Annotated in this window: 58 protein-coding genes and 1 pseudogene (1 of these 59 running past the window's edge); 9 read left to right on the top strand and 50 right to left on the bottom strand. The window is 30.0% G+C overall.

Annotated elements, in window-relative coordinates; genetic code table 11:
• On the bottom strand, window positions 1-617 hold the 5' portion of the coding sequence (locus B3N22_RS18060; protein WP_286909244.1) for an FAD-dependent oxidoreductase. The gene continues 829 nt to the left of window position 1, outside the view; only the first 617 of its 1,446 coding nucleotides appear in the window; the start codon lies at window positions 615-617; its stop codon lies off the left edge, out of view.
• A 241-nt stretch (window positions 618-858) separates the two neighbouring features.
• On the opposite strand from B3N22_RS18060, the gene B3N22_RS18055 reads away from it, so the two are divergent.
• Entirely contained in the window at window positions 859-1,665 is an 807-nt protein-coding gene (locus B3N22_RS18055; protein ID WP_286909242.1) for a MerR family transcriptional regulator, read from the top strand.
• Window positions 1,666-1,718: 53 nt separating this feature from the next.
• Here the strand turns inward: B3N22_RS18055 and B3N22_RS18050 are convergent, their stop codons facing one another.
• Window positions 1,719-3,713 (bottom strand): methyl-accepting chemotaxis protein, encoded by a 1,995-nt coding sequence (locus B3N22_RS18050; protein ID WP_286909240.1) that lies wholly within the window; start codon window positions 3,711-3,713, stop codon window positions 1,719-1,721.
• 392 nt (window positions 3,714-4,105) lie between these two features.
• Between B3N22_RS18050 and B3N22_RS18045 the strand changes: the two genes are divergently transcribed.
• Window positions 4,106-4,693: a sigma-70 family RNA polymerase sigma factor gene (locus B3N22_RS18045; protein ID WP_286909238.1), complete on the top strand. Its 588-nt coding sequence runs from the start codon at window positions 4,106-4,108 to the stop codon at window positions 4,691-4,693.
• Window positions 4,694-4,750: 57 nt separating this feature from the next.
• On the opposite strand, the gene B3N22_RS18040 is transcribed toward B3N22_RS18045, so the two are convergent.
• The 23 genes and pseudogenes from B3N22_RS18040 to gnd all read right to left on the bottom strand — a co-directional run bounded on the left by B3N22_RS18040 (window position 4,751) and on the right by gnd (window position 28,889).
• Entirely contained in the window at window positions 4,751-6,037 is a 1,287-nt protein-coding gene (locus B3N22_RS18040; protein WP_286909236.1) for an FRG domain-containing protein, read from the bottom strand.
• A 157-nt stretch (window positions 6,038-6,194) separates the two neighbouring features.
• Entirely contained in the window at window positions 6,195-6,656 is a 462-nt protein-coding gene (locus B3N22_RS18035) for a YdeI/OmpD-associated family protein (RefSeq protein WP_349676651.1), read from the bottom strand.
• Window positions 6,657-6,928: 272 nt separating this feature from the next.
• Window positions 6,929-7,150, bottom strand: a complete 222-nt coding sequence (locus tag B3N22_RS18030; protein ID WP_286909234.1) for a DUF1659 domain-containing protein — start codon at window positions 7,148-7,150, stop codon at window positions 6,929-6,931.
• A gap of 59 nt (window positions 7,151-7,209) precedes the next feature.
• Window positions 7,210-7,914, bottom strand: a complete 705-nt coding sequence (locus B3N22_RS18025) for an N-acetylmuramoyl-L-alanine amidase (protein ID WP_286909232.1) — start codon at window positions 7,912-7,914, stop codon at window positions 7,210-7,212.
• A 195-nt stretch (window positions 7,915-8,109) separates the two neighbouring features.
• Window positions 8,110-8,862 carry an RloB family protein gene (locus tag B3N22_RS18020; RefSeq protein WP_286909230.1) on the bottom strand — a complete coding sequence of 251 codons (753 nt, stop codon included), beginning with the start codon at window positions 8,860-8,862 and terminating at the stop codon, window positions 8,110-8,112.
• The gene (locus B3N22_RS18015) at window positions 8,853-10,109 is read right to left on the bottom strand and encodes an AAA family ATPase (protein ID WP_286909212.1); all 1,257 of its coding nucleotides are present in this window, start codon (window positions 10,107-10,109) and stop codon (window positions 8,853-8,855) included. Before B3N22_RS18015 ends, B3N22_RS18020 begins: the two co-directional genes overlap by 10 nt.
• 190 nt (window positions 10,110-10,299) lie before the next feature.
• Window positions 10,300-11,955, bottom strand: coding sequence for an SWIM zinc finger family protein (locus B3N22_RS18010; protein WP_286909210.1), 1,656 nt, complete (start codon window positions 11,953-11,955; stop codon window positions 10,300-10,302).
• Window positions 11,956-12,418: 463 nt separating this feature from the next.
• Entirely contained in the window at window positions 12,419-14,008 is a 1,590-nt protein-coding gene (locus tag B3N22_RS18005) for a type I restriction-modification system subunit M (protein WP_286909208.1), read from the bottom strand.
• Between the two features lie 30 nt (window positions 14,009-14,038).
• Window positions 14,039-15,184: a restriction endonuclease subunit S gene (locus B3N22_RS18000; protein ID WP_286909207.1), complete on the bottom strand. Its 1,146-nt coding sequence runs from the start codon at window positions 15,182-15,184 to the stop codon at window positions 14,039-14,041.
• A 45-nt stretch (window positions 15,185-15,229) separates the two neighbouring features.
• The gene (locus B3N22_RS17995) at window positions 15,230-18,442 is read right to left on the bottom strand and encodes a type I restriction endonuclease subunit R, EcoR124 family (protein WP_286909205.1); all 3,213 of its coding nucleotides are present in this window, start codon (window positions 18,440-18,442) and stop codon (window positions 15,230-15,232) included.
• Window positions 18,442-19,014, bottom strand: coding sequence for a restriction endonuclease subunit S (locus tag B3N22_RS17990; RefSeq protein WP_286909203.1), 573 nt, complete (start codon window positions 19,012-19,014; stop codon window positions 18,442-18,444). The genes B3N22_RS17995 and B3N22_RS17990 overlap by 1 nt, the downstream gene beginning before the upstream one ends.
• A gap of 241 nt (window positions 19,015-19,255) precedes the next feature.
• A pseudogene (locus tag B3N22_RS17985) lies at window positions 19,256-19,402 on the bottom strand (DUF1016 N-terminal domain-containing protein); the annotation flags it as partial.
• A 371-nt stretch (window positions 19,403-19,773) separates the two neighbouring features.
• Window positions 19,774-20,475: an HAD family hydrolase gene (locus B3N22_RS17980; RefSeq protein WP_286909478.1), complete on the bottom strand. Its 702-nt coding sequence runs from the start codon at window positions 20,473-20,475 to the stop codon at window positions 19,774-19,776.
• Window positions 20,476-20,518: 43 nt separating this feature from the next.
• Window positions 20,519-21,154, bottom strand: a complete 636-nt coding sequence (locus B3N22_RS17975) for a bifunctional 4-hydroxy-2-oxoglutarate aldolase/2-dehydro-3-deoxy-phosphogluconate aldolase (RefSeq protein ID WP_286909201.1) — start codon at window positions 21,152-21,154, stop codon at window positions 20,519-20,521.
• On the bottom strand, window positions 21,154-22,239 hold the full coding sequence (gene uxuA, locus B3N22_RS17970) for a mannonate dehydratase (RefSeq protein ID WP_286909199.1): 1,086 nt from the start codon (window positions 22,237-22,239) through the stop codon (window positions 21,154-21,156). The genes B3N22_RS17975 and uxuA overlap by 1 nt, the downstream gene beginning before the upstream one ends.
• Before the next feature lie 12 nt (window positions 22,240-22,251).
• Window positions 22,252-22,704: a PTS sugar transporter subunit IIA gene (locus tag B3N22_RS17965; RefSeq protein WP_021802732.1), complete on the bottom strand. Its 453-nt coding sequence runs from the start codon at window positions 22,702-22,704 to the stop codon at window positions 22,252-22,254.
• Window positions 22,705-22,707: 3 nt separating this feature from the next.
• Window positions 22,708-23,595: a hypothetical protein gene (locus tag B3N22_RS17960; protein WP_286909196.1), complete on the bottom strand. Its 888-nt coding sequence runs from the start codon at window positions 23,593-23,595 to the stop codon at window positions 22,708-22,710.
• Between the two features lie 30 nt (window positions 23,596-23,625).
• Window positions 23,626-24,129: a PTS sugar transporter subunit IIB gene (locus B3N22_RS17955; protein WP_286909194.1), complete on the bottom strand. Its 504-nt coding sequence runs from the start codon at window positions 24,127-24,129 to the stop codon at window positions 23,626-23,628.
• A gap of 23 nt (window positions 24,130-24,152) precedes the next feature.
• Window positions 24,153-25,010, bottom strand: coding sequence for a PTS system mannose/fructose/sorbose family transporter subunit IID (locus B3N22_RS17950; RefSeq protein WP_238904953.1), 858 nt, complete (start codon window positions 25,008-25,010; stop codon window positions 24,153-24,155).
• Between the two features lie 15 nt (window positions 25,011-25,025).
• Window positions 25,026-25,856, bottom strand: coding sequence for a PTS mannose/fructose/sorbose/N-acetylgalactosamine transporter subunit IIC (locus tag B3N22_RS17945; RefSeq protein ID WP_238904951.1), 831 nt, complete (start codon window positions 25,854-25,856; stop codon window positions 25,026-25,028).
• 10 nt (window positions 25,857-25,866) lie between these two features.
• Window positions 25,867-26,970: an iron-containing alcohol dehydrogenase family protein gene (locus tag B3N22_RS17940; RefSeq protein ID WP_286909190.1), complete on the bottom strand. Its 1,104-nt coding sequence runs from the start codon at window positions 26,968-26,970 to the stop codon at window positions 25,867-25,869.
• A gap of 12 nt (window positions 26,971-26,982) precedes the next feature.
• Window positions 26,983-27,984, bottom strand: coding sequence for a D-isomer specific 2-hydroxyacid dehydrogenase family protein (locus B3N22_RS17935; protein WP_286909188.1), 1,002 nt, complete (start codon window positions 27,982-27,984; stop codon window positions 26,983-26,985).
• 2 nt (window positions 27,985-27,986) lie between these two features.
• A complete protein-coding gene (gene gnd, locus B3N22_RS17930) occupies window positions 27,987-28,889 on the bottom strand; it encodes a phosphogluconate dehydrogenase (NAD(+)-dependent, decarboxylating) (RefSeq protein WP_286909186.1) in 903 nt (300 codons plus the stop codon).
• 324 nt (window positions 28,890-29,213) lie between these two features.
• Between gnd and B3N22_RS17925 the strand changes: the two genes are divergently transcribed.
• A complete protein-coding gene (locus B3N22_RS17925; RefSeq protein WP_286909184.1) occupies window positions 29,214-30,062 on the top strand; it encodes a MurR/RpiR family transcriptional regulator in 849 nt (282 codons plus the stop codon).
• A gap of 125 nt (window positions 30,063-30,187) precedes the next feature.
• On the opposite strand, the gene B3N22_RS17920 is transcribed toward B3N22_RS17925, so the two are convergent.
• The 4 genes from B3N22_RS17920 to B3N22_RS17905 form a co-directional block, all read right to left on the bottom strand.
• Entirely contained in the window at window positions 30,188-30,817 is a 630-nt protein-coding gene (locus B3N22_RS17920; RefSeq protein WP_286909182.1) for a Vat family streptogramin A O-acetyltransferase, read from the bottom strand.
• Window positions 30,814-31,653 carry a nucleotidyltransferase domain-containing protein gene (locus B3N22_RS17915; protein ID WP_286909180.1) on the bottom strand — a complete coding sequence of 280 codons (840 nt, stop codon included), beginning with the start codon at window positions 31,651-31,653 and terminating at the stop codon, window positions 30,814-30,816. The genes B3N22_RS17920 and B3N22_RS17915 overlap by 4 nt, the downstream gene beginning before the upstream one ends.
• A gap of 52 nt (window positions 31,654-31,705) precedes the next feature.
• Complete coding sequence (mef(A), locus tag B3N22_RS17910; RefSeq protein ID WP_414632245.1) at window positions 31,706-32,920, bottom strand: macrolide efflux MFS transporter Mef(A); 1,215 nt, start codon at window positions 32,918-32,920, stop codon at window positions 31,706-31,708.
• A 423-nt stretch (window positions 32,921-33,343) separates the two neighbouring features.
• A complete protein-coding gene (locus B3N22_RS17905; protein WP_286909178.1) occupies window positions 33,344-33,586 on the bottom strand; it encodes a hypothetical protein in 243 nt (80 codons plus the stop codon).
• Window positions 33,587-33,871: 285 nt separating this feature from the next.
• Here B3N22_RS17905 and B3N22_RS17900 point away from each other — a divergent pair, with 285 nt between their 5' ends.
• From B3N22_RS17900 to B3N22_RS17885, 4 genes are all read left to right on the top strand, one after another.
• Window positions 33,872-34,312 carry a hypothetical protein gene (locus tag B3N22_RS17900; RefSeq protein ID WP_286909176.1) on the top strand — a complete coding sequence of 147 codons (441 nt, stop codon included), beginning with the start codon at window positions 33,872-33,874 and terminating at the stop codon, window positions 34,310-34,312.
• Window positions 34,313-34,420: 108 nt separating this feature from the next.
• Complete coding sequence (locus tag B3N22_RS17895) at window positions 34,421-34,609, top strand: YvrJ family protein (protein WP_286909174.1); 189 nt, start codon at window positions 34,421-34,423, stop codon at window positions 34,607-34,609.
• A 181-nt stretch (window positions 34,610-34,790) separates the two neighbouring features.
• On the top strand, window positions 34,791-35,015 hold the full coding sequence (locus B3N22_RS17890; protein WP_286909172.1) for a DUF1659 domain-containing protein: 225 nt from the start codon (window positions 34,791-34,793) through the stop codon (window positions 35,013-35,015).
• Between the two features lie 41 nt (window positions 35,016-35,056).
• Window positions 35,057-35,281 (top strand): DUF2922 domain-containing protein, encoded by a 225-nt coding sequence (locus tag B3N22_RS17885; protein ID WP_286909170.1) that lies wholly within the window; start codon window positions 35,057-35,059, stop codon window positions 35,279-35,281.
• A 120-nt stretch (window positions 35,282-35,401) separates the two neighbouring features.
• Here B3N22_RS17885 and B3N22_RS17880 read toward each other — a convergent pair whose 3' ends face one another.
• The 15 genes from B3N22_RS17880 to B3N22_RS17815 form a co-directional block, all read right to left on the bottom strand.
• Window positions 35,402-36,868, bottom strand: coding sequence for a glycoside hydrolase family 1 protein (locus tag B3N22_RS17880; protein WP_286909169.1), 1,467 nt, complete (start codon window positions 36,866-36,868; stop codon window positions 35,402-35,404).
• A 17-nt stretch (window positions 36,869-36,885) separates the two neighbouring features.
• Window positions 36,886-37,785, bottom strand: coding sequence for an ROK family protein (locus tag B3N22_RS17875; RefSeq protein WP_286909167.1), 900 nt, complete (start codon window positions 37,783-37,785; stop codon window positions 36,886-36,888).
• 116 nt (window positions 37,786-37,901) lie between these two features.
• The gene (locus B3N22_RS17870; protein WP_286909165.1) at window positions 37,902-38,735 is read right to left on the bottom strand and encodes an alpha/beta hydrolase; all 834 of its coding nucleotides are present in this window, start codon (window positions 38,733-38,735) and stop codon (window positions 37,902-37,904) included.
• Window positions 38,736-38,782: 47 nt separating this feature from the next.
• A complete protein-coding gene (locus B3N22_RS17865; RefSeq protein WP_286909163.1) occupies window positions 38,783-39,547 on the bottom strand; it encodes a ChbG/HpnK family deacetylase in 765 nt (254 codons plus the stop codon).
• A gap of 62 nt (window positions 39,548-39,609) precedes the next feature.
• A complete protein-coding gene (locus B3N22_RS17860) occupies window positions 39,610-39,915 on the bottom strand; it encodes a PTS sugar transporter subunit IIA (protein ID WP_073017618.1) in 306 nt (101 codons plus the stop codon).
• Window positions 39,916-39,937: 22 nt separating this feature from the next.
• Window positions 39,938-40,240, bottom strand: a complete 303-nt coding sequence (locus tag B3N22_RS17855) for a PTS sugar transporter subunit IIB (protein WP_286909160.1) — start codon at window positions 40,238-40,240, stop codon at window positions 39,938-39,940.
• Window positions 40,241-40,284: 44 nt separating this feature from the next.
• Window positions 40,285-41,556 carry a PTS sugar transporter subunit IIC gene (locus B3N22_RS17850; RefSeq protein ID WP_286909158.1) on the bottom strand — a complete coding sequence of 424 codons (1,272 nt, stop codon included), beginning with the start codon at window positions 41,554-41,556 and terminating at the stop codon, window positions 40,285-40,287.
• A gap of 62 nt (window positions 41,557-41,618) precedes the next feature.
• Window positions 41,619-44,282, bottom strand: a complete 2,664-nt coding sequence (locus B3N22_RS17845) for a PRD domain-containing protein (protein WP_286909156.1) — start codon at window positions 44,280-44,282, stop codon at window positions 41,619-41,621.
• Between the two features lie 490 nt (window positions 44,283-44,772).
• Entirely contained in the window at window positions 44,773-45,159 is a 387-nt protein-coding gene (locus tag B3N22_RS17840; RefSeq protein WP_286909154.1) for a VOC family protein, read from the bottom strand.
• 42 nt (window positions 45,160-45,201) lie between these two features.
• Window positions 45,202-45,837, bottom strand: a complete 636-nt coding sequence (locus tag B3N22_RS17835; RefSeq protein WP_286909152.1) for a GNAT family N-acetyltransferase — start codon at window positions 45,835-45,837, stop codon at window positions 45,202-45,204.
• 26 nt (window positions 45,838-45,863) lie between these two features.
• A complete protein-coding gene (locus tag B3N22_RS17830; protein WP_286909150.1) occupies window positions 45,864-46,346 on the bottom strand; it encodes a helix-turn-helix domain-containing protein in 483 nt (160 codons plus the stop codon).
• Window positions 46,347-46,856: 510 nt separating this feature from the next.
• A complete protein-coding gene (locus tag B3N22_RS17825; RefSeq protein ID WP_286909148.1) occupies window positions 46,857-47,129 on the bottom strand; it encodes a hypothetical protein in 273 nt (90 codons plus the stop codon).
• Between the two features lie 242 nt (window positions 47,130-47,371).
• A complete protein-coding gene (locus tag B3N22_RS17820; protein ID WP_414632244.1) occupies window positions 47,372-48,166 on the bottom strand; it encodes an ATP-binding protein in 795 nt (264 codons plus the stop codon).
• Window positions 48,048-48,308, bottom strand: a complete 261-nt coding sequence (locus tag B3N22_RS23730) for a DnaD domain protein (protein ID WP_414632246.1) — start codon at window positions 48,306-48,308, stop codon at window positions 48,048-48,050. The genes B3N22_RS17820 and B3N22_RS23730 overlap by 119 nt, the downstream gene beginning before the upstream one ends.
• Window positions 48,309-48,480: 172 nt before the next feature.
• Entirely contained in the window at window positions 48,481-48,981 is a 501-nt protein-coding gene (locus B3N22_RS17815; RefSeq protein ID WP_286909146.1) for a phage replisome organizer N-terminal domain-containing protein, read from the bottom strand.
• Window positions 48,982-49,478: 497 nt separating this feature from the next.
• Between B3N22_RS17815 and B3N22_RS17810 the strand changes: the two genes are divergently transcribed.
• Window positions 49,479-49,889: a helix-turn-helix domain-containing protein gene (locus B3N22_RS17810; RefSeq protein ID WP_073017670.1), complete on the top strand. Its 411-nt coding sequence runs from the start codon at window positions 49,479-49,481 to the stop codon at window positions 49,887-49,889.
• 249 nt (window positions 49,890-50,138) lie between these two features.
• On the top strand, window positions 50,139-50,303 hold the full coding sequence (locus tag B3N22_RS17805) for a hypothetical protein (protein WP_286909143.1): 165 nt from the start codon (window positions 50,139-50,141) through the stop codon (window positions 50,301-50,303).
• A 352-nt stretch (window positions 50,304-50,655) separates the two neighbouring features.
• On the opposite strand, the gene B3N22_RS17800 is transcribed toward B3N22_RS17805, so the two are convergent.
• From B3N22_RS17800 to B3N22_RS17775, 6 genes are all read right to left on the bottom strand, one after another.
• Complete coding sequence (locus B3N22_RS17800) at window positions 50,656-52,410, bottom strand: DUF262 domain-containing protein (RefSeq protein WP_286909142.1); 1,755 nt, start codon at window positions 52,408-52,410, stop codon at window positions 50,656-50,658.
• Between the two features lie 73 nt (window positions 52,411-52,483).
• Window positions 52,484-53,386, bottom strand: coding sequence for a nucleotidyl transferase AbiEii/AbiGii toxin family protein (locus tag B3N22_RS17795; protein WP_286909140.1), 903 nt, complete (start codon window positions 53,384-53,386; stop codon window positions 52,484-52,486).
• Window positions 53,383-53,985: a type IV toxin-antitoxin system AbiEi family antitoxin domain-containing protein gene (locus B3N22_RS17790; protein ID WP_286909138.1), complete on the bottom strand. Its 603-nt coding sequence runs from the start codon at window positions 53,983-53,985 to the stop codon at window positions 53,383-53,385. The genes B3N22_RS17795 and B3N22_RS17790 overlap by 4 nt, the downstream gene beginning before the upstream one ends.
• 286 nt (window positions 53,986-54,271) lie before the next feature.
• Window positions 54,272-55,111 carry an N-acetylmuramoyl-L-alanine amidase family protein gene (locus B3N22_RS17785; RefSeq protein WP_286909136.1) on the bottom strand — a complete coding sequence of 280 codons (840 nt, stop codon included), beginning with the start codon at window positions 55,109-55,111 and terminating at the stop codon, window positions 54,272-54,274.
• The gene (locus B3N22_RS17780; protein WP_286909134.1) at window positions 55,111-56,613 is read right to left on the bottom strand and encodes a YARHG domain-containing protein; all 1,503 of its coding nucleotides are present in this window, start codon (window positions 56,611-56,613) and stop codon (window positions 55,111-55,113) included. The genes B3N22_RS17785 and B3N22_RS17780 overlap by 1 nt, the downstream gene beginning before the upstream one ends.
• Before the next feature lie 30 nt (window positions 56,614-56,643).
• On the bottom strand, window positions 56,644-57,630 hold the full coding sequence (locus B3N22_RS17775) for a zinc ribbon domain-containing protein (RefSeq protein ID WP_286909133.1): 987 nt from the start codon (window positions 57,628-57,630) through the stop codon (window positions 56,644-56,646).
• Between the last annotated feature and the right edge of the window lie 41 nt (window positions 57,631-57,671).

Raw genomic sequence — 57,671 nt, 5'->3', positions numbered from 1 at the left:
ACACCTACAGCCTTATCTCCATCCATTATAACCTTAGTTGCTTTACTATTTGTTCTGTAATCTATCTTTAATTCATCCATTCTTTTTAATAATACAGAAACCAGCATTTTTCCCATAGCACTGCCATCTTCCGTTGTATGTTGAGAGCCATTTATAACCTTAGATAAATCAGCACCCATATCTATAAGCCAATCAGCAGTCTTTCCTGATAAATCTGCTAACAATCTCAATGAAGAATCGTCTTCTGTTTTGCTACCTAAAAGCTTTTTATAATACTCATCGGCTGTATACACTTCACTCTCATCAACAGTTGTATCAACAGATGCTGATGAAGTAGCGTCTGTATCAGTTGCTTCCTTCTTTTCACCTAATTGTACTGAACTTCCTCCCGCATTAAATGCAGTAGATGCAAGAAGAGTAGTTCCTCCCATTTCAGGCATCTTCTCTACAAGTATAACATTCATCCCCTGTGATTTTGCTTCTATAGCAGCTGTCATTCCTGCACCACCACCACCTACGATAACAATATCTGTAGTTTCATCTTTTACTTTACTTCCACAAGAAACCATAGTACTTGTCATTAATACGCATAATAGAATTCCTAATAATTTTTTCATATTATCCCCCTTAGTATGTAAATATTGTTTAAAAATTAACAACTTGATTGTAAACCATGGGGTAACACAATAGTCAATATTTATTAATAGATTATTCATAAAAAAAATTTTCTCTCTCTCAATCTATATACTAAACATAATATAATTATTATAATTAATTATATAAACTCTAAATTTGTACTTATATGTCGAATCACAATTGATTAATCTTAAGTATAATTAATATTGAAGGGAGTTATCTATGTATACTATAGGAAAATTTGCACAATTACTAGGTTTGAGTATTGACACTATTCGTCACTATAAAGATATTAATATTCTTACACCAACTCAATCACTAAACGGTTATTTTAAATATGATAATAAACAAGCGCTTATTACTCTACTTACAAAAGAGTTAACTAGTTTACATATGCCACTATCAGAAATAAGACATACTATCAAAAATACCTCCTTAAATGAATTCAATTATTTTCTATGTGACAAGGAAACAGAACTTGAAGATAAAATTAAGAGACTTGAAGATGAATTGTTCCGCTTAAAAGAAACTAAAAAATACTCAAGTTTTGGCATGAAATTAATAAATTCTGTTGATGAATTTCATGGTACAACAATATATTCATTACCTATAATCACCAAGGATTCTTCAGTAAAAGAATTCAATTTTATAAAAGAGTGGGTTAATTGTTTCCCATTTTCATATATATCTATATCATTATCCAAGGAAGAATTAAATGATGATACCTTTAGCAAAAAATATTCTTCAACTATCGGTATAGGAATAACAAAAAAATATTTCGATGATTTATCTTTAAGTTGTAGTAATAATATTAAGATAACTAATGAAGGTTTATGTATTAGAACCTGCATTGCTGTAAAGGATATATTCTCTATTTCTCCTGATGATTTATCTTCTCTTACCTCTTATGCAAAATTAAAAGGATATGAATTTGTAGATAATACTTCTGGAAGATTGCTTTTTATTGAAAATGCAGACACAATCCCTATATACTATATTTTAATATGGGCTCGAGTTGAAGCTAAATAACAAAAATAGAATTGCCTAGCTAATAAGCAAGCAATTCTATTTTTATTTTATCATTAAATCTTAAATCTATTTACTTCTTCTATCATTTGACTAGTCATACTATTAAGAGTTTTTGCAGCTTCGGCTACTTCTTCAGTTGAAGCATACATCTCTTCTGATGACGCTGATATCTCCTCAGATGATGCTGAAGTTTCTAATGAAATTGAAGATATTCCATCTATTCTACTTAATATAACATTTTTATCGCCTTCTATATTTTCAGCAGAACTTTTAATACTATCAATTTTAGGTATTACTTCTTCCACAGCAGATATAATTTCTTTAAAAGATTTTGTTGAATTATCAATAATCTCAACTTGTTTCATTAATTCATCATCCATAGTTACCGAATCTTTTACTATAACATCTGAATTCTTTGATATTATATTTATTAATTTACTTATATTTTCTGCTGAATCTTTTGATTGTTCTGCTAATTTTCTTATTTCTTCCGCTACTACCGAAAAACCTTTTCCAGATACTCCAGCTCTAGCGGCCTCAATAGCAGCATTTAATGCTAATAAGTTTGTTTGCTCTGATATACTATTGATTAGATTAGTTATTTCATTTATTTGCTTAATATTTTCTCCTAAGGTTTTTATTTTATCATAAAAACTCTTAAAAGAAGTACTTACATTTATAACAGATTTATTTAATTCATTCATATCATTACTACTATTGTTTGCCATAATATTTATCTGCTTTGAATTTGAGTCTACGTCCTGAATCTCTTTAACCATTTCAGATAATTTATCACTAAATTCATTAAGTATTGTTACAATTAACATTAAATCTTCTGATTGAGATCCTGTCCCCTTAGTGATATCAGAAATGGCTTCAGTTACATTTTCTGATACATTTGCTATCTGCTCTGATATAGCTGTTAGATTTTCAGAGCGAAAATTAATATTTTCAGAGTTATTCTTTATCTTTTTAATCATTGCTCCCAATGATTCTTGCATTACTTTCATTGAATTTGTCATATCTCCAATTTCATCTTTCAGCCTTAAATACTTGGGAGATACTTCTTTATTTAAATTTCCTTCTGATAATAACTTTAAATGTTTAGACGTTGATTTTATTCCTTTCGCTATAGTACTTGATATTATATAAATCATAATAAAACCTATAAGTACTAATACAGCAGCTGATAGTGCTATAAGTATCAGCAATCCATCTAATTCTGATAAAATTTCTTTTTTATTTACTGTAACTCCTACTGACCATTCCCCAACATTTACCGGAGCATATCCTATTATTTTTTTAACCCCATTATACTTATATTCACCTAATCCAGTCTCTCCGACTATCATTTTTTTATAGATTTCTACAAGACTATGTAAACTTTCATCCTTCTCTGCTTTCTCTATAGCATTATTCATTTTAACTACTAAGTCACTATTAGTATTAGCAATAGTTACGCCTTTTTTATTTATCATAAATGCATACCCAGTTTCGCCAACCTTAACTTCATTAGTTAATTCACTTAAATAATTTCCATCCCTAGTTTCAATTAATACTCCAACTACTTCATTATTATGTTTAATTGGAACTGCATAAATAATAATTACGCTTTCATCAGTTTTGTTTATTATTGGATCTGAAACAGTCCCTTCCCCTGATAATGCTTTTTGAAAATACTCTCTATCCTTTATCTCAGCGGTTGTACCACTTGTGTTATGAGCTGATCCATTTTTATCTACAACCCCCATCCTTAAGCTTCCAATCCTTTTAGATTCCTCAGAAAGAATTGATAATTTTTTTTCTAAAGATATGTCAGGATTGCTTATTTCATCTCTAGCAGCTATTGACTCAAGTGATTTTAATTCACCTTCTATTTTACTTTCAATATTTGCAGCAGTTCTTACTGAAATATTAGGAAGTGTTTTCTCTAAATTAGATTCTAGAGAGCTTTTTGCTGTTAAGAAGGCCACTATTCCCATGCTTATGCATATAACTATGAACAGGGATCCCACAAATACTATTAATTTTGATTTTATACTTTTCATAATTGTCCCCCTTTGTTTGATTGTTTCTATTAAAAACAAATCAATTTTAAATCAAGGGGTAACCCCATAGTCAATGATTACTATAAAAATATTACCAAAATTTAGTTTTCATATAAACTAATTTGTTTATTTTTGGAGATTTAACACCCATTCAAAAACTATAAAAAAGTAGCAGCTTAAAACAGAAAAAAGTTAGTTATCTATATTATGAGAAGAACATCTATTCCTCTCAATACTGATTTATGGTATAATTTTCCTATAGGTAAAATACTTGAGAATCCTTTCAATTCCAACCCTGTCATAACTGCAATTATGACTAATATCAATGACTATTTTAATTCATTACTCACCCTATCAACCTCCTATTAAAAAATGAGTAAGAGGTGATAAATTTGAATTTTGATGAAGTGGAAAGATTAGCCTTACTATCGATAAAAGGAGATATGAGAGCAAAGGAAGAATTAGCAGAAAATTTCAAACCATTTATATTAAATCTCGCAAAAAGATCTTATATTCATGGTTTTGAATTTGAAGACATAGTTAATGAATGTTATAATAGTTTATTTAATTGCTTAAGCCGATATAATCCTGAAAAACACAGGTTCGTTGCCTATGCTACTATCTCAATAAAAAACTCAGTAGGTTTATTAATAAGATTAGCTAATAAAAGAAATGAAACTGATGGCGCAGCTACATTAATTCTTACTGATAATCTTGAACATGTAGTTTCAAATGATAAGGAATTTATAGAAGATGAAGTTATTAAAAAAATTGATATTGATAACTTAAAAAAGGCAATTAGTGAGCTTAGTCACACTGAAAAGAAGCTTGTAGACTATGTTTTTCTAAAAAAACATACCTTAAAGCAGTATTCCTTGCATAGCAATCTTAACTACTCAAAAGTGGTTAATAAGAAAAATAGTATTATTAATAAATTGAAATTCAATTTAAGAAATGGGATTTCAATTAGTGGTAATTGAGGAATATTAAACTTAAATAATCAATTATTTTGCGGAAGATTAATTGTCTTCCGCATATTAGTATCTTCCCTTTATAAAATCAGCAACATCATCAATTTCAGGAAAAAGAGTTGACTTGTTTATAGAAAAGGCATTTAACATATCAATAAAACTTTTCTTCTCCTTAATTATAAATACTTGTCTTTTTTCATTAGAATCTTTATATCGTAACTCATTTAAATCTAACTCTTTATAATTCTTAGACAAGCCACATAATATAAATGCTCCATCCTGCTTAAGTACTCTATTATTGTTTTTAAGTGGCAATACCACTACACTGCTAAGCAAATCCTTTTTTTCAATCTCATCTCTAAATGCAGGCTTTTCAGATTTCACTTCCTGTAATAAAGGATGTACTTTTGTATTAAACTGTTCTTGAGACATATTTTTATCACTTGCACACTCATACATCTCTTGTTGTTTTTCATATTCAAACATAGGTAAACTTGCCAATATTGAAACAGTATCGCTTTGAGGATATTTTATAGAGTTATCATCAACAGAAAAAACTACAATCTCTCCAAAAGAATCTTGATAGTTTTCACAAGCAAAATACAAGGCAACCAAAGGATTAGTTGTTATATCTAATAGCCTTGTAGGCAACCCATAATGTTGCATTTCCACAAGATACTCAAGATGAGACTTCATTTTTTCAAAACTACTTGGACACTTAATTATTAGTTCATTGTACATTTTTCTTTCGTTAATCCTCCAGTTATGTCTACGCATTAATGAAGGAATTAGAATATAATTAGCTTCAGCATGTCCCCTATAAAACAATGTTTTCCCTGGTAGTGACATTTCTCTAATATACTTAAAAAACTCTTCAATAGAAGACAAAAAATTTAGCTCAACTGTTGAGTTTAGATATACTATTCCTTGAGAAATATTTACTTCACTTGATAGTTTGTACTTTTCTTTTAATGACTTCATCATTTCCTTAGTAGCTACTAAACGCTCTTCCATTGTGTTTATTGACTTGTAAATCCAATTAATTAAAGCCTGTGCTTCCTCTAATTTCATAAAGTCAACATTTCCATAATTCCTCATAGCTTTGGAATTAATAAATTCATCAAGAGCTTTCTCAATATCCTTTGCTTCAACGAATTTGCTCCTATATAATTCAGTAAATGGAGAATCTATATTCTTTAATATTTGCAGCATTGAATCTTTGCTAATCTTACCAGATATATAACGATTCATATCACAGTATCCATCAGTAATAAGTTTTTCTCCACATACTAAATAGAATGCTTTTTCCACAAATGGATTAGTATATATACTTTCGAAGAAAAAAAAGAACAAAATAACTCCCTCCTAAACTAACCAAAATACTTTTATTAATTACTTACACTTATTTCTATTTTACCGTAAGTGTTTCCATATTTCTACATACATTATATAAAACTGGGGGAGGTATGTTAGAGTTTATTCTGGTTGATTAGTTTTTAATTTGCCTCTTTTAGTCAATAAGGCGTCCATTATCATTCCACGAACCATACATCTTATCTTGTTTAGTATTTTCTATAAACTTATCCAATCTCTTCATAAATAATTCCTGTTGGCTTTTCACCTGTTGTATTGTATCTATTCGTACTCTTCTATAAAGCTCAGGGAAATTCATAAAATTTTTATATACTAACATATCTTCTTTCAACTTTTTCTCTATAAACTTATCAATAACAAAAGAATTACTACTCATATCAGGTAAGACCTTTCTTCCTTCATCAGTCATAAGTCCAAGTTTCTCAAGACGCCTTACACGTTCTTTATTCAATTCTGTCCATGAACTTTTTTTGCTTCTAGGAGATAGTCGTTGAACTAGCTGATTTTCTGAATTTTTCTTTTTAATTCCATCAATCCACCCAAAACATAAAGCCTCTTCAACTACATCCAGATATAATAATGTATCTGCTTTAGGCACAATACTAACCACTACCCAACAACTTGTTTTGATTGAACTGTTATCTTGCAACCAAATTCTTAGCTCTTCCCTTGTCCTTACATTAAGTAAACCTTCTATATTTATGATTAACTCACTCCTTTTGTTTTCTTATTATTAGTATATCAGCAAAACCCTGACAACCACTGTCATTTTTATAAAGAATTAGCCCCATCAAAATCTTAAAAGAGTTTGATGGGGCTAAAAATGAATCCAATGAAGCTTTGAAGACCAAGCTTCTACAGCAATAAGGGTTACAACCTTATTAGCTCAAATTTATTTTCTTTTGAAACTCTATAGGTCTGTGTATCTATTACTTGTCCTATAGCATTTCCTACATCATATAAAGCTTCATCTGTAGCATCTTCAGATATTTTTGAATATCTTTGCTTCTTGTAGACATCTTTTCCTTCTTTATCTAGTCCGCTTTTATATTCTACAACTAAAGCTAATGAAGTTAAAATTGATTCTGTCATATGACTCGCCTCCTTTCATTTTAAATAGAATTTTTGTCTATCTTTCTTATATTGTTTAGTTACTTAACTCTTATTTTTTGACCAGGATATATTAAATCTGGATTTTCAATATTATTTATAGCTATGATTTCTTTTACTGTTGTGAAGTAAATCTTTGATAATGTCCATAAGTTATCGCCTTTTTTTACTACATGATATAACCCCTCTTCTTTTGACTGATTGCTTTCTTCATTATGGATACTAAAAGCCTTTTTAATTCCTCTAAAAATTGCAGCTGCCATAGCCTCAGAGTTATAAATTTGCATATCATGTTCACTATCGCAAAAGGCACACTCAATAAGAATTGCAGGCATTTTAGTATTCTTTAATACAAAGAGATCACCTCTGATTTTTACCCCTCTGTCTCTAAACCCTAATGAAGCAATCCCAGGAAGTATTACTTTTGCAATATCTATCCCCTTACTGCCTGGATAACAAAGAATCTCACATCCTTGTGCTCCTGGAAAAGCATTATGATGAATAGATATAAAGAAATCCGTATTATGATTATTAGCTATAGCTACTCTCTTGTTTAAAGAGTCATAAAGACTTGAAGCACTACTAGGTAAACATTTAATAACCTCAATACCTGCACTTAAACATTTCTCAATTAATTTACTACCTACCTCAAGATTTAACTTATCCTCTGACTTAATCCCAGATGCCCCTAGGTCATAACTGCAATTATGACCAATATCAATGGCTAGTTTTAATACATTACTCAATCTATCAACCTCCTCACACAAAATATATGTCACTTTCCAAAAAATTGCTAAGTTAAAAGAGGATAAAATAGAATTTTATTTTAGATATTCAAATTTAAGTGGAACATAAGAAAAGAACTAAGGGATGTAGCAAGTTTTGTGTGGAAACAAAACTCTCTACATCCCATTTTTTGAGATTTTTATGATTAATCCTTATTAAGTGCTGTGATTTAATAATTCTATATATTTAACTAAATCATTAACATTTGTAAATGGATTGCTTCTGACAACATTATTAATATCAAGATTAAAAGATTTTTTATTATACTCAATTAAAGTTTTACCCATAGCTTCATGATGATGTTTTAACTTATCACAGTTGAGAATTGCTAATTGAGTATTCTCGTGTACAATATTATATACATTTCTGCTTTTTTCATAATCTTTCAACGGTGTATCTTTTTCTATTCTATTTTTTACATCATTATAAGCTTTAAAGTTAGCAGTTGTATAAATATAATGAAGCAAATACCATATTTCAAAACAAGGATTTGAAATTCCTAAGTTAATTGAAGTATTCTTATTTTTCTCAAAAGATTTTGCTTTTTTATATGCTTTTTGAATTTCGTCAATTCTATTTTCTATAGGATTTGCATTATTGTAGTTTAAATCAACATCAATTAAACACCAAACTCTGTCTCCATCTGCTTCAGCTATATCATACTTAGTTTCTACACAATCTATAGCTTTTTCCACCAAGTTTATTGGATCTGTTTTTCTTGATTTATTCTTCCCCACAGAACTTTTATCTGCTAATTTTATATCAACATTCACGTATTTCCCATTACATTCTTTAAAATAATTAACTTCTGTATCTTTACCTTCTGAAATAATTAAAATAGTAGGTCTTATCTTACGTTTCTTTCTACCTTCTCTTGATAATTCTCCTATATTTTTTCTTATTGCCATAGAAAACCTCCTTTGATATATGGAATTGCTCCATATTTACCTTGTAAATATCCTTTTTCTATGGCAGCATCCTTCCTCACTGAAAAATCATCTAATGAATATAAGTCAGTACTATTATTGTCTTTTTTCTCTGTAAACCATATTTGGTCTCTTCTGAAAATATCTTGATCTAATAAATTTGTGTCATGAGTTGAGAAAATGAGTTGTGCATTATTCTTATTTATAGTCGGGTTATGGAATAATTCTACTAAAAACTTAGTTAAATGTGAGTGAAGTCTTACATCTAATTCATCAACAACTAATGTTAATCCCTCATCTAAAGCTTTAATCCAATACCCCAAAAGACCAAAAAGTTTCTGAGTACCATCAGACTCATTTAATAAATCAAACTCCACAAGCTCATCACTATCATTCATTTTATGAACAGTATTTACATTAATAAGCTTATTATTTTTAGACTTAAAAAGACTTTCTTTAGCTTCATCACTTAAAAATTTTAACAAAGGATTATCATCTTCATTTATATCTATCTCAGTAAAGGTAATGTCTTCTATATCTCTTACAACACTCTTTAGTAAACTTTTTACCCTCTTACTTACTGATTCATCTTTTTTCATTAAATCTATAGTTAAACTTTCTAGATTCTCTCTAAATATTAAAATTCTTAGGTTATCATTTATCCATTTAAAAGGAATTTGTGCCTTATCATATTCCCATACACTTAATGTAGAAATAAATAATTTATTATCTGAATGAAATTTTTCTTTAATCTGGGTTTGTTTTTCAATGTCATTAGTAAATTTATAATTTACTGTATCAGTTCTTTCAAATATTATACTTTGCCTTCCATTTGGATAATAATACAAATACTCATCAACCACTTTGTCTTCTGTAGCTGAAAATCCGTAGGCATATCTTACTTCATTGATTATAAAAATTAAATCAAAAGCACTAGGCTTGTCTAAGCAGGCCCTCTCTAGTTTAAATGGCTCAACATCAATTTTTTTACCTCGCTGCATTTCATGTGAAGTTCTAATAAAGTATGATAAAAATCTTATAGCTTTTAATACATTAGTTTTTCCTGAACCGTTAGCCCCATATATAACAGCAGTCTTTAAAAAATTTAATTTCTTATCTATATTCTCAATTACATTGTTATCATGTGAATTATCCTTTGAAGCCACCATACTTAACGTTACTTTATCATTAATTGATAAATAATTTTCAACACTAAATTCTACTAACATAATTTCTCCTCCATTCAACCTACAAGATATTCTTAATAGATATTATGATCCTTTTCTTATATTATAATCATATTTTTGTGAATTTTCCACAATATTTAAAAATAATTTCTTATTTTTATAGCATTAATTCAAAATCTATAGAGAAAAGTATGTCCATGCACTAGCAAAAATTCTAAAGCTTACTCCTTTTTCACATTAACTTTCCTAACTCATCTTGAAACGCGGGTCTTTTCCTATATAAAACCTTAAATTCCTTAACTAGTTCCATAGCATTTTTATTTCCAGCTAAAATTTCATATCTTTTAATAACTCCACAGACCTCTTTATAGTGGCTTCTATTAGATGAATAACTTGCTTTTACTTTTATGTAATTTTTATAAATATCAATAACTTCCTCTTTATAATTTACTAAAAGCCTTTTTGCATAATCTTCTATATTATTTGGATTTTTTCTTACGTAAGCCATTATCGCTTCTAAATCATTTTCTTCATTGATAAGTTTTATGTATAAATACCTTTTACCTTTAAGTTCTAACTCTTTCTTTAAATCATTATAAAAGACTTCTTTATCTACCTTAATTAAAGTTTTTAGCTCTCTATAAAATTCAAACTCACCATTTAAAAAGAGCTCCTTTGCTAACTTTTCCTGCTCATCTTTTAGTGAAAGTGCTTTATAGGCTTCATATCTTATTTTTTTCCACTTAAAGACCAAGCCTATATACTCTTCATCCTGTTTTTCTCCCTCTATGGTTAATTGTATTACCTTATCATAATCATTATCTTTCAGACATTTGTTTATAACCTCTTCCCTAAAAGAAGTAAACTTAATGTTTTTTTCTAAAAACTTCTCTATGTCTTCATCAGTCCCATGTCTTTCTATCATGCTAAGTAATAAATGGTTCATTTGCTCAATACTATATTCTTTATTCTCTCTAGTAGAATTAACTTCTATTAGCTGTTCTATCTTTGACTTTAACCTATTTCTAAGTTCTTCAATGTCATCAAATACAGTACATATGTTTAAGAGATCTATTCTGTAAGAATCCCATCCATAAAAAACATTGCTTTCACACTTATCTAATAATTTTTCAAAGACTTTTTTTCTTAAAGCTAGATCTTTATTATCTATCTCACTAGCAATTTCTTCTATAAGTCTCAATGACTCTGAAACTAAATCACCTATATCTCCATTTGAATCATCCGAATATTGAAAAGCTTCTACTGACTCATCTAAAATTAAAAATGCCATATCCATGGCTATCAATGGATTATTCACCCTTCTAACTTTTTCAAATAAATCCATAATTTCATAAGTAAAATATGAAGTTTCTCTATAACTAATATAATCCTTACTTCCTGAATATTTTCTTACGATAGAATCTATTGCTTTTTTGCAGCTTTCTAACTCATGATCTTCATCTACTTTTGAATATCTAAAAATCAAGCTTTCCTTTAATGCCTTATTGCCTTGAGTCATATCTAGTATTATGGTGATGAGTTCCTCTTTAGCAAGGCTACTTAATACCTCTTCTATTCCCATTTTTTTAGTTCTTTTTTGTTTCTTACTCTCTTTTTTATTAAAAAAATCTCTTAATTCATAATAAGCAGCTACTTCATGTTTACATCTTGGTCCAAAATCATAAGGACAATCACAACATGAATCTATTATTTCGCCATTCTTCTCTAGCTTCACATAAACTTCGTAATCATCACTTCCCTCAACATCAAAAATAAATTCACCATCTACACCCTCTCTAGTTTCAATGATATTTCCTTCAACATAATAATCATAACCTCTAGATAAAATTCTTTTATCTATGTATTCTTCAAAATTATTAATGTTCATTTATTTCTCCTCTTTACGTAAATAATTTATGATAGTATTTTAGCATTAATAGGCAAGCTTATCCAACTTTTGCTTTGATCAGAAATAGATAGAAGTCCACAATAATGCTATCAACTTAATTCGCCAGACAGTGTCTGGCAATTTGAATAATACAAATATAAATTTCGCATATTCTGAAGATTTGAACTCGAAAAGCCTTTACCAAGTAAAGAATAACTTCACTCATAAAATTATTTGCAATTTTAATCCTCGGGAATATATATAGATATATTCTTATCTATATAGCTATATAACTATATATAGTGTTTATGCGGCTTTAGAGCGTTTTATAAGTAAAAACAGGTGAAACTCATTAATCTCAACATAAAAAAAATTAGCATAGAGTGAAAACTCTATGCCTTAAATAAATCCTTTAATAGAATGTCTGCGCCCGGGCAAAATTGCTGCCACCTGTAAAAATAATTTAAATTTTTACTCCTAATATCTTCAATTGTTCATTGATCTCGGCTTCAAGCTCAGCAATTTCTTTATTGTCTTGTTCTAAGAGCTTATTTATTTCTTCTAAATCAATTTCTTCTTCTTCTTCAAAAGTATCAACATAACGTGGTATGTTTAAATTAAAATCATTTTCTCTAATTTCTTCAATAGATGCTAAATGAGCATACTTTTCAACATCTTTACGTTCTTTATAGGTTTTTATGATTTTATCAATATGTTCATCTCTTAAATTATTTTGATTTTTATTCTTTTCAAAATCATTACTTGCATCAATAAATAATATATCTTTAGTTTCACGATTTTTCTTTAATACTAAAATTACTGTTGGAATACTTGTTCCATAAAATAAATTTGCTGGTAATCCAATTATTGTATCAAGATAATTTTTACCAATTAAAGTTTCTCTTATTTTCCCTTCTGCTGCACCTCTAAATAAAACTCCATGAGGTAGCACAATAGCCATTGTTCCCGTCTTATTTAAATGATATATACTATGCAATATAAAAGCGTAATCTGCCTTTGAAGCTGGTGCTAACTTTCCGTATTCACCAAAACGTGGGTCTTTTAATTTAGTTTCATCATTATCCCATTTGGCAGAATATGGTGGATTTGCAACTACTGCATCAAATCTACGTGGATGATCAATACCTTTTGGATCTGGACCATCTGGCCAGTCACTTTCTAAAGTGTCAGCATTATTTAATACCATATTATTATAAGATATACCATGCATCATTAAATTCATACGAGCCAAGTTATATGTAGTTGTATTCAATTCTTGACCATAGTACTTCATAGGAGTGCCATTTGGTAATTCTTGACCTACAGTAAGTAATAAAGAACCGGATCCCATTGTTGGGTCATATACACTAAATATTTCATCACATTTTTCTACACCTTCTGTTACTACTTTAGCCAAAACCTTACTTACTTGATGTGGTGTATAGAATTCTCCACCTTTTTTACCAGCACTAGCTGCAAATTGACCAATTAAATATTCATATATTTCACCTAAAATATCTTTGCCATCATTACCTTTGTATTCAATACTATCAACTAGCTTTACTATGTTGTTAAGTGATTTAGCACGTTCATTTGTAGAATTTCCAAGGCGAGAATCTCCTAAATTAATATCATTAAATACTCCACGAAAGTCTTTAACTGCTTCTTTATTCAATTCTGCATTTTTATTGAAGTTATCAAAAATAGTTTGATAGTCACTAGGAATAACTTGTGAATCATTAATTTTATCAATCAATGATTGCCATGTATCCTTTGGAGCAATAGCATAGCCTAAGCTTGCTGAAATATCATGTAAATAATCTTGAAGCTCTGACTCATCTACTTGTGAATTATAGGCTTCATTAATAGACTGTCCCTCTATAACGTCAATAACATTATTCTTTAACAAATACTCCTCTTGATGTTCTGATAAATATCTATAAAACATAAATGCCAATATATAATTTTTGTACTCCGATGCATCCATAGTTCCACGTAATTCATTTGCCATTGCCCATAATTTATTAGTAATTGATTGTATATTATTACTCATTATTTTTATTTCCTTCCTATTTTTAAATTACTATACAAACATCTGTTGTAGAAGTCCCTTCTTCTGTTGTCGTAAGTGTTCTAATTTACGCTGATGAAGGGTGATAATGTTATTTAAACTTAGAATAAATTCTGATATCTTTTTTTGCTCATCAGTTTTTGGGAAAAATGAATCTAGTTTATAAAATGATTTATGACTCAAGTCTGGAATTGTTGAACTCCCAGCACTATTTAGAATTCGTCGATTCATTAATTCAGTTGAAAGTAATTGAGCAATAAAATGCTTATCAAATAATTCTTTATCATATTGAATTTTAAAAAAATTATTGTGAAAACATCCCTCTACATCAGTAACAACGATGCCCGTATTACCTGTTCTAGTCATAAGAATATCGTCTTTATTACATATTACACTTTGAGGTGGATTTTCAATATAATATTTCTCATCACAAGTTGATTTTAAAAATTCATTAGTTATATAGAAATACTTATTTTCTCCTTCTGTTAAAAATCGCTGACTTATTGGTATTTGAAGCCCTTGCGACAATTTGAATATATCTTCAAACTTACGCTGTTCCCAAGGGTCAGTAAATCCAGGAAAACGAAGTTCTGGAAATTTTTCTCCCTCTTTTGGAAACATCTTTTGTAATAACCCCTTCTTCTTATCTTGCAAGTGCTCTAACTTACGCTGATGAAGGGTGATAAGGCTGTCTATATTTTTAAGAAAGTTACCTATTTGTTTCTGCTCCTTATATTCAGGTATCAAAATATCTATGTCATTAATCGCAGCCTTTGATAAACTTGGTACACCTGTTGATTCATCTTTTTGTTTCCAATTTATATTTTGAAAAATATCATAAACAAAATCTAAATCATTATTTTTCTCAGGAATTCCATAAAATAAGGTATCCACAGTCCAAAATGGAGCTCTCAATATGTATGGTCTATCAATTGTCCCCTTTCTTCCAATTCCTATAGCATCTTCTTTATATGATAATGCTTCATTTACACTAAGCATATACCCACCTGTTCCATAAACTGGAATTCCACCTTCTGAAAGGTGTTTATAGTCTCTTCCACTTCTAATATCAACTATATTTCCAAGCTTACGCTGTTCCCAAGGTCCCTCAAATCCTGGAAATCTTATCTTAGGTACATTTTCTTTGTTTTTATCCATTTTATCTCCTATCCGAACTGAATACTAAACCTTCAATTCAAAAAATTAGTAATTCTCTACTTGTTCATCTGCTAATTTATATATAGCATCACGCAAATTATTACGATACTTAATCTTTGATAAACCTTGAATTTCTTCATCATGTGCTAATGTCACATAATTCACTGTTGCTTTTGCAACTATATCTCTTATTTTCCCATTATCGTCCAAATCTTGTAATCCATAATGATGTTTGCTGAATAACTCTCTCATTTCAGCACTTGTTATAATATCTGTAATGCCCCATTTAACTCTAAAGTCTAAAAATGTTCTATCTAAACTTACATTATTAGCTTGCTCTATTATAACATCACTACTTTGTAATTTCATTGGATATTTTACACTAGCACCTGCTGGTGGATAATATCCTTTAATAATAGCATTTGTAGCATTCATAATTTTATTAGCATAATTTCTATCATCTAATCCATTAGCAAATTGGTCTATCTTCTCCTTTGTTTCCTTAGCCTCTTCTTTTTTACCTTCATGAACTTCATTTAATAGTCGTTCCACCAATTCTGTTAAATAATCATAGTCTATTTTAACATCTTTAATATGTGTCATCTTTAATTCAATTTGATAAAAAGGTATATTCTTTTCTTTTGCTATATGTTGCTTTAATTCATTTGTTAAAACTGTTGTAAGCATAACTTCTTGCTCACTTGTCATACCTAACATTTCAACTAATTGATCTGGATTATCATAGTTGAATCCTACTATATTACCATCAACCTCTTCAGAGTTATACTGCTTAAGTTTTGCCATACCAGCATTGTACTCACGTATTAATTCAAGCATCTCTTCCTTTTTCTTCTCTGAAGGTGGTAATTGTTGAAATTCCTTAGTTAAATTACTTAATTTTTCAACTATCTCTTTTACTTCATTAAATACCTCTTCAAAAGGTTTTGCTACTATTCCATCTTTTTCATTAGCTTTACGTTGTTCCTCAGCTGATAAAATTGCAGAATCCTTATTTGCATAAATTGCCAAAGCCTTATTCATAAGCTTCTCATTATGCGCAGGCCAACGATAGTTAACGATACGTCCCCAAGGTTTATCCTGCATGTCTGCAATACGATTTGTTCTTGAATATGCTTGGATAAGCCCAGCCCCTTTTAGTGTTCTATCAACATAAAGAGTATTAAGCTCGGGTGCATTAAATCCTGTTAAAAGCTGATCTACAACAATTACTATATCTAAGTAGTTCTTATCTAATGCACTTCTTTTCAAACGGCTTATAACATCTTGTGTATATCCTGAAACCTCATCCATTCCAAAGTTTGTGTTAAATTCTTTATTGTAAATATTCATGGCCTCAAATAAACCTTTATTAGTTTCTAGCATACTGTTATTATTAGAAGTATTTAAACTAAATGTAACTGCAACCTTCAGTACTTGTCTGCCATTCTTCCTATTTTCATCATTTACCCTTTGAAATTCTCTAAAATACATCATTGCCATTGGTGTACTAGCCTTGCCACCACCTACATGGGTTGTAAATAATGCATTATACTTACCTTCGTTTGAACGATTTCTCCAATTAGTAAAGATATCCTGAACTACAAGTTTGACATGAGCAAGATTTTCATCATAAAAACTTGGTTCAATTGCATCATCCATATCTTCTTGATTTAAATTATTTATTTTTTCTTTTATCTGTTTTTCTGTCCAATTTGGGTAGCGTTCCCTATAAAAAGCTGGTAAGTATTCTTTTTTCATTTCTTCTTCATCAATTGTTGTTTCAAAATCAACCTTAAATCCTAATACATTTCTATCTGCAATGGCTTCACGAATTGTATAAGCATGTAAAAGTGGTCCAAAAATTTCTTCTGTTTTTAATCCTGTTGTAGTTTCATCAAACATTGGAGTACCTGTATATCCAACCCAAGCAGATGTCTTAAAAGCCTTCTGTATGGTTTCAAAATTTTCACTACCAGTTGAACGATGTGCTTCATCTACAATAAATACTATATTTTTATCAGGTGATTTAAAAGATTTACGCTTCACTAAAGTATCAAGCTTTTGAACAGATGTAACTATTATATTATTATCCTTACTTTTTAATTTCCTACTTAAATCTGTTGTATTATTAGTATTTTCAACACTACCAGTCTTATCTTCACTAGAATCTGGGTCATACGCTCTATAATCCTCATTTGTTTGTTTAGTTAATGCTTTTCTATCTACTACAAAAACCACCTTGTCCACTTTTGGCATACGACTTGCAAGCCATGCTGTTTTAAAACTAGTGATTGTTTTACCTGAACCAGTAGTGTGCCAAATATATCCTACTTTATTAGTTCCAAATTCAAAATCTACTTTTTTTATCTTTTCAATTACATTTTGGGTAGCATACACTTGATATGGTCTCATTACCTTTAATGTTTGTTTATTTTTTGTACCATCTAAAATCATGTAGTTAGTAGCCATTTGATGTGCCATTGGGATACTTAACATTGAATCAGCGAACTCTTTCCAATTACGTACAATTGAACTATCACTTTTTCTTTGCCAATTAAAAGCAAAATCCTTATTAAATTTATCAGCTGTAGTATTTGCCATATATTTCACATTATTAGGGGTAATAGCCACTAAAATCTGTAGCGTTGAAAAAATATCACCATATTGATTTTCATCACAATATTGATGCATTTGATTTAATGCTTCATTAACATCATGAGTATCACGTTTTTCTTCTATTTGTATTATAGGCAATCCATTTATTAAAAGCGTTGTATCAAAACGACGATCTTGCTTTCCATTAATAATTGCAGGACGCTTAATTTGATTAACTACTTGATATACTGTATCTCCAGCACCAATTTGTTTTTGATCAAAAACAGTTAAAAATACATGATGTCCATCATCTAAATCAATTTCAATTTGAGATACACCATTAAGTCCATATAAAAATTGTCCTGCTTCATATGGTGTCTTAATATCAGAAATAACCTTTTTAACTTGATTAAACTCAACAACACTTAGTGGATTATCAAGGGTATTTTGATTATTCTTTTCAAGTATTTCTTTAAAATTATTCCAAAGTTGTTCTGTAGTCTTAATCTCTGGTTCATAAGTCCATAACTTTGATTTCACTACATAATCAATATTATTTTCAGCAATAACAAATTGCCCTAATCCCTCTAAATGTTCAGGTTTTGTTATGGCTCCAGTAGTAATATATTGTATTAATTCTGTTTCAAATTTATCCTCTGTCATTATTTAATAACCTCCTCTAAATTAGCTAAAATAATAGTTGATTTAAGTTTAGCTGCCCTATGTTTAAGAGCCTCAAGCCTTAATTGCTTAAAATAGACTTGTCCAATTATTCTTTGCTTATCAATAGATGGCATTTTAGGTATTTCCAGTTCTTTTAGTTGCTTTAGTGTATATTTTAAAACTTGTGATCCTTGTAATCCCATTATAAGCTGTTTCTTTATTATTTTATTTTCATTTATAAGATATACAAGAAACTTTGAATCAATATCCTCTCTAGGTAATAACTTGACATAATTTTGTGTATAAAGATATCCTTCATGATTCTTTCTTATTATAGTTGCCATTCCAGTAATCAAACTAAATATAACATCATTCTCACACAAGGTACTTACCTCATCATATGTTCTTACTTGTTTATTTACTATCCCATCAGAAATAATCCCAACCAAATCATCCGTTAAATCTGTTTGGCTATAATAAATAAATACAGATGCATGTTCATCTAAAGCTTCTGTAATTCTAAATTGAGGTGAACCACTTATAAATTCAACTAATTCATTTAATCTTCTCATAAATACTGTGCCTTTCTCAAATTAATTTTTCTACCATAATACAACGCTACCATAAAAGGAAATTAATTGCAAACATTAAAAATGTAATTTTTTAAAATTACATTTTTAATGTTTATATTATTATATCTTCCAACTTTTCATATTTATCTACTTAGATTTATTCTTTGTATTTATTAGCTCCTAAAATAGAAAATTCCCCAAAACAAATTTGGGGAATTTTCTTATCCTGTGGATATAAAGCTCAATATTTTCTGGAAGTCCTAATAATTCCTTTTGCTTCATCAGAAATAGATAGAAGTTCACAATAATGTGACCAACTTAATTCGCCAGACAGTGTCTGGCAATTTGAATAATACAAATATAAATTTCTCATATTCTGAAGATTTGAACGCCAAAAGCCTTACCAAGTTTATTCGATAATTCTTTAGATAATTTTTTCAATATTTTTTTCTATACTCTCTCTTATATTTCCGTCTTGTTCATTTTCTACAATAGTTTTACCAATATCCCAATAAGCTTTTAATAAATTTTTATTAACTTCTTCAACTCCTTCACAAATCTTTTTAAGACTGCAAAAGCTACATTTTTTATTTCTTCATCATAAATTAAAGAACAACTTCACTCATAAAATTATTTAAAATTTTAATCCTTTGGAATATAGATATATATATTCTTATCTATCTAGCTATATAACTATATATAGTGTTTATGCGGCTTCAGGGCATTTTCCCAATAAAAATAGGTGGATTTTCATGTTGATTATTTTAAATAGTCTATAACTTCTAATAAATTTTTAAAAGTTTCTACATTCTCTGGTATCGTAATAAGAGACTCTTCAGGATTTATTAATAACGGATGTTTTCCTTTGTGTGTTGGTAAATTAGATATGTCATCTGGAATTAGAAAAGCCTTAATATTTCCTTGCAAAGCAGCCTTAATACCTACTATAGAATCTTCCAATACTAAAGCATGTTCTGGTAAAACATTTGCTTTTTCACAGGCCTTTAAAAATATTTCAGGATTTGGTTTTCCATTATGGACTTCATCTCCTGATACAATGATATCAAATACATCTGGCATATCTTCAATTTTAAAATAGTGTTTTATTTTCTCTCTGCTATTCGAAGAAGCCAAAGCTATTTTATAATAATTTTTCTTTAAAAATTCTAACAGTTCTAATAAACCTTTTTTCTTGTATACACGCTTCTCATCACTTAAAATTTTTTCTCTATTTAAAATGATTTTATCTCGCCATTCAGATACAGGAACATCCTTTCCGTATAATTTTTTCATTCCCTCTCGAATCTCGGGCTCTCTACGTCCAGTCAAATAGTAATATACAGAATGATTCACTGTAAAATCAAAATTTTTAGCACCTTCTATATATGCACGATATGCTAGTTGTCCAGTATCAAACATTAACCCATCCATATCAAATATAACTAATTCAGGTTTTTCCATTCTCACATAATCCTCCTTAAAAAAAAAGCCGTGCAATATTGCACTAAGCTTTAATTTGATCAACTAATGATTTTAACAAGTTGCTTGTCTTTTCTTTACCTTCTTCTTTAATCATTTTTTCAGAAATAATAAAAGATCCACCAACTGCTAAAATATAATCGTTACTAACATAATCCATAAAGTTATCTGCATTAATTCCCCCTGTTGGCAAGAATTTAACATCATAAAATGGTCCACTTAATGCTTTAATAGCTTTTAAACCACCATAGATATCCGCTGGAAAATACTTTACAACATTAAGTCCATAACTAACTACTTTTTGAATTTCAGTTGGAGTTGCTGTTCCAGGGAAAACTGGAACCTCATTTTCAATACAATATTCAATTACCTCTGGAATCACAGCTGGAGAAACTATAAAGCTTGCTCCATTTTCAATTGCCTTCTTAGCTTCTTCTAATGTACGTACTGTTCCTGCTCCAACAATCAACTTACCAGATTGTGAAAGTTTATTAATTGCATCTAAAGCAAGATTACTTCTAAATGTTACTTCTATAAAAGGTATATCATTTTGCAAAAGAATCTCTTCCAAATCATCTAAATACTTTAAATCAGTTGCAGTATAAAGTGGTAATAACTTTATTTCTCCTAATTCTTTATATACATCTACATTTACACTCATTACTCTTGCTCCAATCTATTTTCATTTTGAGATTTTGTTATAGCTTCGTGTAAGCCTCTTAAATAAGTGAAACCTAAAGCACGATCATATAAACCATATCCTGGCATTGCTATTTCATCCCAAATTGCACGTCCATGATCTGGACGGATGACTCCATCAAAGTTAATATCTACAAGTGCCTTCATAAGTGTATACATATCAAATGACCCATCAATACTCAAATGAGCAGATTCTCTAAATTTTTGTTCTCCTAAAAATTCAACATTTCTTAAGTGTACAAAATGAATTCTACTTCCTAATTCATTTATTACTTTGACTAAATCTGTTTCTGGATTTGCTCCTAGAGATCCTGTGCAAAGTGTTACCCCATTATAAGGAGAATCTATAATATTTATTATTCTTTTATAATCCTCTAAATTTTTTGTTACTCTTGGAAGATTAAAGATTTCCCATGGTGGATCATCCGGATGAATCCCCATTTTTACATCAACCTCTTCACAAACAGGAATAACTTTTTTTAGAAAATAAGCAAGGTTGTCAAATAAATCATCCTCTGTGATATTTTCATACATTTCCATTAAATCATTAAACTTCTTCAGACGTTCTTCTTCCCATCCTGGTAATTTAAACCCATTAGATTGACTATTTATAAGTTTAAACATATCTTTCGCATCCATGTTTTCTACGACAGCTTGATCAAATAGCAATGAATAACTACCATCTGGATTTTCATGTTTTAAATTTGTTTTAGCCCATCCAAAAATTGGCTTAAAACTATAACATACTAAATGAATATCACATGCTGCTAAATTTCTAATTGTTTGAATGTAATTATCAATATAATGATCACAATCTTTTGTTCTTGCTTTAATTGCATCATGAACCGCAACACTTTCAATGCCAAGTAATTCTAGACCTTCTTTTTCGATTGAATCTTTAAATTCTTTTATTTCATCAATTTCCCAAACATCTCCAGGCAACTTATTTAATAAGGTTCCTACAACCCCATCTGTACCTGGAACTTGCCTGAAATGTTTTAAAGGAATAGAGTCTTTCGCTCCATACCATCTAAATCCCCACTTCATTTTATTCCTCCATCAAAAATCATCATCTTCATCATTATCATCCATATCTACATCTACAGGTGCATGCCATAAACTAATACAGTCTTTTGCTTGTTCTGCAGCTGATTTTGCAACTATTTCTATTTGTGTTCCTAAAATTTGATGATTTATTATTTCCAATAACATAGGTAAGTTAACTCCACCAATAATATAAACCTTGTCTTTTAGTTCTTGCTCTAACTTATTTGTAACAAGAACCGATTGATTATATGGGCTTGCGCTTACTAAATCAACCAATACCAGAACACCATCCCCTTGATTTACTTCTAAAATAGAGCTATTTATCTTCTTACCAAGTTTCTCAACATCATCTCCAGCATTTAAATTTACTGTTACGATATTTTCTGTATTTCCCATAATTACTTCTGCTGCATCTTTGATGCCATCGCTTAAAGTACCATGTGTGGCTATTACAATTCCTAGCATAAATTAATCTCCTTTTATATCTTGATTTAACAATTCTAGTGCCTTAGTAAAATGCTCATAATTTAAATTTTTCTTATTTAATTTTGATTTATCTAAGTAAAACTCTTTGTTTTTATTTATATCTGCACAAAACAAATAATTGATTTGATCTTTAGGCGATACATAACGTACTCCCTTAGATTCAGTAACCTCTTTTTCAAATTGTTGACCCATTACATTTAAAGTGGCATCGGCTCCAATAGAATCTAAATAATAGATCTTTGCATTCTTTTTTACAGAGCTCATTAAGACATCTAATCCTCGACTTCCATAACAGCCTTCATCTATAAATGCATAAGCCACTTTTTTTTGTTTTTGATTCTCTGTTAACATCTGCAGTAAAAAAAGTACTGAAGATGTATTCCTAATTAAATTCCTTCTATTCAACTCACCTTTTGTTAACTTTGATAAAATCACAAAATATCCACCATATATCAGTGCAAGACATGCTGTTTGCACTGAAAATAAAACAAATGGGGAAGAAACCAAGTTCATGTATAAAAGTGTTCCTAAAATACCTAGGAATACCCAAATGAGAGATGAACAAAGAACCGCTTTTGTAGTTTGCTTTTCTTGTTTTTTTCTATCAAACAACACATAATCTCCCAAATAAGCTGGAGGTGTATCATAATAAGTACAAACGATTTGATCTGCCTTTTTAATATCTCCAACATACACATTTCGTGCACTGTATTTTTTTTGATTACTATATTCAATTACGTAAACATCTTTTCTCACTTGTGATATATCTGTTACAAGTGCCTTCAGAAATCTAGTTTTCTCTTTATCGCTATTCCGTGAACGATACATAAAGGAGTACCTAGCCAATCTATCGTTAAAAATATTATCCATGATAAACCTCCAATTATTATTTAGGAAAAATTACTTGAATTTACTAACAACATCTTTTAGTTCTGTTTTAGGAGCAGAAGGAGTAGCTTGGAAATAGATGTTCTCTACTCCATATTTCTCATTCATTTCTACTAATCTATCCACATCTTCTTTGTTTATATAAACAGATTTTGTAACTAATAAATCTTTAGTTGCATCTTTTTGTGCAATACCTCCAATATTCAACTCTTTCATTGGTACTCCATGTTTAACCAAGTCATACATAACCTTTACAGTTTTGGCTAACAAGATACAATTATAATCTTTGAACTGGTATTCATCCCAATAAAATTTAGCTTTCTCTGGCGTAATTACTATTGTTTTTTGTCCAGTACGGCTACCTGCATTTTTATATAACTCTCTCATGAATTTGTCATTTGCTACAACTTCATCCACTACAAAGATTGAATTTACTCCACTCTTTTGTGAAAGAGTCATCATAACTTGTCCATGAATTAAACGTTCATCTACTCTTGCTAAATTTATAACACCCATTTTTTTCAAATCTCCTTTTTATTTTATAGAATTCCAACTCCAGCTAAAACAATTAAAATTAATGTTAACCATAATAATGCTGATGTAACTTTTAACCCTTTTTTATTGTAGAACCAATAAACTCCCATAACTACTGTTAGTGGTAAAAGTCCTGGAATAATAGAATCTAAAATACTTTGGATAACGAATGGTTTCCCTGAAATTGTGAATTGCAAAGTTGAACTAACTTTTACGTAGTTACCTGCTAAGATTCCCATCATATATATACCTAAAACGGATAAAGTGTCAATTGCAGTCTGAATGCCTGCACTTGCCATAAGCCCTGTTGCGTTACGTCCCATATTGAATGCTTGGCGAGAAAAGAATATACCTAATAAAACCTGATAAATTGCAAAACAAACGAATGGGAATAATGCTCCTAATGCACTACCTTGCTGAGCCCAAGGAACTGCTATTGCAATAAATATATATTGTACAGTCCCTGAGTCGATTGCATCACCAATTCCGGCAAGTGCACCCATCAAACCAGCTTTTGTATTATACATCAAATCGTCTTTCATCATTATTTCTGATTTTTCATATTCTTCTCTTGCACGTTCTGATTCCATAGAAGCCATTAAACCAGTAATAACTCCACCACCCCAGCTTAACTGAGTATTGAAAAATAATAGTTGTCTCTTATAAGCAGCTTTTAATGATTCATCATCTTTGTATAGTTTTCTTAAAATTGGCATCATTGCATACAGTAAAGAAGATGCAAGATATCTTTCAAATGAATGTGGAATTTCATTTGCAAAGTGCCATCTTAAATATGCCTTAGTAACATCTTTTTTTGTAATCTCTTCTGGAGCTGAAGCAGCTCTTTTTACACTTTCACTCATTTTATCTTCTCTCCTTTAAAACCCGTCATCGTAATCATCTTCATCTAATGTCTCTGTAGCCTTAGCAGCAGTTGTAATAGGAACATTTTTTCCTTTTTGAGACATGATAAAAATTAAAGCAATCAATAGACCAAACACAGCATAAGTTACCATTGTAATATTCAATGACTTTAATGAAACACTCATGAAATATGCTAGGAAAAAGAATACTAGGTAATCTTTACGTCCAATTACATAAACTGTTGTAGCAATACCAATAGCAGCCAATCCGCCACCAACAACTCCAAGAATATGAAATACAAAAGTTCCTTCTAAAGCATTTATTACATCTGCAATCATTGGTGCCCCAAAATATAAAGCTATGAATACCAGTGGTACAAATAGAGCAAATGATGCAATTGTAGGTAAAAGAATGATTGAACGTTTAATAGCGCCATCATTTAAATCTTCTACAGCTTTATCTGTATATTTACCTAAGAATGTATTGATAAAGAAACGGAATTGATATAAATAACTTCCTAACAAACCAACAGGAACTGCAACAGCAATAGCTGCTTCAGGCTGTAAATTTCCTAACAAAGCAACTGGTACCGCAATAGCAGCTGCAATAGATGGTTCTGATGGCATGGATCCTCCTGGAGAGAAAACCCCCATATAAATCAACTGTAAAGCTGCTGTAACAATCATCGCTTGTCCAACATCTCCCATAACAATACCAACAATCAAACCAGTCATTAAAGGTGAAAATCGAAGTGTTAAGGTTGCTCCTCCACCTAACCATCTTGACATAACCGCTCCAACCCACAAAGCGATTAAAAAACTCTGTAATACACTTAAAGTTTCCATTACTCTTCTTCTACCTCTTTTCTATATATTTTTCTAGCTCAAAAATTGTTTTTTTCAAAATCTCCGGTGTAATTGAAATAGGAATTAAATGAACTTTTTCTTTTGAATCAATAAAACCAACTATATCATCGATAACCTTTTCATCTGCTGGATACAATCCCATACGATTTAGAGATACAGGCAGTTTCAAATCTGAATAGAAAGGCATTAAAGAATCAATCGTAGACCACCTCCCCTCTAGAGCTAACTGGTATAATACCCCATAAGCTACTATTTCTCCATGAAGATATGAATGACTTTCTGGAATATATTTAGCTATTGCATCATGCATTGCATGTGCTGCAGCATTACGGGCATATTTATCTCCTAGTCCTCCACATAAACCTGCAACTGCTATAACAATTTCAGATAAATGTACAAATTCTTCCGAAACTACTTTATTCTCCATATCCTTCATTGCTTTAGCAGAGTGTTTTACAATTGATTCATTACATAACTTTGCAGTATAACCTGCTAATTTCAAAAAGGGTTCGTTCTGTAAATGTTCTTGAGCTAAAATAGAATCTGATTCATACCATTTTGCAATTGTATCTGCCAAGCCTGCAATGAAGTAACGTACTGGAGAATCAATCACTAAATAGGGATCTGTTATCAAGAAAACTGCCTGTCTCATATAATGCTCAGTTTTCCCTTCTGATTCTCCACTTTCTTTATACATAACAGATAAAGGTGTCCATGGTGCACAATTACTAACCAAAGTTGGAACAACACCATATTTAACATTACAAATATGAGCAGCATATCCAACTAGATCTACAAGTTTTCCGCCACCAACTCCAATAATAAAATCGATATCATTTTCTTCAACGATTTGTGATATTAAATCTGCACCATAATAGCTACATTCCCCTGTATATTGATGATATAAAACATTTTGCTCTATAGTTTCTAAAAACTTCATTTTAGGTTTAGTTTTTTCCCAAGAAACTGTTCCATGTACAATTAAGATGTTCTTTGATTTATGTTCTTTTAATAATTCCGGAATAAAATCAATTGCACCTTCATGATACCTATAGAACTCAGGACCAACTTTAACCTTTAAATCTGTCAACATTTTGATTTCCCCCTATTCTTTAATAAATTTACTTGCTGGCTGAACTGCCCTTTCTGGTAAAACCCCTTGAACTATTTGTTCGATATCTGTTACACATTTATTACCCATTTGTTCTAGACATTCCATAGTATAAGCTGATGTATGCGGAGTCATTACAACATTATCAAAAACTAAATATGGATGACTCTTTCTTCCTGGTTCTTCTTCTAAAACATCTGTGGCAAAACCAGCAATTTTTCCAGACTTCAATCCCTCAATAACCGCATTTTCATCTACTAATGCACCTCTAGCACTGTTGGATATATAAACACCGTCTTTCATCTTTTCAATTTCGTTTTTAGATATCATATGATAACTTTCTTCAGTTAAATTTGCACAAAGACAAATAATATCAGATGAAGTCAATAATGCATCTAATTCAACCTTTCTTGCCCCATAACTCTGTAAATATAAATCTGACTTGTATGGGTCATAGGCCAAAACATTACATCTAAAACCATTTCTAACAATCTCTACAACACAACTTCCTGTGTTCCCAACTCCAATAACCCCTACTGTTTTATTGAAAAGTGTATGACCAACAAATTCAGCTCTATCTTCCCAACGATCCGCTTTAACTCGATTACTGGATTCTACTGTTTTTCTTAATACAGCTAGCAGATTTGTAATGTTGTTTTCTGCCACTGCATCACGTTCTACTAAAGCTGGAACTATTGTAACAACAGTATCATGCTCTTTTGCTGCATTAATATCTATATTGTTGTATCCAATTCCATGACGTGTAATCAGTAAAAGTTCATCTTTATAATCAAAAAATTCTTTAGTAAAAAAAGGGGTTACACTTGCAATGATAATATTGTATCCACTTAATAATTTTGCAAGCTCTTTTCCATGCATTTCATTATCAACTTGAAAATAATCAACAGATCCTATTTTCTTCAAACGATCGATGTGCTCAGGGAATATCTTTCCAAAACTACTTGAATTAACAATTGCTATCTTATATTCTCTCATGTTTACTTATCCTTCTTTACAATAGCATGTCCACCAAATCCGTTTCGTAAAGCCGAAACCACTTTTGCAGAAAAACTATCATCTTCCTGAGACAAATTACGCATGAATAAACTTAAAGCAATTGTTGGCACTGCAATTCCCATATCCAAAGCTGTTTCAATAGTCCATTTTGCTTCTCCAGATGCAGCAACTACTCCCTTATAATCTTCTAGGTTTAGACTAGCTTTAAATTGTGATTCAGCAATTTCCATAAGCCAACTTCGAATAACCGATCCATTGTTCCAAACTTTCGCAACAGCAGCTAAATCGTAATCAAATTCACTTTCTTTAACAATTTGAAACCCTTCACCTATTGCTTGCATCATTCCATACTCGATTCCATTATGAACCATTTTCAAAAAGTGACCACTTCCAGATTTACCAGTATATAAGTAGCCATTTTCAACTGAGATATCTTTGAAAATAGGTTCTATATGCTTAAATACTTCGGGATCTCCACCAATCATTGTACATGCACCACTTAACGCTCCAGAAGTTCCACCTGATGTTCCACAATCAAAATAAGATATTTCTTTCTCCTTAAAAGTATTTGCACGTCGTATTGAGTCCTTAAAATTTGAATTTCCACCTTCAATAACGATGTCATTTGGAGAAAGCAACTTCAATAACTGATTCAATACAGTTTCCGTAATTTCTCCTGAAGGTAACATAGACCATATAACTCTTTTTTCAGTAAATGAAGTAATCATTTCCTCTAAATCATCAAATGTTTTTATACCTGCCTTTTCAGCATTTTCTTTTGCTTGTTCAGATAAATCATATCCCATAACATCATAACTTTGACTCTTCAAATTACATGCTATGTTTAAACCCATCTTGCCAAGACCTATAATAGCTATTTTCATACAATCCCTCCATTTCATGGTTTTATTTTATCAAAAAAATTTTTTTCTGTAAAGCTTTTTAGAAAAAAAATTTCTCTAAATATTTTTTTCCCTCGTATTTCTATTTTCACCTACTATTGCAATTTAAGAAATAATATGATATTCATATAAAGTAGCAACAACATTTAGCAAAATATTGACATGAAATTACTATTTGATATACTTATAACAACGCTATTTTTTATTAGTTTGATTTTTATATGATAATATTTAAAATATACATTCCAATCAATTTTTTTATTGTTTTGAAGTTACAATACACCATTTATACAAAGGAGGCCCAACATGGATGTATCTGTTAGACTTAAAATTAAATCATTATACAATGGATTAAGTACTAAAGAACAAAATATTGCAGATTATATACTTGAAAATCCAATTTCTGTGGCTCAAAATTCTATCAGCGATTTATCTGCTGAACTCAATGTTGCAGTCTCTACATTATTTCAATTTGCAAAAAAGCTAGGTTATTCTGGCTTTAGAGAATTTAAGATGGCCATCTTAGTTGAAGAAAATAATTTTTCAACTACATCAATTCATGAAAAGATTGAAATTGATGATAATGAGTTAACTATGGCACAGAAGGTCTTTGATTCAAACATTAAAACACTAACTAATACTAAGAAAATATTACAGTTAGACGATTTGAAAAAAGCAGCTGAAATTATATCAAATTCAAATCTACTATACTTTTTTGGTGTGGGTGGATCAGGTATACTTGCGGCAGATGCATATCATAAATTTTTACGTTCTCCAACTCATGTTCGTCATAGTACTGATTATCATATGCAACTTATGGAAGCATCTTTATTAACATCACAGGATTGTGCAATTTGTATTTCACATACAGGAAAATCAAAAGAAACTATCAAAATTGCTGAAGTAGTAAAAAAAGCTGGAGCAAAAGTAATTGTTATTACTAGCCACGCATCTTCTCCTTTAGCTAAGATGGGTGATATCGTTTTTATTTCTATATCTGAAGAAATAGAATTTCATTCAGAAGCTTTATCTTCTCGTATATCTCAATTGAGCATATTAGATTCACTCTATGTAATTTTGATGTTTATGAATAAAGATAAATCAAAAGAAGCTTTATCTAAAGTTAGACGCACTATATGGGACCTAAAGTATTAAAATCTACACCGTCAACATTTCAACATTATCCTTTAAAAGGAGCTGGCACTAAATAATTAGTGTCCAGCTCCTTTGGCATAAAAAATAAATCCTACACTCAAAAGAATGCAGGATTTATAGTAAATTTAAAACAATTTCTCTACCCCAACTCCAGATGTTAGATTTTCAAGATTATTAAATATCTTCTCTTCATCCCAATTCCACCATTGAAGTTTCAATAAAAACTCTATTTTTTCATCACTAAATCGTTTTTTAATAAATTTAGCTGGATTTCCACCATATATTGTATAAGGTTCTGCATCTCTTACTACAGTTGAGTTAGATGCTATAATTGCTCCATCTCCAACCTTAACACCAGGCATAATGGTTACATTTTGACCTATCCACACATCATTTCCAATTACTGTGTCTCCCTTAAAAGGAAGCTCATCTATTGTAGGCGTCACCTTTTCCCATCCGCAGCCAAAGATATTAAAAGGATAGGTTGTAATTCCATCCATTCTATGATTTGCTCCATTCATAATAAACTTAACTCCCTCTGCAATTGCACAGAACTTTCCTATTATCAGTTTATCCCCTAAAAATTCGTAATGATGCTCTATATTATCATAAAATTTCTCTGGAGACTTTTTATTATCGCTATAATAAGTGTATTCCCCAATCTCAACATTAGGTCTTTTAGGTAGGTTACTTATATAGCAAACTGTCTTTATATTTTCATTTGGATATAGTTTTTTCTTATCTGGTCCTATCATTGAATATTAACTCCCTTCAGTTCTTCAACCTCATCTACTAGTTTTTGAAGTATCGCTATTCCTTTTGTTGTACAATCTACATCACTTGATATTAAGGAAATAATCTTATCAATCTTTTCCTTGTAATTACTTGGCTTGATCTTAAAATCTTCAATCATTTTAACAGCCTTTTTCTCATTTATACAGTATTCCCTGTTTAGTGCAAATAAGACTTGATTCAGAGAGGATATGCTTCGAAAACAATGCCCACAAACATATGATATATCATCTTTATTTATATTTTTCTTGGCAAACATTAAAGAGAAACCTGCCTCAAACATAAAAAATTCAGATAACCCTTTCTGAAGAGCTGTTGGATAGAATTCTGCTTGCTTTTTTAATTCATAAAAATTTTCATCATTAGCGTATTGTATCTTGCTGATTGCCAATTCTCCACGGTACATGGCACTAATATATCCATGGGGATGTCCTGTCTGATAATTAGCAGTAACAATTCCTTGGTCCGTATCTTTAATTATTTGAACTACACGTTTTTTATCACGCAAAATCAAGTCAACATGATAACCATTTATGGCTAACCATCCACCTCCATTAACCCAATCACCCCAAGCTCCTGGAGGTACAATAAGGTTACTTCTATGCTCATCATCTAGCTCTGTAGCAACTTGATTGATCACAGTCAGGTCAAATAATTCTGAATTATAATAGATTCCGATATCTATGTCAGAATCCTCTGTATGTGTGCCTCTTGCACGTGAGCCACCTAATACAACACCTTCTATAAAAGGCAAATGGGATAATTTCTCTGTTACTAATTGAATGATATTATTTGTCATCCGAACACACTCCTTTTATCAATATCTAAAATACCATGTTTTCATTTTCTATTTAATCTAAATTCCTAATAGCAGTGACTAGAGGACAAACTATAGCAATAATAATTATTAAAACACCTGATATTAGAAACCAATAGTTTACACCTACTCTATCAGCAAACAATCCAGAGAGGATCAAGCCAAGAGGCATAGCTAAAGATATGATACTCCCTGTTAGAGAAAATACACGTCCTAAATATCCTGGCTTAATTTTTTCTTGATATAGAGCCGTTTGAACACCGCTGTAAAATGGAACTGAAAGCCCCATAACTGCGCAGCAAACTACAAATATTATAAACCCACTTGAAGGAAGAAGCCCTGAAATGGCCAAACTAACCCCCATCATAAATATAGATGCAGTTATTAATATTATTCTCTTTTTAAAGTTCCCAAATAGCCCCAACAGCAACCCACCTGCTAGCATACCAGAGGCATAGGCGATTTCTGTAATAGATACATGCATGGGTGTTCCCGAAAAATACTCCATGGTCATTAAAGGATAAAGTGCATTTATTGGCATATAAACAAACATATATAGTGTGCCTATAAGAAGCAATGCAAATAATCCTTTATTTTCTTTTAAAACATCAAATCCTTCCTTAAGCTCTTTCATAAAATGACTCTTCTGGCTTTGCCCCTCTATATTTAGCTTAGGAATTTTCACAAGCGCCACTGTAATACATGCAATTACAGCACCCAGCACATCCATGGCTATAATCGCATTTAATTCCCAAACAGAATATAAAAATGCGGCAGCAGCAGGGCTAATAATATAGCTTATGGATTGCAGTGATTGGCTATAACCAGCACATTTAGTTAGCTGTTCTTCTGGTACTAAAAGGGGAGTAACTGCACTTAACGCTGGGGAATGAAAAGCAGCTCCAATACTTCTTATAAACAGTACTATCATAACCATCCAAACTGGTAACTCCATATACAATGCAACAATAGCAAGTATAGCTCCAGCCCCAGCAATAATTAAATCAGCTACAATCATTATCTTTTTTCTGTCATAACGATCTACTAATACACCTATGGCAGGACCAAATACTGCATAAGGCAGAAATCCTACTAATGAAGCAATTGACAGAACCATAGCTGATCCTGTTTTTTCTGTAAGGTAAAAAATTATAGCCATTTGAAGAATAGCACTAGAAATAAGTGAAATTGCTTGTCCTGTCCATATCGTAAAAAAATCTTGTTTCCATTTCGAATTTTGTTTTATCATATCAAATTTCTCCTTGCATTTTTATTGTTGATTCCTTGTAAGTTTTAGGCAATAAAAAATGCAGGCTAAAATCCCCAATGGAATCTTTAGTCTGCATATCAACGTTAAAAAGACACAAAGAAAAACGCATAGCCTAATATAACTACACTCCCTCTATCTATGTCCTAATACGTAAAATAAGCACAACAAAAAAGCCCACCATTGTGGATGTTTTAAACGCTTTTTTTATTGCCTTCTTATCTTAAACGTACTGAATACATAGATATATGTCCTCCTTTAATTCACCAAATTTACATCATATTATCATAGATAATATATTCATGTCAAACTCTTCTATAGTGGTAAAAAAATAGATGCCATAAGGCACCTATAGAAAAAATAATTTTAATGAAGCTCTAAATAGCTTCTACAGTATTAAGAGGTTTAAAAATTGAATGTTCCTACAACCTTAGTAGTCCTATCATAATAATCCTTAGAAACTTCTTCAATTCCTTCACAAATCTCTTTTAGATTACAACGGCTACACTCTTTAATTACTCCATTTTCAAGTAAAGAGCAGCTTAACTCATCATCATAAGTAGAATTTTTAATTGCTAAGGCAATCTGCAGCTTATCAAAGCTCTGTCCCTCTTCTTTAGAACTTACAGTTATCCTATCTTTTATCATCTTAACACCTTCCTATCAAATTATTTCTGGTAGATTCTTTAAATCCTTGAAGTCCATCACAGAGAATATATGCACTTTTTATAATTATTGCTAGATATTCTTACCAATTTTAGAAATATAGATAGATATATTTTTCCCTATATATCTATCTAGCTATATAACTATATATAGTTTTTATGAGGCTTCAGGGCATTTTTCTAATAAAAACAGGTGGAATTTCGCATTAATTATTTCAACTTTTTCATATATCTGAATTAAACAATAAAATGTTGAGGAGATATGAGTATGAAAAAGAAAAGTTTTAAGAAAACAATTGTTGAAGATGAATTATCTTTTGAAGAAGATTTTGATGAAAGTGGATTTGATGTAGCCCCTCTTGGAACACAAGTATCTAGTTTTTCTTTTTGTAATGATGCCACTGAAGCAGATAAGTCTAATAATACAGATTTTAATAATAACACCAAAGATATTCTCTTAACTAAACAATCTAATAAAAAATCACTGGATAACCGTTATGGGAAACCAACTGCTAACGGTGCTGCTCCCCCTATTGATGGTGAGCCTTTTAACCTTAAACGCTGCCACAACTACAGAGAATCAACTATTAGAAAATTAAATGAACTTAAAGCAAAACATCCAGATGTTAATGTTTATTTATGTACCATACTGGATGAGGCCATTAATGTTTTTTATAATCTAACTTTTTATGAAAACAAAAAAGAATAATATGAATATTTTCTATTTATGCATATATCTTAAACAGCTAAGGATTTGATGAGACTTGAGAAAAAGTCTCTACAGGACAGAATCTAAAAGAAAGGGAGGTGATTTTCTATGGAAGTTAATGAACTAATATCCCTAATAGCCAATCTTGGATTTCCTGTTGCTATTAGTGCATATCTACTTATTAGACTGGAGAAGAACTTAAACAGTTTAACCGCATCTATAAACAAGCTTAATACAATTATTTCAACTAAGCTTGGAGTGGTTATAGATAATGGAAATGATGATAAAATCGCATAATTTTTTATAAAAGTTTCAGCAATAATTTTAGGTTTGGCATATATCTTATATGTACATGTGAAATTAAATTTGATGATTTCATCTAAGGCAAAAGGAATCTAATGAATTACACTCCTACGGAGGTAATTCTACAGCATTAAAGTGTATATCTTTTATGAATATGAGAAAGGAGGTGAGATGTATGGCTGTTAGTAAGGTTTTAAGTTCAACTTCTCTTGCTATTGAAGTGGAGAATGGTGTTAATGGATCTGGCAAAGTTGTCTATAAGAAGAAAAACTTCTCAGGTGTTAAGATTAATGCTGATCCCGAAAATGTATTTGATGTAGCTGAAGCCATCAAAGGTGTTTTAAGTAATCCTGCTCGTGATTACTTATTAAATGAAACATCAAAAATCGCTAATGTTTAAGTTTTAATCAATTTATTTTATTATAGAAAGGAGATGAATTTATGGAATATTCATTATCAATGACTTTTGTTACTGAAACTGGGGATAAGGTTTCCATGACAGTATCTGGTGTTAAGAGTGACATAACTAAATCTGAGATATCAGCTTTAATGGATACTATTATAGCTAAGGATGTTTTCTTAAGTAAAAATGGATCATTAACTGCTAAGTATACAGCTCAGTTAACTCAAAGAGCAGTTACTAAGTTTGATTTACAATACTCTTAGCATTTGTTCTAAGTAAAAAATAATTCAAGCGAACTATATTTTTAAGCACCTATCGACGATAGGTGCTTTATATAGTATAACTTTCTGAAATTTATAATTATTCTATAAAATAAACTTCTATTACTCTAAATCTTCACCATTAGTTTCAATAACTTTTTTATACCATTCAAAAGATTTCTTTTTTGATCTTTTTAATGTACCATTTCCCTTATCATCCATATCAACATAAACAAATCCATAACGTTTTTTCATTTCTCCAGTACCAGCTGAGACTAAATCTATACATCCCCAAGGAGTATATCCCCAAACCTCAACCCCATCATATTCAACTGCTTTTTTGATTTGTTTAATATGTTCCTTTAAATAGTCAATTCTATAATCATCATTAATTGAACCATCAGCTTCTATTGTATCTAGAGCACCCAATCCATTTTCTACTATCATTAGTGGCAATTGATATTTGTCATAAAGCCTATTAAGAACTAATCTTAAGCCTTCTGCATCTATTGGCCATCCCCACTCTGATTCTTTTAGATATGGATTTTTTACACCAGCTAGCTGATTTCCAAATGAACCTTCAGAATTCTTTTTAGTAGAGATAACTGAAGAATTATAATAACTAAAAGAAATAAAGTCTACAACTCCTTCTTTTAGGATATCCTCATCACCTACCTCTTTCTTTAAAACAACATTTTGTCTGTCTAATTCTTTTAATTTATAAGAAGGATAATATCCTCTACATTGAACATCATAATAGAAATCTTTAAAACCTCTTGAAATTTCCATTTCAGCTATAGAATCCTTAGGATTGCAAGTCTCTGGATAGAAAAGAATATTAGCTATCATAAGACCTATTTTAAAATCTGGATTGATTTCATGTCCTAATTTAACAATTTTAGCATTTGCTAATAAAAGATGATATATTGCTTGTTGTTGCTTTTGTAAATTAGAGGCATTAGTAATACCCAATTCTAGATAACTTCTTAAAAAATTTATCTCATTGAAGGTAAGCCAATATTTAACTTTATCTTTATATCTTCTGAAAATTGTATCACAATATTTTACAAAGAAATCTATTGTTCCTCTATGTAACCAGCCTTCATACTTAATAGCAAGGTTTAGCGGTAAATCAAAATGATTTATAGTTACTAATGGTTCAATTCCTTGTTTATGACATTCATCAAAAACTTCATCATAAAACTTCAAACCTTCTTCGTTTGCTATTTCATCATCCCCATTTGGGAAAATACGTGTCCAATTTATAGACATTCTAAAGGTCTTAAATCCCATTTCCCCCATTAGTGCAATATCTTCTTTATAATGATTATAAAAATCAGTAGCTACATGACTAGGATAATAGTTATTCTCCTCCACTACTGCTTTTGCATTTTCTGGTACATCTTCAAATCTTGATATTTTCTTTCTTTCACCATTTTCTAATTCAATAACTATCTTTCTTGGATTCTTCATATCACCGTCAGTAACTGTATCAGCAGTTGCTAGACCTTTTCCACCACTTAAATATCCACCTTCGTATTGGTTAGCGGCAGTAGCCCCACCCCATAAAAAATTTTTAGGAAAACTCATATTATTTATATCTCCTTTCAGATATTATTTTTACTAATAAAATTTTGTAGTGCACCTATTAGGTTTGAATCGTTTCTAAACTTACACGCCACAACAGTAGGTGCTGGAAAATCCACTGGTATCATGGATGCTAATTCGTGTATATTTTTTTGTATATATTCAATTAAAATATTTTGTGCACTTATTCCTCCTCCTATAGCTATTTTTTCTGGATTATAAATGTATTGTAAATTAAATAATTGCACAACTATTTTATAACAATATTCATCTAAGATTTCTAATACCTCTTTATCTCCTGAATTAGCATATTCAAAGACTTTTTCACCATTTATCTCTTCCTCAGATATATTTTTCACTGAAGCTACTTCGTTTATAAGTGCGTTAACTCCACAGGTTCTTGCCCACATAGATTCAATTGGATTTTTTTTAGTGTTTGAACTAGTCATAATAACACTAAACTCACCTGCAATAAAATCAGCACCTTTATGAAGTTTTTTATCCTTTATTATTCCTCCACCTATGCCTGTTCCTAATATTACTACTATTCCATCATTGCAATCCGATAGATTACCTAATGAAGCTTCTGCAAGTGCAGCACATTTCCCATCATTCTCTATAGTTATAGAAGTCGGACATCTCTTTTTAAGTATATCAACCATATCCCTTTTGTCATTATATGTTAATGCTCCACCAGTGAAAGTGTATCCTCTATCACTATCAATTCGTCCTGGCATACTTATTGCAATACCTTCAATCTCATCTTTGTATATATCATAAATTTCTCCAATGACTTCAACAAATGTTTCTAAAGAATCTTTAGGCGTTTTAACCTTCCCTTTTTTTAAGAACTCTGACTCCCTGTTCATTAGTGCATATTTAATTGCACTTCCGCCTATATCTAGTACTAAATATTTCATTTGAATCCCCCTTGGTTATTTTTGTTATTTCATATAGTTGAGTAATATCTCTATTGTAGATAAAATAAAAAGTCTTTAATATTCATTTTTTCCTCACGTAAATATTAAAATTATACTTACCTTCCTATATTTCCACTATTAATACCTGCATCACTACTTTCTAAAGGTAACCAATCAACCACTTTCTTTATATATCTGTTCCAGAAATCCCATTCATGTCCCCCAGGTCCTTCTTCATAAGTTATATCAAGACCAAGCTTTTCTACATAATTTCTAAAATCTCTGTTTGCTTCAATCAAATGATCCTGTTCGCCACATGCCATGTATATATTAGGTATATTGGCTTTCTTATCAATTAAGTCTTTTAAAAGCCACTTAGGGTTTTTATCACTATTTTCAACTTTTGTAAGATCTCCAAAAAATTCTTCCACAAAGCTACGCCTCTCCAAAAAGAACTCGGAATCATTTGTTCTTTTATCAATATTATCAAGAATTAATCCAGCTGAAAGTGCTGCTATATAACCAAAAGTATCATTGTATTTTAAACCATTTCTAAGAGCTCCATATCCCCCCATTGAAAGACCTGCTATATAAGTATCTTCTCTTTTGTGAGATAAATGAAACATTTTTCTAGTTACTTCAACAAGCTCTTTTCCTATAAATTCTCCGTAATTATTTTGAGCTAATGGATTATCTAGATAAAATGCATTATCTCCTGAAGGCATAACAACAGCTAAGCCCTTTTCTTCTGCCCATCTCTGAATATTAGTCCCAGAAACCCAATCAGTATAATTACCAAATATTCCATGTAGTAAATATAAAGTCTTAAATGGTTTCTGTTCTCTTTCAACCATACCTGGTAATAGTATTCTATCAACAGGTAGTATTACATTAATAGTAACTGTTCTAAACAGAGATTTTGATATAAAATTAGCTTGAATTAGCGCCATATTAACAACTCCTTTTAAAATCAATGATATATTAAAATATATTTTTTTTATTGTCTTAATTCTCCAAAGCTAATACGATTAATAGCGTGTTCCCTAAACCAATTAATAACTTTGGCATGACATAACGTCTCCAAATCCTTACATCTAGGTGTAGTAAGAGTAGAATTATCCAAAATAAATTGATCTAAGTATCCTGGATGAAAGTGTAACTCTACAATCTTGCCATCGCAGTCTAAAATATTCAAATCATCGTTAAGTATATTCTCAACAGAAAGTCCTTTTGACATTATGTTCATCATAATTTTAAAGTCACTTGGCCCTACGGTTTCCTTATATCCATGTAAATTTTCAGAAAATAATGAGGCATGAATGTTATATTCTAATGCTACATCTTTAAATGCCTTTTCTACAACTTCTCCAAAAACCGAATGTCCTTCTATATGTTGTGGATAATATCCAAGTAGTTCTTTAAATCTTTCCATCTGTGAAATAGTCTCTTTTTTTACATCTTCATATACAAAATTTTTGCTACCATTTCTGTAGTAAGAGGAACTCCAAAAATATCCATTTTCATCTACTAGCGATGGAATATCTTTGGGATTAGAACAGGGTTTGCCTAATACTAAATTTGTATGCTGTCCTATAAATAAATCTGGAAAGGATTTAGCTAATGAGACTGCATGTTCAGCAGCATCCATATTTACCATCAATGTTGTTGAAGATACAACACCATCTCTATATCCTTTAATAACACCGTAGTTAAATGCTTCTGACATACCAAAATCATCTGCATTAATAATTACATTAATCATTTCTACCTCCTATCTTTTCTTTTAAATATTGTTAAGGGGTGTTAATAAAACACCCCAAGTATCTATTTGTTTCTATAGAGTTCTATAATTTCACGCGCCATAATTTCTAGCACTTCAGCACTCATCATTTGATCCTCAGAATGAATTAGCAATAATCCAGCTTCTATTTTTTTACCAGATGACTCATTTTCAATTAATACTTTGTGAAACTTATGTCCGTCTTGAAATAATTTTTTACCTTCATTCATTAAATTAGTTGCTTTATTGAAATCTCCCTTTTTTGCAGCTTGTATTGCCTCTACATAACAAGAACGTGCAGAACCTACTGCTGAAATAATCTCAAAGCAAGTCATCTCCAAACCTTCCATGGTATGCTCTCCTTTCTATAACTTAAGCTAATTTAGACAAAGCCAATTCTAAAACCTTCTTGCCATTCATTGTTCCATAGTCCCTTATATCAATTACATCTACCGGTTTATCAGGTCCAACTGATTCCCTTACATTTTCAAGAGCATAACGAATTTGAGGTCCTAACAATACTATGTTTGCTTTATCTTTATTTTTTTCTAATTCTGACTCTGGTATAGCCCATATTTCAGCTTCTATTCCTTTTTCTTCTGCTGCTTGTCTCATTTTTTTTACCAATATGCTAGTTGACATCCCTGCTGAACAACATAATAATATATTAATCATCTTACATCTCTCCTTTATTAATTTACTGATACTATTAAATACTCTTATTCACCAATAGACTCTTCTTTCAAAGCTTGTCTATCTGCATATTTGAAGAATGGGAAGTATAATAACGTTACAGCTAAGATAGCACAACAGATACCTAAAGATGCAAATAATCCGGTTGTAATAGCAGCCCCTACTGGGGATGGCATTGTCCAAGGTAAGCTAATTGATGGATTCATTTTAGCATGAGCTCCAAGCTTAATAAATATCACACCAACTAAGGCACCTACTGGTGTAGATAAAAGCATTGGAATAAAGTAAATAGGATTAAACATTATAGGTACCCCAAATATTAATGGTTCATTAATATTAAATAATGATGGTACAATAGCTAGTTTTCCCATTGTCTTATAACGTTCTGACTTTGCAGTAAGCATACAAAATGCTAATCCTAAAGTTGACCCAGCTCCTCCAAGTCCTATATATGCTGCTATTGCTGAGAAGGCAAAATACGGTAATGGTTGTCCTGATTGGAATGCAGCAATATTTGCTGTACCAGCCGTTATAAGTACTGGCATATATACACTTAATATAGTGTTAGGATGTATTCCGAAGAACCATAAGAAATTTATAATCATAAATACAATTACAACAGACCAAGGTGATGCTCCAAATTTCATTATTGGTGATCCTATTGTTCCATTAATAAAATCGTATACATTACCATATGTTGTAGCATCAAAACCAATACGTGCAAACAATACAACTATAAAAACTATTATTGCTATAAAAGTTGGACTTAATGATTTAGACACCATTTCAGGTACGCTATCAGGCATTTTAATTACAAGACCTTTTTTATCGAGATAACAATATAAATGTGTTACTAGTAAGGCTATAATCATTCCACCAAAAATAGCTGTACTTCCTAAATAGTTTTTTGTTAGTGCAAGTATTGGTGCATTATCAACCATAACTTGTTGTGGCATTAGAATAATATATGAACCTAAAGACAACATACTAGCTGTCATGCCATCATGTCCTTTTAACTTTGCATAATTATATGCAATAGCAAATACAATGTATAATGCCATAAGCTGGGTTGTCCCATTAATAACGGCATTCATGTGCACATCTACTCCAGTTTTTGCAAGAAAATCAGTCCAAGACTTTAGCGGAAAATTTACTGCTATTGCTATTAAGCAGGTTCCAAGAGTAAGTGGCATTGTGGACATCATTCCCATTGTAAGGGCTTTTATGACTTTATTTTTATTTAATTTAGCCATTGGCGGCATAACCTTTTTTTCCATGGTTTCCATTATGTTAGACATATTTCATTTCTCCTTACTTTAATATAATAACGTACGGTTTAAAGGTAATTCTTTTTCATTATCTACCCTTTATTAGACATTTTAATTATAGATATTAAATTTGCAAATTCATTATCGTCAAATTTTACATTGAACTCTTCTTCTATAATTGAAAGATTTTTCTTTATGCATTTATATAAGTCATAGTTTTTGCTAATTATATCATCCTTAAAAACCTTTACTGGTATGATTGCTTTTTCGTGTATACGTTCTATACAGCAAGCTATGTGTATCATTAATGCTAGCCTTTGCTCCTGAGTAAAATTACACCCTTGCGTATGATTTATTTCATCAATTATTTTAATCAAATGTATCTTTAGCTTGTCTATATCAACCAATACCAATTCTTCTTTTAAATGATTAAAAATTGCATCAAAGTTATCATTAAATTCAATATTGCTTGAATTTAAATTAAGTAATTGCTTTAACTCCCTTGCCTCATTTTGAAAAATATCTGTGATTGGTAGATAGCGTATCCCTAAAAGCTCTGGATCATATCCTCCTATAACGCAAAGTATATCGTATTTCTCTTTAAAATTATTAACCTCTTCTATTAATACATCTTTATCTATACCTGATAAAGGAATAACTTGAATATCATTAAGCTGTATATGTTTTTCAATATAGCTTTTTATCTGAATAGCAGCTCCTTTACCACTCATACATAAAGTCAGGATTACTTTTTCACTATTTACTTTATAATAGTTCTCTTGGTTTATAGGTAATAAAGAAGTGTAACTGTTCATTAAATTATTATGAATATCATTTAAGCTTGCATCCACCATAACTTTCCTAGTACAATCTAGTGCTATCAAAGTAATAGGGACTTGCAACAACTTAATCTCTATTCCTGTCTCTGCTGAAATCATTTCAAATAATGTTTTAAATGATCCCATATCATATATGACAAATACTCCTTTTCCTTGATGTATTTTTATTATTAAGGATTTCAACTCTTCGTAAGCTATATTAGTACTTTTATCTAAAGGCATATCATAAGCATAGGTTTTATTACTACTCATAAAATTAACTACATTAACAATTGAACTTGCAGCCGAATCTCCATGAAGTGCAACTAAAACTACTGGATGTCTTTTTTCTATTTCTAATGAATCTTTGGTCATAAACATTGTTATAAATACTACTTCATCTATTGGAAGCCTCACATTAAATTCTCTTTCCAAAAGACTTATAAACTTCATACAATACCCATATTCATCATTATATCTTGTTATAATCTCCATTATTTGTTCGTTGCTTAATCTTTGTCCTCTATTTTTTCTGCTCAAAGTTGAGTTCAAATGCAAACACAAGCTATAGAATATTGATACAGGATATACCTTATTGAATTTCTGTGTTGCCTTTTCTAAAAATTCTTTGACCATTGTTATAATACGACTATTTACGATTTCTGATAGCTGATCTTCATTAATAACTTGATTGGTTAGTCTTTTACTATACTCCTTAAACTCAGTTTCAATATCTATACTTATTATTGTATTTATATCCTGTTCTTCAATTCCCCTTTGTCTAAGCTCTTTTACTTTCTCATCTATCCAATCGTACATACTCTTTTGATCTGTTAAACTTTTTTCATTAATAGAAGTAATAGTAGATTCTGTTATTGAAAACTTATACTCATAATTATCAGATATCAGCTCTTTTATATCATTTTTATGATTTTTAAAATTTAGTAGTCCAGTCCTCACATTATACGGAAAGTCTGACATGTAAATCCATATGTTGTTTTTTTCAGTATTAAATTCTCTTACATATGCATTGGCACACCCTAATTGAATATCTCTCATCAATTGTTTTATATTTGCTTCACAATTATAAAGTAATAAGCATATCATAAGTTCCGAGTTAATATTAAGAATTTTATTACTCCTCTTAGCTTCTATTGAAAAGAACCTTTCAATCATTTCAAGTCTTTCTTTTAATGTCCGCTCTTCTAACTTTGATATTTGAATCTTAATTGAAAAATAGCTGTTATAAGTATCAATTAAATTTTTGTTTACGTTGTCATTCATTGCACATATTATGATAACATCGATATTATTTTTCATATTGTTGTTATTTTCAACTATTCTGACTAGATTATCTCTTCCAATAGTAGGAAGTAACTCAATATTATCGATAAATAGTACTCCTCCTCTAGCCTGTTCCACAAAATTATCTCTATCTTTTCCAAACAGCTCTTCAATCATAAGTTTTGAATTGTCATTATAGGTGTTACAGTTAAATTTAATAAATGGAGCATCCTCTTTTATGATTTTATTCTCAATTGCAAAATGGTACATTAAATTAGCAAAATAACTTTTACCTGCTCCTGATGGTCCTAGTATTAATGAATGTAAGCTATGTTGTGGATAAAGAATTGCAGCCTTGGCCAATTGAACTGCATTCTTAAGACTTCCGTCACAACCAATTAATTGATTAAAGCAAGATTGTTCTCCATTTTGGAGAGAGTGTTTTGTTCTAATTTTATATAGAACCGGTCGACCATTAATCTTTTCAACAATCCCTTCTTTAACCAATGCATTTAATATACTGCTTATATTGGTCCTCTGCATAACTAAACATTCAGATAAGTATTGTGTAGATACCCCTTTAGATATTTCATAATTGGTTGAGTCTGAATTCTCTTTCATGAATTGAAGAATTATTTCTCTATTTGTCTTCATCAAAATACCTCCCAAAGAAGCTATACACTTAATACTATAGATAAAAGATACTATATGAATTTCAGTGTGTCAACAACGCTAAAATGCTCATTTTTCATAGCTTTTTAATACACTGTATTATCTATTTGTACACTATTTAATTAATTATATAGATACACTTATTCTAGTGTTCAAAATCATTTTTATCTTTTTCTTAAGTGTGTAGCAGTTTTATACACTCTTAATTTTATATGTAAAATATTACGTACACAACTTTTCTTAATTTAAATATATATTTTACCTTTTGTTCATCATTTATTAACCATTTGTTAATAAATAAACTAAACTTCCTTTACCTCCGTTTGGTATTTTGACTTAAAGTAATTTAAATTTTCTTGCAATATAAAAAAGGGATGCTGCGCTAAGTAATTAGTGCAACGGTCCCTCTTTTTTTGCGAATTTAAGTATATATAATTAAAAAACAATTTTATTCTTTACCTAAAAAGTCGTGTTATACAAACAAGCACCATCTAATACCATATTTATCAATGAAATCTGCCATAAGTGAACTGAATTCACATGGTGCAAGGGGCATCAAAATTTCAGCATCACTTTTTAACACTTCATATGCTTTCCGCACCTTTTCTTCATTGCCTTCTCCATAATGTAAACAAAACTGCATTACATTGCCAGTAATAGTTTCCTTACCAGTAATAGCATATTCTGAATTTCGTTCTGCCACAGCTAAAATTTCCCCTTCAATATCTAGTTCTGAATGAAAAAATGTTCCATCTTCATTTGGATAGCTGCTAATAAGAACTGCATTAAAAGCCTTTTGATAAAGAGCCACAGCCTCATCGCTTTTTGTAACATATGCTTGCATCATTGATCTTTTCATAACTACTCCTCCTTGTTTTATTCTTATCCCATTAGATTTAAATTACTGTATAATAGAATGACTGTGAATATAAAACTCTTCTTGACTTGGATGGTATTTTTTCTCCCACTTTTCCAAACCTTCATCAAAGCTTACTACATCTTTTTCATCTATCTCAAATACAGGACTCTCATAATAAACATACTTCCTGCCATCCAATACTCCTTCTTTTAGTTCTTTAACCATCATTGGCGACGGATATGTCCCATTCTCAAGACACACATTTTTCTTTTTACAGCTCTTAAATCCACGACTTACATAATTCCCAGGGTTTCCGAATATTACGATCACATCATAACCAAGTGCTATAGCCTTTTCAAAAGAATACTCTAATAGCTTTTTTCCATATCCCTTTCTCTGATATTCTGGTACAATGCAAACTGGACCAAAAGTAAGGATATCTTTTTCTTCCCCAGACTCATCAACTAGCCTTGTTTTTGTATACATGACATTCCCGATTATTTCATTATCAACTTCAATGACGAAGTCTAACTCTGGAATAAAATCTTTGTGGGACCTCATAATATGAACTAAATAATGTTCATAACATCCAGGGACATATAAGTTCCAAAAGGCTTTTCTTGTGATTTCTTCAACCTTCTCATAATCTGTTTTTTCTTCATTCCTAATCCTAATCATTTTAAACCTCCCATATCTACCTAATATTATTTTTTTCCTGAATACTTAACCCATGTATAAAATATAAGTAATATTCCTAAAACAAGGCATGAACCACTTATTGCTTCAATAAATCCAGAGAAAAATTGTTGATAAAATTTTGTACCAGGTTGCCATATAGCAGAATAAATAGCTGTTATAAATGATATTAATAGTGCACATAAAGCTCCAACCAACGATTCATTTCTCTTCAATTTTTGAACTTCATTAAGTAGCAGATTTATGGCTTTATTACTTTCTATCTCTATATTTTCTTGTTCAATATATTCACCTTTTAATAATTCACTCATTGAAACCTCCAATACTTTACTTATCTCATCGAATAATGAACTGTCAGGTAGGCACTTACCACATTCCCATTTTGAGACTGCTTTGTCTGTTACATTTAGATATTCCCCAAGCTCTGCCTGTGTAAGTTTTTTCTTTTTTCTAACATCCGCTATAAATACCCCAATTTTTTTTGCATCCATATTTATACCTCCTTACTATAATAAAATTATAATTCCAGGCTCAATATATCTAAACCCACCACAGGTAGAATTAGTAGAGTAAAAGTAGAATATCTAGAGTTTTGTGAAAATCTTATTTATTTATGCTGAGATTTACTTTATATAATATTTTTTATATAGTTCTAACTGAATCTCTTTTCTCATAGCCCAAACATTGTATATTAACATTTACAATTACAGGTTAATTGTATCATATTTTCCCAAGGTAGGATTGTTCAACTTTTTAAAGATCACATATTTCTCAATAACTAAAATAAGAAAAGTAGCAAGATTTATAAAATCCTACTACTTTTCAATAAAATCTATATTTAATCAGTTAATATTATTATTTCACTACAACTAGATCCCCATCAGAGAAACCAGTTGTTAATTTTAACCTTTCAATGTATCATCTGTAATATCATTTTCACTATTATTGTAAAATTTTACATTATTAATATCTAAAAATGTCCTTTCTGTTTCAGCAGGTACTTAACAGTAAACCATATAATACGCCTTTTCAGTAACACTAATTCTATACTCTTTATCATCCAACAATACTTTTATATAAGCAATTTTATTATCAGGATTTTTACCCTTTAATATAAGATATTTACCTTTATTAGTCTTACTTATTTCATCTCTCAACGAACCACTACCATAACCTACCCTATTAATTTTATATTTATTATTAATTCCTTTAGTTAGTTCAGCATCACTTAGTTTATTATTAATTAAAAAGAAATCATATTTTTTTATTATCAATATTTAATTCTTCTTTTATATCAATAGCCTCCTAAAATTTTTTATTCTATTTTAGAAGGCTATTTTCCGTGTTCTAGGCATTTAGACCTCCTTGTATAAGCGAATTTATATGAAGTAATTATAGCATAATTTATGATTCAATGATTAAGCAACTTACTTCTTAGCTATAATTTCAAATCCCTAATCAAAATCTCCCATACAAAATCAAGATTCCTCATGCTTAAACTCATACTCACTGTCCCCTACCTCAGCCTATAATTATTACCGCTCGCCTTCTGAATCTCCATAATATACCCCTTGCACATCTCATATATTCTGGAACCTATGGCTTCATCAATGTTAAGAAGCTTCTCTAATACACATTCTGTACTAATTATCATAGGGAGATTATTTAGATATCTATAGTTAATAATCTCAAATATTATGCTTATATCAGATTCACTAATCTTTCCCTTAAATAAATCATCTATAAGGAGCACTTCTGCGAGTTGATATTTAGAAATTATCTTCTGATAGTATTCATCATCCATTATATTTTGCTTAATTTTCATAATGCTATCCCTATAAGGCATATACACAACCTTTATACCTTTCTTTAAAAAGTTTAAAGCTAATGCAATTGATAGATGTGTTTTTCCTCCACCAACTTGTCCACAAAAGAGGATACTGTTTTTCCTAAAGGTTCTTATGGAACTAAAGTCTTTATAATATGCTAGTGCTATGTCCCTAGCCTTTCTAGAGCTTTCATTCCAAACAGAGAAATTTGAAAATGTTAGGTTATTTTGTTCTATCTTTATTCCTGATCTCTTCCAATCATTTTTTATCTTATCTAGTTCTCTGCATTTGCAGCTAATTGCTATAGGTGCACTATTACTTTGAGGAACTAATATCCAACCAGTATCACGACACTTTTCACATTTATAAGATTTCTTCACATATTTCATTTCTTTCTTTTTCAGTGAGTGTTCTTCCCCATTGCTTTTTAAGGTTGTACTTCTCTCCTGTACCTGTTTCATTATTCTCGTTAATGCCTCCATTAAAATCCTCCTCCCCTTTAAGTGGATACCCTTCTTTCTCCCAATTTCTAAGTATCCCATTTATATATTTCATAGTAGGTTTACTTCTCTTTAATGCAGTGTTCATAGCCATCTTTACATGCTCAACTCCGTACTTAGCTATAGATACCTTAACTTCTGTTATTGAGATTTCTTCTGTATCCCCTGTTATACCACTAAAGTAACTTAATAGACCTTGAGAGAGACTTTCTATATCTTCATTATGATTATTGGAACTTTCTTTTTCTCTATCTCTATCTCTCTCTCTAAACTCTAACTCTTTATCTTTATCTTTATTATCTAGCTCTCTCTAGTGAATGTTTGTCCAAGAATGTCCCATTGGTTTCTGAGACATCTTTAGGACTTTTTTGTGACATTTGTCCACTATTTTCCCTTTTACCTTGACCGATTAAGGTCTTTTCCTCTTCTATTCTTTCTCTATAAAGTCTCTTTCTATCAGCCTCACTACTGGATTTACCTATAAAACTTTGTATATTCATCATGTACATAGTGCCATCATCCAGCCTTTCTATAAGCTTCATAGAGTTTAATATGTTAAGTCCACTTTTAACCGTATCTATATTTAAATTAGTTATTGTTGCTATCATATTCTCATCATAGGGTATAAAATCATTAAATCTAAGCGCCCCGTCATACTTTAAGGATTTTAAATATAATTTAATTAAGAGATTTGAGTAATATATACCATTGGGTAAGCTTTCTAATATCTTTATTTCTTCACTGTCAAAAAAATTATCCTTTAGTTTCAGATAGTAATATTTCCTATTATCAGCCATAAAACCCTCTCCTTCATTTAAAAATAAAACCACTTGAAATTTTTTAAGCCCTTCCATGTTGGAGTAATCTTCATATGTGTACACCTTTTTATATAATCTTGTAGAATTTTAATATTCAAAATCATTTTCTCCTTAATTCATTTTGATTTATAATATTTTGGTGATTTCCTCCATACATTTCTTTTCATATTAAATGAATCTTTTACAAAAACTAATACCAAACACCAAATGTATCTTTTGTGTTACCTTTTTCTATAAAATTTTTTCATATCTTTAAGAGTACGGTCTTTCCTACTCCTAAAGATATAAATGTAAGATTTGCCGCACTTGCACCTCCTTTTATGTGCTATTCTCGTTACTTTATGAGTTAATTATATGTAACACAAATAAAACAGTCAATAAGCTTTTTAATATTTCTACAAAATAATGTATTCTTATCGTTACAAAAGTTTCTATTAGTGTTAACTTGTTTTACAATTATGATAGGAGGTGATATTTTGAGTACTTTTGGAGAAAGATTTAAAACACTTAGATTAGAAAAAAATTTAAAGCAAGAAGAATTAATTAATGACTTTAATAATAAATATCATTACTCTTTTACTAGATCAGCAGTTTCTCAATACGAAAACAATAAAAGAATTCCAGAGATAGATGCATTAAAAGATTTTGCAAACTATTTTAACGTTAATTTAGATTATCTTATAGGTAATTCAGATATTCGTAAAGTTGAATCAAATTCAACCGTATATAAATCTAAAGTTGATGGTAAGGTAATAGAGATTGAAATATCTAAAAATCACCTTCATAAATTATCAGATAAAGAGGTACAAAATCTTATAAATCAACTTAAAGCTGTTGGGTTTGATGTAGAAACACTAATTAAAAACGCCAAAGAACCTACAGAGTAATTATTTATCTGTTATAGTTTATTATCAATCTAAATCTGAAAAAGTATTGCTAAAAAATTACAATTCTTCAGATTTGGATTCTTTTATTATAATTTTCTTAATTTTTCCTCCATATATTTACATTTGTTAAATATTTATGTAATATTATATAAAACCATATAAGTTTATTAAATTTTTAACAACCTTTCTATGTTCTATAAAAATAGATATTTAGAACATTACTTCACATTAAGTTGGGGGGGAATTGTAATGTTAGAGGAAAACATCTTATCAATTAAAATTAATGGAATCGTTGTATATGAGAAAGCAAAGGATACAGAATATATACAGAAAGAAGAAAATATTATCATTGAAGAACGCTCGCTTAATTCAAATAAATCAGATCCAGTGGTGTTACCACGCAAAAAAGTATAAGTAAAAAGGCTCTATTACCGGGATTAATACGAGTAATAGAGCCTTTTCTAAAGGTGGTCGGGGTAGCACTAGATATTTATTAAGTCTCAAAAATATTGAAGATACTGGCTTCATGCAGAATTGTGTTTTATATATATTTATCAATCAACACTTTAGAAGTGTTAATTATAGTGTTAATTTTTTTAAATATAACCCTTGAAATTACATCTGAAAAACTTTGTGATTTTAAGGGTTATGAAAACTTGTAATTATATAAATATAAAATATATACTAAATCTCATAATAAAAACATCTGCTACAGAGGCAAGTATTTTTATTATTAACTTCATCTTCTGAATCAAATTTTATATTATTACTTTAGCTTATTTTTAATTTCATTTCTTAAAATACTCTTTCTAGAATTATAAAATGTCTTAAAATTATTAATATCTTCTTTTTCATTTATATCAATATAATTATCATTCTTATACTTGATTATATCTTTTATTTTAGGAAGTCCATAAGAATCTAAATTATTTAACCAGTCTTTAAACGATACATTGTTCTTACTTTCATTCTCTCTTCCTTCTAACAGTTGTAAGTTAGGTAATCTATCTTTCATATCTTGCCATTTAGCAACCTCATCTTTTGGTAAATTTAAGTTCTTTAGTTTTGAATCTGTGAAAAAGCTTGCAGGATGTATATGATCTTGATGGAATTTAACTTGTCCAAGTTTTAATTGAGGATATAATATGGACAATATCATAAATGTATATGCACCTTTTTTATATTCTAAAATTTCCTCTATATCATCAGCTGTTATAATTAATTCTTTTCTACTCTTAGATTCAAATTCTATAGCTAAATCTGAAAATACAAATTTATTATTTTGAGTTATAGCACTTTTTAAAGCTTCTCTCATGTGTCCTAAAGCTTGATCCCCTTGGTTTCCATAAACTTTCTTTATTAAAGAATGTATCATATATTTTCTAATTTCTGATTTTTCTTGATTTCCACATAAACCATTATTAATAATATAATATGCAATTGGAATCACTGCATTATTGGATGTTAAGTTTTCATAGCTAAATCCAAATTCAGCAATTATATCAAAAGCTTTTTCTAAAGAAGTTTTTATATTCTGCCAATGCGTCTTAATCTTAAGTATATTCTCTTCTTTAAAGCCTTCTACTTTAAATAATACTGGTAAGTCTGTTAAAACTAAACAAGCTCTCATTATAAAATCTGAATTTACTCTAAAGCCTTCTCCCTTTTTATTTAAAGTTGCAATTAAAGCATCAATCTCATTTCTCCCCTCTTCCCAATGAGCAACAATAGTTGAAAATAGTAAATCACTTTTTGAAAGTACAGTTCCTGCACTATTTACTCTAATGAAAATATCTAATATTTTATCAAGCTCTTGCTCTTTTATTTCAAAATAGCTTATGAGTTCTTCCTGTACTACTCTTTGATGTAATATTCTTAAGGATTTTTTTATAGTTGATCTAACAGCCTTATCCTTTATTTTTTCTTTTAACTCACCTTCAGCTACATCATTTAACGTATCATAATAATCATCTATTTCAGGATCTTGTCCCCATTTTAGTACTGTTATCACATCAAACCATAAATGTTTGATGTTAATTTCCTTAGCCTCATCTTTTGTTAAAAACTTAAATTCATATTCATTTTCATCATCATTATTAGCTATTAAATTAAGATATAGCTTTTTAACAGGAAAAGCATTATCATTATTCCAGCTATAATACGCCTTCTTATATGCATAAGTTCCTTGTAAGGCTATATACATTGAACTTATTCTTTGCTGTCCATCTAAAACTCCCGTAATATTCTTCTTAAGCTCAGGTTTTGGACTTATTTCATTTTTATAATTATCTCTTTCATGATAATTTTGAATGAACTTATAAAAAGTATATTTATTTACATTCTCTTCTTTAAGACTCCAAAACAAAAAAGTCCCTATTGGATAACCTCTCATTATTGAATCAAAAAACTTTTCAATCTGCCTTGGCTTCCAAACAAACTTTCTTTGAATTGCAGGTAAATATATTTTGTTTTCATTTATCATTTCCATTGTATTCTTTATTGTATACGAACTATATGCCATAATACACTCTCCCCTTATTTACTTTCAAGAGGCATTTTATATTAAAGTACCGTTTGAAAGTAAAATATTTATCTTATACCCATTTTAAATCATCTTTGTTCCATTTAGACATACTACTATCCTCTTCAAGTATACCTGCTGCTATTGGTTCTAAAAACTTTTTCAAGATATTCATGACTTCTATATATTCCAATTCTTCAGTTGAATTAATTCTCTTTAAAAAAGTTTTCCATTGATTTATTCTTGACTGATCTGTTATGAAATCCTCTGTGAATATAGCTGAATAATTACCAATGTTAGTTTCTCTTCTAGCAAAGGTTTCACTTATAGCACTTTTTAAAGTTTCATAATCAAATTCTTCCTTTATAGAAATTGTGTAAATATCATAGAAATCCTTCATTCTTGAATTAAATACAGTTAAGCTTACCATAGCTTCAAATTTTTCTGCAATTATTGATTCCTTTGAATATACCATTACTTTTGGTGATTCTAAGTTTAATAAAGTTGGATAAATCATTTCTTTAGGATCTGGAACGACAATATCCCCAAAACCTATGTCTATCTGAATCAATTCTATTGCTTTTCCAAGTAGAGAACTGATCTTTACTCTTACCCCTTCATATTCTGCATCCTCTTTTATTCTTTCAACACTTATCTTTTCTATATCATATGTGATACCATCTTCACACTCTATACTACATATCTTTTTAAATGCCTCTTCTATATTGTTTAAATCATTTGAAATATCCTCTGCTAAAAAATCGATGTCTCTAGTTGGTCTACCTTTAAACTCATTTATTGAAAATAATAGCAGTCCCCCTTTTAAAATAAATTTTTCCTTATATTCAGATATAGATAATCTATATAAAAGCCTTTCTTGCATATATAATAGAGATATTGTGTTAAATGCTCTCTTTTCACTTCTCGCTATATTTAAGAGCTTTGCTTTTACAGATGCTGATATATCTTTTGTCATATTAAGACCTCCATATATATTTTAATTATCTTACTAACTTTGCACTCTTTTGCATATTCCATCAAAAGTGATAAGTTCTTATTTTTACTTTTCATATACTCTTTAAATGCTTCAGAGATAATATCATTACTCAATTTGTTTCTATATCTTAAACAATCACATAACGTCTTCTCCATGTTATAAACCCTAATTACATGCCCATCTTTTAAAACTTCTTGTATCCCCATTTCATAATATCTCTTATCATAATAATATATCTTAATTGGTGGATACTCTGGAAGTGTTACCTTGTACCTACGATCTATTGCTATCTTGTACTCATGAGGAGTATATGTTGTAAGTTCATGAAATGATAATGCTGATTCAAGGCATAGCACTCCCATTGGAACAATTTTTATTATGTCAATTTCTTCATCTAAAAAGGTATACCTATCATCACATAGCTTATACAAACCTCTCTTTACTCTTTCAATAACACCATCATTAATAAGCTTTTGTATCCACCACTTTTTATACCCAATCTTCATTATCTCAGCGGTAGTCAAGTAGCCATCCTTTTCATAAAATTTTTTCTTTAATTTATCTAATTTTATAATCATATTACAATCACCTATTTTTCAATTAAGTGCCTGCACTTTAAATAAAGTGCAGGCACTTAGTAATTTTTATCTTTATTTTAACATTTAATATTTTTTTTTACAATACGCAACTAAACCCCTGCATTTTAAATTTAGTGCAGGTACTTAGTCGATTTTTTTAATACCTGTATCAGTTTCTTAATATAAAGTAGTAATACTAATAATCTCAATGTCTTTTAAAAAAAATATAAGATCATGGATTTAAATAACTTCCATGATCTTATACTCTTATCATCATATTTAATGATTATTTTAATGCATTTAATATTCCTTTACTTAAACCTTCTACTAACTTATTTTGATATTCTTCACTATTTAAAAGCGTATCTTCCTCTGGATTAGACATGAATCCCATCTCAACTAAGACTACAGGAACCTTAGACCAATTAAAACCTGTTAGGTCACTTCTTTCTACTGTCCCTCTATTATTCATTCCCACCGTAGCAATTAAATCATTTAGTATTATCTGTCCATACTTCTTACTAACTTCACTTACATCTTTTGCATAACCTACCGGCGCTGGTACTAACATAGATGCACCCTTTGCGCTTTTACTATCTGCAGAATCGCAGTGAATTCTTATAGCTAAATCAGCATTGTTTTTATTTCCAACTTCTGCTCTATCTATATTTCCTGGACTTTCACCATCTTGAGTTTTTGTCATAATAACCTTAATTCCATTTTGTTCAAGCTTAGCTTTTAACTTTAATGACACACTCATAGCTACAACATATTCGGGTGTTCTAGAAACTACTCCTTGTGCTCCCCCTGGATCTTTAATTTTCATAAGGTCAGAATCTGGAGAATTTCTTTCTTGTTCTCTATTTCCATTAGAAGAATGTCCTGGATCTACAACCACTACTTTTTGAACAGTGACCTTAGCTTCATTTTTTTCTTCCTTTGCTTCAGGATTTGCTTCTTGTGATATATTTTCACTATCTTCCTTTGAAACCTCTTCTTCTAATTGTTCTTCAGAAATATTACTATTAACAGTTTCCTCCACTGCATCTTTTTCCACCTTATTAGAGCATCCATTTAATGCAAATATAATGAAGATAGATAACATTCCAAGTATTACTTTTCTCATTATTTTTTCTCCAATTCTTGTATCATTTTATAATTTGCTATTTCATATTCATTTAAAGTTGAATCACTTCCATCATAGCTTGGATTTGGAGAATACCAACTCTTAGTAGTAAAATAATTTTTAAATTCATCCATTGTAAATACATATCCATGACGAGCAAATATTTCATTTCTTGCTAAAGCTAACTGTTCCTTACTTAAACCTTCTAAATCACTCTCTTTAAGATATTGATTATTGCTGTTTGGGAGAATATAATCACCTGTATTTATGTTACTGTTTGCCACTTGTTTTGCTGTTGCTACTACTTCAGTAGGAGTTCTTGCATCTTCATATAGCTTATACCACTTAGAAGTTCCTTTGTCAGCAGAAGAGATTACACTTATACTATTAGATAAAACTTCATAGATCCCATCTTTATCTATATCATCAGGTTTAGTGTAATTGTTAGCAAATATTGTTCCTTTAAGCTCAAGTTTTCCGTTTGTAACTCCATATACGCTTGTTCCTACATTATTTGAATTATATGAATATGTTGAATAAGATGCAAAGATTCCTTTTTTATCTTTTGCATAATCATATACTCCTTGAATTTTTGGATAGTAAGCACTATTAACTGTTACATTATCAACTAATTTATATTGACCATTTGAGAATTTATATAAATTCAAACTTAATTCTGAATTATAACCATAACTATTTTCCAATTGTACTATTTCATCAAAGATATCTTCATCGAAATTATCAAAATAGACATTTGCATTCTTTAGAAGCATCCCCTTTGTACTTTGCAATGTTGTTCCTGTTAATTCAGAGACAATATTTAACATTATATCTTCATAATTCTCATTTGCTTTAAAATCTCCACCTAATTTATTTACTTCATCAAATTCTTTTAATGCTTCTTTATATTTCCCTTCACTATAAAGCTTGTCTATTTTTTTCTCTTTTATATCACTTGCAATACTTTGATACTCTCCTTGAGATAAAAAACTTGAAATCTCTTGTAGCTTTGTTTCTGCTAAAGGAACATCAGTCTTGGACATTTCCACAAGAGCATTTTTTAGTAAATCTTTAGCTTTAGTTGATTTTAATGTTTGAACAGCCTTAGTTGCATATTCCATTTTTTCAGATATAATAATTGAATTATTATATTTGTAAATATAGTAGCCTCCTTTTATGTTTTTAAAAAAGATACCTCCTAATATAAGTAAAGCTAAAATAACACCTAATAAAATTTTAGGAATTAATTTCGTAGAGCTTTTTTTATTCTTTTCACTATCTATAGATCGTTCTTTAACCTTTACAGATTCAGATTTATCACTATTTTTTATTGTTTTCTCTACTACCTCTACTTTTTTTATATTATCTTGCTTTATTATAGGTTCTTCTATCGTCTCTCTATTCTTTTCTTCAATATTTTCACTTGTAACTATATTTCCACAGTATGTACAAAAATTTTTATTAGGTAAAATTTGCTTTCCGCATTTAGTACAAAATTTCATTTTATAAAATTACCCCTTCCTACTATGATTTTATGATTCTAATTTAGAGCTTACTTTCTCTGTTTTTTTAATGCTGTATATCTTAAACCCTAAATTTGTTTTATTAAGAACATATATTGTTCTAAAATCTATATACATTTCTTTATTTTCCTTACCATAATCTATATAATACTTTTCATAAGTTGTAACTTCATATTGAGTATCACTAACTTTATTTACCAACTCAATCTTATGATCTATTATCTCCTCGTTTATATCTTGTTCTAAATAACTTTTCATTGTATTTGTATACTCATCCATTAAGTTGCCACTTAAATCTACTAGATCTCTAATATAATAAGTATCCTTATATCTTACCATCTGTACAAAAGCGATTTGATAATTGTCCATGAAATCTTTAATATCTATTTCATTGCTGTCATAGGTATCTACAACGTTAGTACCTGAATTATTGGTTGTGCTCACAACAGTTTCTTTTGTTTTTTCTGGTGCTGTATAAGAATAAGTAGATATTAATTCCTTACCATCCTCTAGATAAGCTAAACTTATATCCACTGCTTTAGCTGCATCTTTATTAGAAGTTTTATAAGCAATAATATATTTACCACCATCTCCAGTTGAAGTTAGTTCCAAGCCTTTTTGAAACCTATCTCCTTCTTTTAATGTAAAATTATTCACTAATAGATTTTTATCATGATTTTCAGCTGTTATAGATATTTTTATCTCCGGGTAATCAGCTAAGTCTACACTTTCTATAGTTATATTTCCTTGTACCGTATCTTTAGAATTAGAATTTAATTTCATAAATATTGCCACTCCAGCAATTACTACAATCATAATAGCTATAATTGAAGAAACAAGAACTTTATAACTCTTTTTACCTGAAGACCTAATCTTTGATTCTACTGGTTCCTTTATTCTATTATTTATTTCGTTTGTATTAACCATCTCACCACAACTAGTACAAAACTTTGCATTATCATTTATCTCATGATTACACTTCTTACAATATTTCATAGTTTATTCCTCCATAGATATTATGTTAGTGTAAAGTTTTT

This window comes from Clostridium sp. UBA1652, assembly GCF_002320975.1.
Lineage (GTDB): Bacteria > Bacillota > Clostridia > Clostridiales > Clostridiaceae > Clostridium_T > Clostridium_T intestinale.
The sequence above is the reverse complement of the archived record's forward strand: the minus strand, read 5'-3'. Positions and strand labels throughout refer to the sequence as shown.

Excerpts from the sequence above, each read along its gene's own strand:
- B3N22_RS17795 (WP_286909140.1), bottom strand. The coding sequence starts at position 53,386 with ATGACAAAAGATATATCAGCATCTGTAAAAGCAAAGCTCTTAAATATA.
- B3N22_RS18055 (WP_286909242.1), top strand. The coding sequence starts at position 859 with ATGTATACTATAGGAAAATTTGCACAATTACTAGGTTTGAGTATTGAC.
- B3N22_RS17850 (WP_286909158.1), bottom strand. The coding sequence starts at position 41,556 with ATGTCTAACATAATGGAAACCATGGAAAAAAAGGTTATGCCGCCAATG.
- B3N22_RS17840 (WP_286909154.1), bottom strand. The coding sequence starts at position 45,159 with ATGAAAAGATCAATGATGCAAGCATATGTTACAAAAAGCGATGAGGCT.
- B3N22_RS18000 (WP_286909207.1), bottom strand. The coding sequence starts at position 15,184 with ATGGATAAAAACAAAGAAAATGTACCTAAGATAAGATTTCCAGGATTT.
- B3N22_RS17995 (WP_286909205.1), bottom strand. The coding sequence starts at position 18,442 with ATGACAGAGGATAAATTTGAAACAGAATTAATACAATATATTACTACT.
- B3N22_RS17925 (WP_286909184.1), top strand. The coding sequence starts at position 29,214 with ATGGATGTATCTGTTAGACTTAAAATTAAATCATTATACAATGGATTA.
- B3N22_RS17780 (WP_286909134.1), bottom strand. The coding sequence starts at position 56,613 with ATGAAATTTTGTACTAAATGCGGAAAGCAAATTTTACCTAATAAAAAT.
- B3N22_RS17895 (WP_286909174.1), top strand. The coding sequence starts at position 34,421 with ATGGAAGTTAATGAACTAATATCCCTAATAGCCAATCTTGGATTTCCT.
- B3N22_RS17865 (WP_286909163.1), bottom strand. The coding sequence starts at position 39,547 with ATGATTAATGTAATTATTAATGCAGATGATTTTGGTATGTCAGAAGCA.
- B3N22_RS17990 (WP_286909203.1), bottom strand. The coding sequence starts at position 19,014 with ATGAGAAGATTAAATGAATTAGTTGAATTTATAAGTGGTTCACCTCAA.
- B3N22_RS18030 (WP_286909234.1), bottom strand. The coding sequence starts at position 7,150 with ATGACAGAATCAATTTTAACTTCATTAGCTTTAGTTGTAGAATATAAA.
- B3N22_RS17835 (WP_286909152.1), bottom strand. The coding sequence starts at position 45,837 with ATGATTAGGATTAGGAATGAAGAAAAAACAGATTATGAGAAGGTTGAA.
- B3N22_RS17775 (WP_286909133.1), bottom strand. The coding sequence starts at position 57,630 with ATGAAATATTGTAAGAAGTGTAATCATGAGATAAATGATAATGCAAAG.
- B3N22_RS17805 (WP_286909143.1), top strand. The coding sequence starts at position 50,139 with ATGTTAGAGGAAAACATCTTATCAATTAAAATTAATGGAATCGTTGTA.
- gnd (WP_286909186.1), bottom strand. The coding sequence starts at position 28,889 with ATGAAAATAGCTATTATAGGTCTTGGCAAGATGGGTTTAAACATAGCA.
- B3N22_RS17940 (WP_286909190.1), bottom strand. The coding sequence starts at position 26,970 with ATGTTGACAGATTTAAAGGTTAAAGTTGGTCCTGAGTTCTATAGGTAT.
- B3N22_RS17855 (WP_286909160.1), bottom strand. The coding sequence starts at position 40,240 with ATGATTAATATATTATTATGTTGTTCAGCAGGGATGTCAACTAGCATA.
- B3N22_RS17965 (WP_021802732.1), bottom strand. The coding sequence starts at position 22,704 with ATGCTAGGAATTGTAATAGCCACACATGGTACTTTAAGCGATGGCATC.
- B3N22_RS17945 (WP_238904951.1), bottom strand. The coding sequence starts at position 25,856 with ATGGAAACTTTAAGTGTATTACAGAGTTTTTTAATCGCTTTGTGGGTT.
- B3N22_RS17815 (WP_286909146.1), bottom strand. The coding sequence starts at position 48,981 with ATGGCTGATAATAGGAAATATTACTATCTGAAACTAAAGGATAATTTT.
- B3N22_RS18020 (WP_286909230.1), bottom strand. The coding sequence starts at position 8,862 with ATGGCAATAAGAAAAAATATAGGAGAATTATCAAGAGAAGGTAGAAAG.
- B3N22_RS17950 (WP_238904953.1), bottom strand. The coding sequence starts at position 25,010 with ATGAGTGAAAGTGTAAAAAGAGCTGCTTCAGCTCCAGAAGAGATTACA.
- B3N22_RS17975 (WP_286909201.1), bottom strand. The coding sequence starts at position 21,154 with ATGAGTGTAAATGTAGATGTATATAAAGAATTAGGAGAAATAAAGTTA.
- B3N22_RS17870 (WP_286909165.1), bottom strand. The coding sequence starts at position 38,735 with ATGGCGCTAATTCAAGCTAATTTTATATCAAAATCTCTGTTTAGAACA.
- B3N22_RS17905 (WP_286909178.1), bottom strand. The coding sequence starts at position 33,586 with ATGATAAAAGATAGGATAACTGTAAGTTCTAAAGAAGAGGGACAGAGC.
- B3N22_RS17935 (WP_286909188.1), bottom strand. The coding sequence starts at position 27,984 with ATGAGAGAATATAAGATAGCAATTGTTAATTCAAGTAGTTTTGGAAAG.
- B3N22_RS17875 (WP_286909167.1), bottom strand. The coding sequence starts at position 37,785 with ATGAAATATTTAGTACTAGATATAGGCGGAAGTGCAATTAAATATGCA.
- B3N22_RS18010 (WP_286909210.1), bottom strand. The coding sequence starts at position 11,955 with ATGAACATTAATAATTTTGAAGAATACATAGATAAAAGAATTTTATCT.
- B3N22_RS17960 (WP_286909196.1), bottom strand. The coding sequence starts at position 23,595 with ATGGATAATATTTTTAACGATAGATTGGCTAGGTACTCCTTTATGTAT.
- B3N22_RS18005 (WP_286909208.1), bottom strand. The coding sequence starts at position 14,008 with ATGAGTAATAATATACAATCAATTACTAATAAATTATGGGCAATGGCA.
- B3N22_RS17885 (WP_286909170.1), top strand. The coding sequence starts at position 35,057 with ATGGAATATTCATTATCAATGACTTTTGTTACTGAAACTGGGGATAAG.
- B3N22_RS18050 (WP_286909240.1), bottom strand. The coding sequence starts at position 3,713 with ATGAAAAGTATAAAATCAAAATTAATAGTATTTGTGGGATCCCTGTTC.
- B3N22_RS17860 (WP_073017618.1), bottom strand. The coding sequence starts at position 39,915 with ATGGAAGGTTTGGAGATGACTTGCTTTGAGATTATTTCAGCAGTAGGT.
- B3N22_RS18015 (WP_286909212.1), bottom strand. The coding sequence starts at position 10,109 with ATGTTAGTAGAATTTAGTGTTGAAAATTATTTATCAATTAATGATAAA.
- B3N22_RS17790 (WP_286909138.1), bottom strand. The coding sequence starts at position 53,985 with ATGATTATAAAATTAGATAAATTAAAGAAAAAATTTTATGAAAAGGAT.
- B3N22_RS17820 (WP_414632244.1), bottom strand. The coding sequence starts at position 48,166 with ATGGAGGCATTAACGAGAATAATGAAACAGGTACAGGAGAGAAGTACA.
- B3N22_RS17880 (WP_286909169.1), bottom strand. The coding sequence starts at position 36,868 with ATGAGTTTTCCTAAAAATTTTTTATGGGGTGGGGCTACTGCCGCTAAC.
- B3N22_RS17900 (WP_286909176.1), top strand. The coding sequence starts at position 33,872 with ATGAAAAAGAAAAGTTTTAAGAAAACAATTGTTGAAGATGAATTATCT.
- uxuA (WP_286909199.1), bottom strand. The coding sequence starts at position 22,239 with ATGAAGTGGGGATTTAGATGGTATGGAGCGAAAGACTCTATTCCTTTA.
- B3N22_RS17955 (WP_286909194.1), bottom strand. The coding sequence starts at position 24,129 with ATGGGTGTTATAAATTTAGCAAGAGTAGATGAACGTTTAATTCATGGA.
- B3N22_RS17800 (WP_286909142.1), bottom strand. The coding sequence starts at position 52,410 with ATGGCATATAGTTCGTATACAATAAAGAATACAATGGAAATGATAAAT.
- B3N22_RS17920 (WP_286909182.1), bottom strand. The coding sequence starts at position 30,817 with ATGATAGGACCAGATAAGAAAAAACTATATCCAAATGAAAATATAAAG.
- B3N22_RS17785 (WP_286909136.1), bottom strand. The coding sequence starts at position 55,111 with ATGAGAAAAGTAATACTTGGAATGTTATCTATCTTCATTATATTTGCA.
- B3N22_RS17915 (WP_286909180.1), bottom strand. The coding sequence starts at position 31,653 with ATGACAAATAATATCATTCAATTAGTAACAGAGAAATTATCCCATTTG.
- B3N22_RS17845 (WP_286909156.1), bottom strand. The coding sequence starts at position 44,282 with ATGAAGACAAATAGAGAAATAATTCTTCAATTCATGAAAGAGAATTCA.
- B3N22_RS17830 (WP_286909150.1), bottom strand. The coding sequence starts at position 46,346 with ATGGATGCAAAAAAAATTGGGGTATTTATAGCGGATGTTAGAAAAAAG.
- B3N22_RS17980 (WP_286909478.1), bottom strand. The coding sequence starts at position 20,475 with ATGGAAAAACCTGAATTAGTTATATTTGATATGGATGGGTTAATGTTT.
- B3N22_RS17890 (WP_286909172.1), top strand. The coding sequence starts at position 34,791 with ATGGCTGTTAGTAAGGTTTTAAGTTCAACTTCTCTTGCTATTGAAGTG.